The organism is Streptomyces sp. NPDC054047 (genome assembly GCF_055585065.1).
The window spans coordinates 389276-446024 of record NZ_JBVJKV010000007.1; the positions used below are offsets into that span (position 1 = coordinate 389276).

The 56749-nt window shown below is 71.6% G+C and carries 49 protein-coding genes and 1 pseudogene (2 of these 50 cut by a window edge); 14 read left to right on the forward strand and 36 right to left on the reverse strand.

Translation table 11 applies throughout. From position 1 onward, the window contains the following. Positions 1 to 1155, reverse strand: partial view of a phosphatase PAP2 family protein gene (locus tag ACZ6ZP_RS26335; protein ID WP_383822165.1) — the 5' portion only. Its footprint begins 174 nt before the window's first position; the window shows 1155 of its 1329 coding nt (coding positions 1–1155); the start codon lies at positions 1153 to 1155; its stop codon lies beyond the left edge, outside the window. 423 nt (positions 1156 to 1578) lie between these two features. On the opposite strand from ACZ6ZP_RS26335, the pseudogene ACZ6ZP_RS26340 reads away from it, so the two are divergent. Beyond that, positions 1579 to 1967, forward strand: a pseudogene (locus tag ACZ6ZP_RS26340) (FAD-dependent oxidoreductase); the annotation flags it as partial. Positions 1968 to 2180: 213 nt separating this feature from the next. On the opposite strand, the gene ACZ6ZP_RS26345 reads toward ACZ6ZP_RS26340, so the two are convergent. From ACZ6ZP_RS26345 to ACZ6ZP_RS26370, 6 genes are all read right to left on the reverse strand, one after another. Continuing rightward, positions 2181 to 3395 (reverse strand): cation:proton antiporter, encoded by a 1215-nt coding sequence (locus tag ACZ6ZP_RS26345; protein WP_366461744.1) that lies wholly within the window; start codon positions 3393 to 3395, stop codon positions 2181 to 2183. A gap of 53 nt (positions 3396 to 3448) precedes the next feature. Beyond that, positions 3449 to 4399: a S8 family peptidase gene (locus tag ACZ6ZP_RS26350; protein WP_469408618.1), complete on the reverse strand. Its 951-nt coding sequence runs from the start codon at positions 4397 to 4399 to the stop codon at positions 3449 to 3451. Between the two features lie 176 nt (positions 4400 to 4575). Further along, complete coding sequence (locus ACZ6ZP_RS26355; RefSeq protein WP_351166138.1) at positions 4576 to 5799, reverse strand: glycosyltransferase family 2 protein; 1224 nt, start codon at positions 5797 to 5799, stop codon at positions 4576 to 4578. Continuing rightward, on the reverse strand, positions 5786 to 6043 hold the full coding sequence (locus ACZ6ZP_RS26360) for a hypothetical protein (protein WP_351166140.1): 258 nt from the start codon (positions 6041 to 6043) through the stop codon (positions 5786 to 5788). Before ACZ6ZP_RS26360 ends, ACZ6ZP_RS26355 begins: the two co-directional genes overlap by 14 nt. A gap of 43 nt (positions 6044 to 6086) precedes the next feature. After that, positions 6087 to 7442, reverse strand: a complete 1356-nt coding sequence (locus tag ACZ6ZP_RS26365; protein ID WP_469408620.1) for a hypothetical protein — start codon at positions 7440 to 7442, stop codon at positions 6087 to 6089. 149 nt (positions 7443 to 7591) lie between these two features. Further along, positions 7592 to 8671, reverse strand: a complete 1080-nt coding sequence (locus ACZ6ZP_RS26370; RefSeq protein WP_361465737.1) for a polyprenyl synthetase family protein — start codon at positions 8669 to 8671, stop codon at positions 7592 to 7594. Between the two features lie 207 nt (positions 8672 to 8878). Between ACZ6ZP_RS26370 and ACZ6ZP_RS26375 the strand changes: the two genes are divergently transcribed. Then, the gene (locus ACZ6ZP_RS26375; protein ID WP_383821975.1) at positions 8879 to 9424 is read left to right on the forward strand and encodes an SMI1/KNR4 family protein; all 546 of its coding nucleotides are present in this window, start codon (positions 8879 to 8881) and stop codon (positions 9422 to 9424) included. Positions 9425 to 9471: 47 nt separating this feature from the next. On the opposite strand, the gene ACZ6ZP_RS26380 is transcribed toward ACZ6ZP_RS26375, so the two are convergent. Then, a complete protein-coding gene (locus ACZ6ZP_RS26380; protein WP_351166148.1) occupies positions 9472 to 9960 on the reverse strand; it encodes a flavin reductase family protein in 489 nt (162 codons plus the stop codon). 267 nt (positions 9961 to 10227) lie between these two features. On the opposite strand from ACZ6ZP_RS26380, the gene ACZ6ZP_RS26385 reads away from it, so the two are divergent. Continuing rightward, complete coding sequence (locus tag ACZ6ZP_RS26385) at positions 10228 to 10737, forward strand: hypothetical protein (RefSeq protein WP_361465732.1); 510 nt, start codon at positions 10228 to 10230, stop codon at positions 10735 to 10737. Between the two features lie 132 nt (positions 10738 to 10869). On the opposite strand, the gene ACZ6ZP_RS26390 is transcribed toward ACZ6ZP_RS26385, so the two are convergent. Beyond that, the gene (locus tag ACZ6ZP_RS26390) at positions 10870 to 11739 is read right to left on the reverse strand and encodes a UbiA family prenyltransferase (RefSeq protein WP_469408623.1); all 870 of its coding nucleotides are present in this window, start codon (positions 11737 to 11739) and stop codon (positions 10870 to 10872) included. A gap of 148 nt (positions 11740 to 11887) precedes the next feature. Here ACZ6ZP_RS26390 and ACZ6ZP_RS26395 point away from each other — a divergent pair, with 148 nt between their 5' ends. From ACZ6ZP_RS26395 to ACZ6ZP_RS26405, 3 genes are all read left to right on the forward strand, one after another. Continuing rightward, the gene (locus tag ACZ6ZP_RS26395) at positions 11888 to 12946 is read left to right on the forward strand and encodes a type III polyketide synthase (protein ID WP_469408624.1); all 1059 of its coding nucleotides are present in this window, start codon (positions 11888 to 11890) and stop codon (positions 12944 to 12946) included. Positions 12947 to 13039: 93 nt separating this feature from the next. After that, positions 13040 to 13606, forward strand: a complete 567-nt coding sequence (locus ACZ6ZP_RS26400; protein ID WP_469408626.1) for an isoprenylcysteine carboxyl methyltransferase family protein — start codon at positions 13040 to 13042, stop codon at positions 13604 to 13606. Next, positions 13603 to 14622 (forward strand): NAD(P)/FAD-dependent oxidoreductase, encoded by a 1020-nt coding sequence (locus ACZ6ZP_RS26405; protein WP_469408627.1) that lies wholly within the window; start codon positions 13603 to 13605, stop codon positions 14620 to 14622. The genes ACZ6ZP_RS26400 and ACZ6ZP_RS26405 overlap by 4 nt, the downstream gene beginning before the upstream one ends. A gap of 109 nt (positions 14623 to 14731) precedes the next feature. On the opposite strand, the gene ACZ6ZP_RS26410 is transcribed toward ACZ6ZP_RS26405, so the two are convergent. From ACZ6ZP_RS26410 to ACZ6ZP_RS26460, 11 genes are all read right to left on the reverse strand, one after another. After that, complete coding sequence (locus tag ACZ6ZP_RS26410; protein WP_351166160.1) at positions 14732 to 14977, reverse strand: hypothetical protein; 246 nt, start codon at positions 14975 to 14977, stop codon at positions 14732 to 14734. 21 nt (positions 14978 to 14998) lie between these two features. Continuing rightward, positions 14999 to 15988, reverse strand: coding sequence for an acyl-CoA desaturase (locus ACZ6ZP_RS26415; protein WP_468615565.1), 990 nt, complete (start codon positions 15986 to 15988; stop codon positions 14999 to 15001). Positions 15989 to 16254: 266 nt separating this feature from the next. After that, positions 16255 to 17469, reverse strand: coding sequence for a cytochrome P450 (locus ACZ6ZP_RS26420; protein WP_469408630.1), 1215 nt, complete (start codon positions 17467 to 17469; stop codon positions 16255 to 16257). A gap of 51 nt (positions 17470 to 17520) precedes the next feature. Continuing rightward, on the reverse strand, positions 17521 to 18402 hold the full coding sequence (locus ACZ6ZP_RS26425) for a carboxymuconolactone decarboxylase family protein (protein ID WP_469408632.1): 882 nt from the start codon (positions 18400 to 18402) through the stop codon (positions 17521 to 17523). A gap of 62 nt (positions 18403 to 18464) precedes the next feature. Beyond that, on the reverse strand, positions 18465 to 19460 hold the full coding sequence (locus tag ACZ6ZP_RS26430) for a 3-oxoacyl-ACP synthase III family protein (RefSeq protein ID WP_366461732.1): 996 nt from the start codon (positions 19458 to 19460) through the stop codon (positions 18465 to 18467). Between the two features lie 64 nt (positions 19461 to 19524). Beyond that, positions 19525 to 20754 carry a beta-ketoacyl-[acyl-carrier-protein] synthase family protein gene (locus tag ACZ6ZP_RS26435; protein WP_351166168.1) on the reverse strand — a complete coding sequence of 410 codons (1230 nt, stop codon included), beginning with the start codon at positions 20752 to 20754 and terminating at the stop codon, positions 19525 to 19527. After that, complete coding sequence (locus tag ACZ6ZP_RS26440; RefSeq protein ID WP_351166170.1) at positions 20751 to 20999, reverse strand: phosphopantetheine-binding protein; 249 nt, start codon at positions 20997 to 20999, stop codon at positions 20751 to 20753. The genes ACZ6ZP_RS26435 and ACZ6ZP_RS26440 overlap by 4 nt, the downstream gene beginning before the upstream one ends. Positions 21000 to 21102: 103 nt before the next feature. Further along, positions 21103 to 22203 (reverse strand): beta-ketoacyl-ACP synthase 3, encoded by a 1101-nt coding sequence (locus ACZ6ZP_RS26445; protein ID WP_366461731.1) that lies wholly within the window; start codon positions 22201 to 22203, stop codon positions 21103 to 21105. A gap of 386 nt (positions 22204 to 22589) precedes the next feature. Next, positions 22590 to 22796: a hypothetical protein gene (locus ACZ6ZP_RS26450; RefSeq protein ID WP_351166174.1), complete on the reverse strand. Its 207-nt coding sequence runs from the start codon at positions 22794 to 22796 to the stop codon at positions 22590 to 22592. Positions 22797 to 22855: 59 nt separating this feature from the next. After that, on the reverse strand, positions 22856 to 24082 hold the full coding sequence (locus tag ACZ6ZP_RS26455; protein WP_469408634.1) for a tetratricopeptide repeat protein: 1227 nt from the start codon (positions 24080 to 24082) through the stop codon (positions 22856 to 22858). A gap of 206 nt (positions 24083 to 24288) precedes the next feature. Then, a complete protein-coding gene (locus ACZ6ZP_RS26460; protein WP_351166178.1) occupies positions 24289 to 25485 on the reverse strand; it encodes a S1 family peptidase in 1197 nt (398 codons plus the stop codon). A gap of 427 nt (positions 25486 to 25912) precedes the next feature. Between ACZ6ZP_RS26460 and ACZ6ZP_RS26465 the strand changes: the two genes are divergently transcribed. After that, on the forward strand, positions 25913 to 26884 hold the full coding sequence (locus ACZ6ZP_RS26465) for an XRE family transcriptional regulator (RefSeq protein ID WP_351166180.1): 972 nt from the start codon (positions 25913 to 25915) through the stop codon (positions 26882 to 26884). A 22-nt stretch (positions 26885 to 26906) separates the two neighbouring features. Here the strand turns inward: ACZ6ZP_RS26465 and ACZ6ZP_RS26470 are convergent, their stop codons facing one another. After that, positions 26907 to 27656: a hypothetical protein gene (locus ACZ6ZP_RS26470; protein ID WP_351166182.1), complete on the reverse strand. Its 750-nt coding sequence runs from the start codon at positions 27654 to 27656 to the stop codon at positions 26907 to 26909. Positions 27657 to 27768: 112 nt separating this feature from the next. Further along, a complete protein-coding gene (locus ACZ6ZP_RS26475) occupies positions 27769 to 28191 on the reverse strand; it encodes a MarR family winged helix-turn-helix transcriptional regulator (RefSeq protein WP_351166184.1) in 423 nt (140 codons plus the stop codon). Between the two features lie 170 nt (positions 28192 to 28361). Here ACZ6ZP_RS26475 and eno point away from each other — a divergent pair, with 170 nt between their 5' ends. The 3 genes from eno (at position 28362) to ACZ6ZP_RS26490 (ending at position 34738) form a co-directional block, all read left to right on the forward strand. After that, positions 28362 to 29672, forward strand: a complete 1311-nt coding sequence (gene eno / locus ACZ6ZP_RS26480; protein ID WP_469408637.1) for a phosphopyruvate hydratase — start codon at positions 28362 to 28364, stop codon at positions 29670 to 29672. 143 nt (positions 29673 to 29815) lie between these two features. Beyond that, positions 29816 to 30265 (forward strand): hypothetical protein, encoded by a 450-nt coding sequence (locus ACZ6ZP_RS26485; protein ID WP_351166188.1) that lies wholly within the window; start codon positions 29816 to 29818, stop codon positions 30263 to 30265. A gap of 30 nt (positions 30266 to 30295) precedes the next feature. Next, positions 30296 to 34738, forward strand: coding sequence for a hypothetical protein (locus tag ACZ6ZP_RS26490; RefSeq protein ID WP_469408639.1), 4443 nt, complete (start codon positions 30296 to 30298; stop codon positions 34736 to 34738). Positions 34739 to 34844: 106 nt separating this feature from the next. Here ACZ6ZP_RS26490 and ACZ6ZP_RS26495 read toward each other — a convergent pair whose 3' ends face one another. Continuing rightward, positions 34845 to 37568 carry a tetratricopeptide repeat protein gene (locus tag ACZ6ZP_RS26495; RefSeq protein ID WP_469408641.1) on the reverse strand — a complete coding sequence of 908 codons (2724 nt, stop codon included), beginning with the start codon at positions 37566 to 37568 and terminating at the stop codon, positions 34845 to 34847. Beyond that, the gene (locus ACZ6ZP_RS26500) at positions 37565 to 38524 is read right to left on the reverse strand and encodes an esterase/lipase family protein (protein WP_351166194.1); all 960 of its coding nucleotides are present in this window, start codon (positions 38522 to 38524) and stop codon (positions 37565 to 37567) included. Before ACZ6ZP_RS26500 ends, ACZ6ZP_RS26495 begins: the two co-directional genes overlap by 4 nt. 225 nt (positions 38525 to 38749) lie before the next feature. Between ACZ6ZP_RS26500 and ACZ6ZP_RS26505 the strand changes: the two genes are divergently transcribed. Next, positions 38750 to 40099 (forward strand): MFS transporter, encoded by a 1350-nt coding sequence (locus ACZ6ZP_RS26505; protein ID WP_361465680.1) that lies wholly within the window; start codon positions 38750 to 38752, stop codon positions 40097 to 40099. A 25-nt stretch (positions 40100 to 40124) separates the two neighbouring features. Here ACZ6ZP_RS26505 and ACZ6ZP_RS26510 read toward each other — a convergent pair whose 3' ends face one another. Together ACZ6ZP_RS26510 and ACZ6ZP_RS26515 are read right to left on the reverse strand one after the other, a co-directional pair. Further along, positions 40125 to 40523 carry a VOC family protein gene (locus ACZ6ZP_RS26510; protein WP_469408643.1) on the reverse strand — a complete coding sequence of 133 codons (399 nt, stop codon included), beginning with the start codon at positions 40521 to 40523 and terminating at the stop codon, positions 40125 to 40127. A gap of 109 nt (positions 40524 to 40632) precedes the next feature. Continuing rightward, on the reverse strand, positions 40633 to 42468 hold the full coding sequence (locus tag ACZ6ZP_RS26515; protein ID WP_469408645.1) for a helix-turn-helix domain-containing protein: 1836 nt from the start codon (positions 42466 to 42468) through the stop codon (positions 40633 to 40635). Positions 42469 to 42688: 220 nt separating this feature from the next. Between ACZ6ZP_RS26515 and ACZ6ZP_RS26520 the strand changes: the two genes are divergently transcribed. Beyond that, a complete protein-coding gene (locus ACZ6ZP_RS26520; protein ID WP_469408647.1) occupies positions 42689 to 44065 on the forward strand; it encodes an FAD-binding oxidoreductase in 1377 nt (458 codons plus the stop codon). A 33-nt stretch (positions 44066 to 44098) separates the two neighbouring features. On the opposite strand, the gene ACZ6ZP_RS26525 is transcribed toward ACZ6ZP_RS26520, so the two are convergent. The 7 genes from ACZ6ZP_RS26525 to ACZ6ZP_RS26555 form a co-directional block, all read right to left on the reverse strand. Further along, positions 44099 to 44263, reverse strand: a complete 165-nt coding sequence (locus ACZ6ZP_RS26525; RefSeq protein ID WP_469408649.1) for a hypothetical protein — start codon at positions 44261 to 44263, stop codon at positions 44099 to 44101. A gap of 413 nt (positions 44264 to 44676) precedes the next feature. Beyond that, positions 44677 to 45531, reverse strand: a complete 855-nt coding sequence (locus ACZ6ZP_RS26530) for an alpha/beta fold hydrolase (RefSeq protein WP_469408650.1) — start codon at positions 45529 to 45531, stop codon at positions 44677 to 44679. Between the two features lie 178 nt (positions 45532 to 45709). Further along, on the reverse strand, positions 45710 to 46111 hold the full coding sequence (locus ACZ6ZP_RS26535) for a nitroreductase family deazaflavin-dependent oxidoreductase (RefSeq protein ID WP_351166208.1): 402 nt from the start codon (positions 46109 to 46111) through the stop codon (positions 45710 to 45712). Positions 46112 to 46350: 239 nt separating this feature from the next. Beyond that, positions 46351 to 47154: a hypothetical protein gene (locus ACZ6ZP_RS26540; RefSeq protein ID WP_469408652.1), complete on the reverse strand. Its 804-nt coding sequence runs from the start codon at positions 47152 to 47154 to the stop codon at positions 46351 to 46353. An 83-nt stretch (positions 47155 to 47237) separates the two neighbouring features. Next, entirely contained in the window at positions 47238 to 47711 is a 474-nt protein-coding gene (locus tag ACZ6ZP_RS26545; RefSeq protein WP_383822008.1) for a hypothetical protein, read from the reverse strand. 21 nt (positions 47712 to 47732) lie between these two features. Further along, the gene (locus ACZ6ZP_RS26550; RefSeq protein ID WP_469408654.1) at positions 47733 to 48431 is read right to left on the reverse strand and encodes a response regulator; all 699 of its coding nucleotides are present in this window, start codon (positions 48429 to 48431) and stop codon (positions 47733 to 47735) included. Next, the gene (locus ACZ6ZP_RS26555) at positions 48428 to 49738 is read right to left on the reverse strand and encodes a sensor histidine kinase (RefSeq protein ID WP_469408655.1); all 1311 of its coding nucleotides are present in this window, start codon (positions 49736 to 49738) and stop codon (positions 48428 to 48430) included. The genes ACZ6ZP_RS26550 and ACZ6ZP_RS26555 overlap by 4 nt, the downstream gene beginning before the upstream one ends. Positions 49739 to 49965: 227 nt before the next feature. On the opposite strand from ACZ6ZP_RS26555, the gene ACZ6ZP_RS26560 reads away from it, so the two are divergent. Both ACZ6ZP_RS26560 and ACZ6ZP_RS26565 read left to right on the forward strand, forming a co-directional pair. Continuing rightward, on the forward strand, positions 49966 to 50673 hold the full coding sequence (locus tag ACZ6ZP_RS26560) for an ABC transporter ATP-binding protein (RefSeq protein ID WP_366461718.1): 708 nt from the start codon (positions 49966 to 49968) through the stop codon (positions 50671 to 50673). Further along, the gene (locus ACZ6ZP_RS26565) at positions 50670 to 53021 is read left to right on the forward strand and encodes an ABC transporter permease (protein WP_469408657.1); all 2352 of its coding nucleotides are present in this window, start codon (positions 50670 to 50672) and stop codon (positions 53019 to 53021) included. Before ACZ6ZP_RS26560 ends, ACZ6ZP_RS26565 begins: the two co-directional genes overlap by 4 nt. A gap of 96 nt (positions 53022 to 53117) precedes the next feature. Here ACZ6ZP_RS26565 and ACZ6ZP_RS26570 read toward each other — a convergent pair whose 3' ends face one another. The 3 genes from ACZ6ZP_RS26570 to ACZ6ZP_RS26580 form a co-directional block, all read right to left on the reverse strand. Continuing rightward, the gene (locus tag ACZ6ZP_RS26570; protein ID WP_469408658.1) at positions 53118 to 54458 is read right to left on the reverse strand and encodes a vWA domain-containing protein; all 1341 of its coding nucleotides are present in this window, start codon (positions 54456 to 54458) and stop codon (positions 53118 to 53120) included. Beyond that, positions 54455 to 55747: an AAA family ATPase gene (locus ACZ6ZP_RS26575; protein WP_469408659.1), complete on the reverse strand. Its 1293-nt coding sequence runs from the start codon at positions 55745 to 55747 to the stop codon at positions 54455 to 54457. Before ACZ6ZP_RS26575 ends, ACZ6ZP_RS26570 begins: the two co-directional genes overlap by 4 nt. 157 nt (positions 55748 to 55904) lie before the next feature. Then, on the reverse strand, positions 55905 to 56749 hold the 3' portion of the coding sequence (locus ACZ6ZP_RS26580; protein WP_469408660.1) for a hypothetical protein. It continues 679 nt past the right edge of the window; only the last 845 of its 1524 coding nucleotides appear in the window; the start codon falls outside the window, past its right edge; the stop codon is at positions 55905 to 55907.

The window sequence follows — 56749 nt, forward strand, 5'->3', positions numbered from 1 at the left end:
GAGCGCGGCGAAGACCGCGGTGCCGTAGGCGACCAGCTGGACGCCTTGCCGGTCCCAGCCGCGGTCGAAGGAGCGCAGGGCGGCCTCGACCGTGAGCGCGAACACCACACCGGCGATGAGGTCCACGCCGTAGTGGTAGCCGAAGCCCAGTGTCGCGCCGAGCGTGGCGATCATCCAGAACGCCCCTGCGAAACGCAGAAGGAGTGGGCCCTTGCGGGAGTGGATGAAGATCGCGACGGCCCACGCGGTGTGCAGGCTGGGCACGCAGTTGCGCGGGGTGATGCCGTCGTAGGGCACCGGGTGCGGAAGGGTGAGCGGGGGCGGTGTGTGCGGCCACAGGTTGGCCACCGCCCACTGCACGCCGCCGGTGCCGGAGGTGCCGGGACCGTAGGCGAAGATCGGCCCGACCACCGGGAAGATCATGTAGACGGCCGGTCCGAGCAGACCGATCACCAGGAAGGTGCGCACCAGGTGGTGGCGCGGAAAGCGCTGCTCGGCTGCCACGTTGCGCAGCTGGTACAGGGCGACGGCGACCGCGGCCACCGCGAGCTGGGCGTAGACCAGGTCGAGGACATGGGCGCCCGGGCCGATGGCGTCGAGCATCCGGCCCGCCAGCCATGACGGGTTGCCCAGCGCGTGATCGGCGGTCGCCACATACGGGTCGAGAACGGTCGGGCGGGTCTTCGCCGTGATGAGCAGCCAGGTGTCACCGGTCTTGCGGCCGGCCACCAGGAGCAGGCCCAGGCCGACGCCCTTCAGGAGCAGGACACGTTCCTGGCCGGTGCGGCGCGTGATCGCGAAGACCGCACAGCCCAGCATCGCCCACAACGCGCCGTTGCCGAAGAACTGGCCCTCGGGCACGTGGACGTCGAGAGCCCACCGCACCAGCACGAAGACGATGTCGATGCCGATCGCGGCACCGGCCGCGATGAACCGTTGCCGCCAGGTGAGCACCACCATCATCAGCGCCAGGCCGCCGTACAGCGGGCCGGGCTTGGGCGGGAACAGCACCTCGCGCGCCTGGTTGGTGATCGGCCCCGGAACGCCGCCGTAGTGACGCGCGGCGATCTCCAGTGCGATCAGGAATCCGAGGGCGACCACACACGCCGTGGCCCACAGGATCGTCCGTGGTCGGCGCCACGCGGTGGACCTGATCGTGCGGCCTGTTCGTGAAAGGGCCCGCGGAGCCGTAGGTATCAATTGTCTGACCGATTTACTAGGAGATGTTTGTTCAGATGCCCCTTCGTGCCGTACGGCGTGGTTCCCCGGTGAAGGAAGGGTGATGGGGCCCTGGTTGCGAGGCTGATCATGCCATCGGGGCTGAGGACCCCACTGCCCCGGCACCCCTCCCGTCTCCTCGCAGGCCTGACCAGCCGTCGTGACGACAGGCAAGACGTGGTGAGAGGCGGGTGAGGTTCCCCGGAGACGGTGGAGATGGCGGAGACGGCGGAGACGGTGTCGGCCGTCTGTCGGAGGGCTGTAGAGCCGTCGTCGGTGGCCTGTCGGCGGGTCCTGGCACCTTGCCGTCAACGACCCCCGCAGATCACCAGGCGGTCCCGACCCCCGAGGAGCTCTCCCATGGACACCCCCGTCACGATCATCGGCGCCGGGCTCGGCGGCCTCACGCTGGCCCGCGTCCTGCATGTCCACGGCATACCGGCGACGGTGTACGAGGCCGAGACCTCCCCGGCGGCGCGTTCGCAGGGCGGGATGCTCGACATCCACGACTACAACGGCCAACTCGCCCTCGAAGCGGCCGACGTGATGGACGCATTCCGTGGCCTCGTCCTGGAGGGCCGCCAGGCCATGCGGGTCCTGACCCGGACGCCACCGTCCTGCACGAGATCGCCGACGACGGCACGGGCGGCCGCCCCGAGGTACTGCGCGGCGAACTGCGCCGGATGCTGCTCGACTCACTTCCGGCCGGCACCGTCCGGTGGCGCCACAAGGCCAGCGGCGTCCGCGCCCGGCCGATAGCGCCGGCCCTGCTGCCAGAGCGGCTCCCAGTATGACGCGGTGGTGCCTGCTGACACGGTGATCCCTTCGGGAGGGGGTTCACGGACGGTCGGGTACGGAAGCCTCGTCGCGAAGGTGCACCAGTCCGCAGAGCTCCTGACGCTTCAGGAGTGCATGGACACCAGTTTCGGGTGTGAGTCGTCCCCAAGACCTGGCGATGCGTGTCACCACGCCTCCGATTCCGGAGCGGTTCTGTCGGAGATCGTGGTCTCGCCCGCCTTGGCCCGTACCCGCAGGGCCAGGAGCGGGAAGACGAGGACGGAGACCATGGCGGCGCCCACCAGAGCGGCGGCCTCGCCCTTCTGCAGGACCCCCTCGTCCAGGCCGATCGTGGTGATGGCGACGACGAGCGGCAGGCAGGTCGAGGAGTACAGGGTCAGGGCCCTGCGGTCGGAGGGGTTCAGGTCGCGTGGTGCCAGTGCGTAGGCAGGGAGCCCTCGTACGACCAGGAACAGGAGCAGGAAGACCGGGAGCAGCAGGAGGGCCCGGCCGCCGTCGAGGAGTGAGGCGAGGTCGAAGTTGATGCCGGTGACGATGAAGAACAGCGGGACGAGGAACCCGAAGCCCATGGCCTCCACCTTGCCCAGGACCTGCTCGGCGCTGTCGGGGGCCGCCCCCTGGAACACGAGCCGGGTCAGCAGCCCTGCCGCGAAGGCGCCGAGGAGAACGTCGAGGCCGAATACGTGCGACAGGGCGAGCATCGCGACGAGGAGCAGCATCACGAAGCGGACGGCGAACTGACCGCTGGTGTGCAGGGTCGTACGGATGATCTGGGCGAACCAGGGTGGGTGGGGGCGCAGCGCCCAGTAGATCGCCGCCGCCGTGATGAGCGCGAAGGCGGCCAGCACCACGGTGGACACCCCCGGATCGCGGCCGCTGAGCAGTACCGCCATGGCGATGATGGGCCCGAACTCGCCGACCGCGCCGAAGGCCATCATCACGGTGCCGAAGCGGCCGCGCAGATCGCCGCTGTCGCGCAGGATCGGCAGGACCGTGCCGAGGGCGGTGCTGGTGAGTGCGGTGCCGATGACCACGCTCTTGGCGAGGTCCATGCCGGTCAGGGCCAGGGCGACGGTCAGTCCCAGGGCGAGGGAGACCAGCCAGGCCCAGACGGAGCGGCGCAGGGTGTCGCCGCGGATGGCCGCGAACTCGATCTCGTACCCGGCGAGAAAGATGAGCATGGACAGGCCCAGCTCCGAGAGCGTGTCGATGACCTCGTCGTGCTGTGCCCAGCCCAGCACGTCGGGGCCGATGAGGATCCCGAGCACGATCTCGAAGATGACCAGGGGGATGCGGGCCCAGCGGCGGGCTCCGTGCGCCAGCAGGGGCGCGAGCACGGCGACGGCCATGATCAGGATGAGCGTTCCCGGATGTGTCATGCCGCCCCCCGCTTCCGCGTGCGGTTCCGCGATGTCCCTTCACGCATGGCCGGTCAGTCCTTGGCGGCCGCGGCCTTGGCGTCGACGATGCCCAGGCCCAGTTTGGCGAGGCCGTCCGGGTTCTTCGCCGTGCCGCGGATGGCCGCCATGATCTGGTCCGGGGTGCGGTCCTGCTGGTGCAGGAGGGCCGCGACGGCGGAGACGTAGGGGGCGGCCATGGAGGTGCCGTCGAGCTCGCCGTAGCCGCTGTCGTCCTTCAGGGTCTCCTTCGTCCTGTACGTCGGGAGGGTGGAGAGGATGCCGACGCCGGGCGCCGAAACTGCCTGCTGCGCACCGAAGTTGGAGAAGTCGGCGGGCTTGCCGTCCTGGTCGCTCGCGCCGACGACCAGGACGGGTGTGTCGACCTTGTAGGGCTGGAGCGCTGTGCCCTCGTTGCCCGCAGCGGCTACCACGACCGCGCCCTTGTCGTGGGCGTGCGTAATGGCCTGGTTGAGGACGCCGCCCTTGAGGAGGCGTGCCATCAGGCCGCTTTCCCCCAGGGAGAGGTTGATGACGTCGGCGCCGTGGTCGGCGGCCCAGACGATGCCCTTGGTGATGTCCGCGTTGTCGCCGGTACCGCCCGCTCCGAGCACCCGCACCGGCATGATCTTGGCGCCGGGGGCGCCGCCCGCGATGCCGACTCCGTTGTCGGTGTGGGCGGCCGCGATACCCGAGACGTGTGTGCCGTGGCCGTTCATGTCCTTGGGCTCGTCGTCGCCGTCCACGAAGTCGTGGCCGTCGACCAGGCGGCCCTTGAGGTCGGGGTGGTCGAGGTCGGCGCCGGTGTCGACGACGGCGATGACCGTGTCGTCCCCCTTGGTCTCGCCCCACGCGTCGGGCAGCTTCAGCGCGTCGAGTGCCCACTGCTGATCCCGCATCGGATCGGGCTCGCTGTCCTCGCCGCACGCGGTGGCGAGAAGCAAGGTGGCGGAAAGGGCGGCGAGGAGTCGTGTACGGGTGCGCATGGTCCGAGCGTCGGGGTGGCGGGGACGTACCGCATGTGGGGGCGGACCGTGCGGGCGATCCGTGGCGGCGGAGCGCCGTGTGGCTGGCCGCGCCAGGGGTGTTGTGCTACCCGTGCTGACCGGCGCAGGGCCAGGTCGGACTGCGCGCAGTGGCCAGGTCGGACCGTCCGGATTCGTCAGGACGGACTGCGGGGCAGATCCCAGACGACTCGTTTCTCGCGGGGGCCGCGTACGAGCCCCTTGGTCTGGGCGAAGATCGCGGCGAGGGCGTTGATGGTCCAGTAGGCCAGGGGATAGAGCGGCAGCAGCAGGCACGCGTACGGGAGTTTCGGGTCGAGGCGGAGTTCGACCGCTGTGGCGACGGCGATCTGGAGCATGGCGATGACCGCGATGCCCACGCCCCACGCCAGCATCCACTGGAACTTGGTGTCCTCGGGGAAGCGGATCCAGTGGACGACGCCGTACACGGTGGCGACCAGCATGGTGAGCACCCAGACGTAGGACAGCAGGGCTTCCAGGGCGATCGGCCACAGGGCCATGTGCCGCGGGTGGCAGATCCGGCGGCCGTGGGTGCGCAGGACCTCGCCCTGACCGCGGGCCCAGCGGGTGCGCTGCGCCCAGATGCCGCGCACGGTCTGTGGGACCTCCATCCCGACGAGCGCGTTGGGCTCGAAGCCGGTGAGATGCCCGGCCTCCAGGAGCCGCCAGGTGAGTTCGATGTCCTCGGTGGCCATCTGCGCGTCGTAGCCGCCGACGGCCAGGACGGCGTCCCGGCGGAAGAGGCCGAGGACCCCTGCCACGGTGCCCACCCGGCCGGCCAGGGCGTGGGTGCGCCGCATCAGCCCGATCAGCGATGCCGTCTCCAGCATCTGCATGGCGGTGATCACGCCGCCCCGGTTGGTCACGCGCGGGCTGCCGGCGATGGCCGCGTAGCGCGGGGAGCGCATCATCCGGGCAGCGAGGTGGCGCACGGCCTCGGGATGCAGATGGGTGTCCGCGTCGGTGACCAGGACCAGGTCGTGGCGGGCGCGGCGCATGCCCTCGTTGAGCCGGTCCGCCTTGCCCAGGTTGACGCCGTCGTCGAGGACGGTGATGCGGGCGTCGTCACCCGCGGCTGCCCGCGCGGCGGCGACGGTCGCGTCCTTGGAGCCGTCGTTGAGGATCAGCACCTGAAGTTCGGGGTAGTCCACCCGGCGCAGTGCCTCGACGCATCGGGCGATCACCTGCTCCTCGTTGTAGGCCGGGACGAGGACGGTCACCCCCGGCCAGCCGTCGGGCGGGCGGACCGGACCCCGTCCCTCTTCCAGGATCCGGAAGAGGACTCCGCCCACCATCCAGGCGGCGCCGGTCACCACGGGATAGAACGCGAGGAAGACGAGGAGCAGGTCAATGAGGTGCACGTCGCTCCTTCCGGTGCCTCAAGGCGATGCCTCCGGCCAGGGCGATCCCGAAGACGACCCAGGAGATCGCGGTGACGAGCAGAAGACGGCGCAGGATGTAGGTGTGGCCGAGGAGCGCGACCGCGATCGCCCCCGCGACGATCCAGACGAGGGCTCCGAGGAGGAAGGCGACCACCTTCTTCGCCGGAGAGGCGGGGCGGGTGGGTTCGAAACTGACGCTGGGGCGTTCCCTCCGCGCATCCATGGGTGCACCTCCGGATCAAACCTTATGCTCACATTTGTCTCGTTTACCCCTTGGAGGGATGGGCCCCAGCCCCAGCCCCAGCCCCAGCACCAGTGCCCGGGCCCTCGTCCCCTGACCCGGCCGCGGACGCGCCGCCCAGGAACTCCACGACCGCCAGCAGGAGCAGCAGGCACAGGGCGATCCCGACGACGACCCAGCCCGTCGGGTAGGACCACAGCAGGTAGACCAGGAGCGCGGCGGCCACCAGCACCCAGGTGATCCAGGTGCGGTAGCGGCGGACGAAAGGACCGACGGGCCCAAGGCGCATCCCGGCGTGGTCCGCGGTGGCCCGCACGGCTCCGATGCCGGAGGTCCACAGGCCGCGCACCAGCCCGGCGCGGCGGCCGCGTCCGGTGAGCCAGGCCGCCAGGGCGATCACGACGCCGAGCGCCACGACCATGCGGACCGTGGTGAACAGGAAGTGGGTCATGGTGTCGTACACCGCCCTGGCCGCGTCCGGCGAGACGTTCGCGGGCAGCCGGTCGAGGTAGAGCACCCGAAAGACGCGCAGCCCGATCCCCAGCAGCCCGGTGGCCACGGCCACGGTCAGCGCCGCGGTGACCAGGGTTCGTCTCTTGCGTACGGAGAGCAGCACGCCGACGGCGACGAGGACCAGGGCGATGACGGGGAGCCAGTTGCCGGCCAGTTGCAGCAGCCGCACATACGTCTTGGCCTTGCCGATGTCGTCCGACCTGACCAGGGTGAAGTCGGTGTGCACCTCGGGGATCTTGCCCGCGACGGTCATCCCCTCGTCGACGAGGCGCTCCTTGACGCGGTCGACGAGCGGCGCCAGATCGAGGGTGACCGTGTCGTCCTCCAGCTTCACCGCGCCGCCGCCGCTTCCGGTCAGCGCCTTGTCGAGCGAGCTGTGGGCCTGCCGGTTGACCTGCTTCCAGATGGTCTCGAACGCCTCCGACCCGGCCACGGCACGTGCCTTGTCGTGCACGAAGCTGCGGACGGCGCTCTCCAGGGAGTCGCCGAGCTTCCCCAGGGCCTTCTCCAGGCGCGGCCGGTCGGCGGCGGGGGCGTCGGACAGCAGGGTGGCCAGGTCGATACGGGTCATCAGCGCGTCCGTGGCCCGGTCGGCGACGGCGTCCTGGACAGCGGGGTCGGAGGCGAGCGGGCCGACCGTGTCGACATAGCGGTCCGTATCGCCGACTGTGTCGGCCGCCCAGGAGGCGACGACGGCCAGCGGTGCGAGCACACATCCGAGCACGATGAGCACGGCGGCCAGGAAGGACCGGCCGCGGTGCCGGCGGACGCCCTGGACCCGCTCGGACTCCAGAGCCGCCACCCGGTTGCGCAGCGCCTTCAGCTCGGCCCGTTCGTCCGGACCGGTGGGCTCCTCGGCGTCCGCCACGGCTGGCCTCCTCGTCGGTGTCACTGCCCTGACTGCAAGGGGACCTGCCGTGACGCCGTTCGGCGCGACGGGTTGCGCCGGACGGGTACGGCTACAGGCCGGTCAGAGCAGTCCCGGGTGCGTGAGGAGTGACGATTCGCCCGGGTCGGTCAGCGGGTTCGGCGGGTGTTCCAGAGGGGGAGTTGCTCGAAGAGGGTGACGGCGTCCTCGTTCCAGTGCCGGTGCCAGGACGTGGCTTCGGCTGCTGCGGCGTGGGCGTAGCGGTCGATGGTCGTCTGCAGGCGGGTGTGGACGTCGCGGCGGTGGGCGATGTCGCGGATGCGGTCGAGGGTCTCCGGCGTGCAGTGCGGATCGCCGAGAGCGGCCTTGACGGTGTCGTGCTCGTCGCCGCTGGTGGCCGCAAGGAGGTCTCGGGTCAGGTAGGTGTGGCGGCCGGCCCGCAGGTCGGCGCCCTCGGGCTTGCCGGTGATGGCGGGGTCGCCGAAGAGGTCGAGGTAGTCGTCGCGTATCTGGCCGCTGAGACCCGCCAGTCGGGCATAGCGGCGCAGGCTCTCCTCGTGCTCCGCCAGGTCCTGCCCCGCGGCCAGCAGACCGAGGCGCAAGGGGGCCAGGATGGTGTAGCGCGAGGTCTTGTACTCGCACACCGTCTCCAGCAGCTCGTCATCGCCTGAGGGGTGCACGTCGCGTTCGAGGTCGAGGACCTGGCCGATGACGGTGTCCGTCGTCACCCCGAGCTGAACGTCGAGCATGGCCTGCTTGCGGTCGGCGGGCAGGTCGGCCTGGAACAGCACCCGCAGGGCGAGGAACCCGGCGAGATCACCCGCCATCATGGCCATCCCCAGCGCGGCCTGCGGATGGTGCGGGAGATCCTCACGGCATGCGTAGTACGTCGAAGGGCCCCCGCGGCGCATCGGCGAGTCGTCCATGATGTCGTCGAGGATGAGCGCGTGGCTGTGGAGCAGCTCAAGGCTCAGCGCGGCTTCCGCCAGCCCCGGTATCTCCTCCCGGGTGACGAGCCCCGCCGCCTCGTAGAGCAGGGCGACCCGCACCCGCTTCCCGCCGCGCAGCGACAACTGCGCAAGGAGTTCAAGGCATCGCGGCGCGAAGCGGCCCAGCTGGGCACCGTTGAGGTCACCGGCGAGCTCGGCGAAGTACTTCTCGAAGGACGCGTCGAACCGCTGCTGGTGACCGGCGGCACGCTCCAGGGCGCTGCGAGCAAGGCTGTTCATGATGGTGCGGGCCGACCTTCCGTCATGGATACGGGTGGCCAGCCTGTCATTCGACGGGGAGGGCGAGAGATCGCCCCCCACCACCTACAACCCCCACCACCTACAACCCCCACCCTCAAAAACCTTCACCAGCTACGGCCTCCACCTTCCACGGCCCACGAGCGAGAGTGTTCTCCTGCTGATTCGCGCGCGATGAGGAGTGGGCACATGGCGGTTGCCGAAGCATGGGAGAAGATCGAGCGATGGATCGCCCAGCAGGCCCCGGAGGAAGACCCTCTGCCGGGGCCGTGCACCAGGCGTGACCTCGACCGGCTGTACGACCGGATCGGAGGGAGGCTCCCGAAGGACGTGGAGGAGTCGCTGTTGCGGCACGATTACGCACGCGAAGACGACCGCAATCTCCGCGCGGGGGACAAGGCCTTCCTCGTTCCCGTGACGGAGCTGAGTGTCACCAAGGGGCTTGTCGACATCAGGACGGGGCAACTCGGCTGGTGGGACATCGAGCAGGGCTACATGCCGCCCGATGGCCCTCTTGACGCCTCGCTGTCCGCCGTTCTCGAGTTCGTCGGGAACGTGCTGGCCTCCCCACCGCCTTGGATCGCGATATTGCCGGGGGACGAGGAATGGGAGGCGACAGATGTGGACCCCGACTTCCCAGGAACCCTTCAATGGACAGAGGAACTACCCGGCGGCGGCACAGTGGAGTGGGACATGGAACGGCTGAACCGCGAGTTCGGGTTCGGGAACGACTGACCAGCCGTCGATCTCCTACGACGGTCCGTCGGCCAGGTCCTCCCACCTCACCCCGGGTGGCCGGGGGTGAGGTCGGTGACATCGCTCAGCCGGAGCAGTGGGGCGTGCGGTGTCGAGTCGGCGCCTGACTCAACTGGTGTGAGATGAAAGCCCATATGGTCTCCCCAGTCGGCCTTCCGCTCGATCCTGCCCACCCACCAGGCACACGCCTCCGTGAGGATCGGCACGCCATCCTTGCTCGGCTGCCACTGGACACGGGCGAACTTGTCGACGCGGTCGCCGCACTCACCGCCGAACAGCCGCGCCAGCTGGTGTTGGTCCCGCCTGAGCAGATGCACTCCGAGGAATGAGGCGCGGTTGGCCACCTGGTACGTGTGGTTCATCTGAGACAGCCACACCACGAAGCGCGGTGGATTCAACGAACACTGCGACGCGAAACCGACCAGGCAGCCCGACGGCACACCGTCCGCTGCCGCAGTAGTCACCACGTACATCGGATAGTCCAGCCGGTCGGTGAAGCCCTCCACAGACACCACAGCGCACTCCCTCCACGCATCCGGCAGCACCCGCCCGCGGTCGGCGCGACGCTCCGTCAGCCGGCGGTCTCCGGCCAGTCCGTTCACCGTTCACCACACACTGCCAGACGGGTACGCCCGCTCAGGCTCGCCCAGGACGAGTCGCAGCCGCCCGGCAGGCCCTGCCGCCCTCTGGTTCTGACGCATGGATGCGGGCATCATCTCCTTGCTCCACCTGCACCACAGCCGTCTCATCGTCAGCACGGTCACCAGCAGGAAGGCACCCCCATGCGCATCCGCTCCGCGCTCACCGCTCTGGCGCTCACCGCAGGCGCCCTGATCGCACCCGGTTTCGGCGTCCTCACCTCGGCCACCGACGCCTTCGCCGCCACCAAGATCAGCCATGCCACCGCGACGTCGATGTTCCGTGAGGTCGGCATCACCTGGTCGTCCTCCGGTGGCTGCTCGAACCGCAACAACCCGACGTGCACCTCCTTCGAGCAGCTCAACCTCGCCAGTGCGCAAGGGGCTCAGACCCTCAAGCGCGCCAGTGGGTGCGCCCTCAACATCACGGGTGGCACGGAGACCGGCCACGCGAGCGGTACGTACTCGCACTGGAACGGATACAAGCTCGACTTCGGCAAGAACACCTGCGTCACGAGCTACGTCAAGAACACCTTCACCTACATCGGCGTACGCGGCGACGGCGCCCCGATGTACAAGTCCGGTTCCGGCAACATCTACGCCGACGAGGGCAATCACTGGGACGTCCTCTACTACAACTGCGGCGGCTGCTGACCTTTCCGAGCCGGACGCGCAGTCCGGCGTCGGGTGCCGCACATTTCCGGGCGATGCGTCTTGCTCCCGCCTTGTCGTGGAAGCGTGGCAGCGCGGGAGCGTGGGAGCGACGACGGCGCCGAGCAGCAGGCGTCAGGCGATCCCGCTGCCGCGCAGCAGCAGCAACGTCACGTCCACCACCGCCACCGCCACGGCCGCCGTGAACGCGGCCTTCTCCCGGCGGCGGCCCAGGACCGTCCCCGTCACCGCGATCACGCAGGCCAGCGCGAGCGCCGTCACTCCCCAGCCGCCGGGGGGACCGGCAGGCCCCAGTGCAAGGACCGCCGACGCCATCACCAGCGGAACGGGCAGCAGCAGCCGCGCGCCGTCCGGGCCCAGGCGGTGCGGCCATCCCCGTACGCCCGTCGCCAGATCGCCGCGGATGTCCGGCAGTACGTCGCCCAGGTGGGCTCCGATGCCCAGTAGCGCCCCTGCGGTGACCACCCACCAGGCCGGCCAAGGCCGTCCCGGAAGTCCCAGCGCCACGAACGCCGGGAGCGCGGCGAACCCGATCGCGTAGGGCGCCCAGGACCATGCTGTCGCCTTGAGACGCAGGTCGTACGCCCATGCCGCGGCCACTCCCGCCAGGTGAACCACCCCGGCCCACAGGCCGCAGGCGAGCGAGAGCGGCACGCACAGTGCCAGCGCGGCACACGCGGCCACCCACACCTCCCGCACGGCGACCGTGCCGTCGACGACGGGTTTGCCACGGCGGCCCGCGGCGATGTCCCGGCGCGCGTCGAACGCGTCGTTGCACCAGCCGACGGACAGCTGGCCGGTCAGCACGGCGGCGGCGATCAGAGCGCACCGCGCGGCGCCCTGGCCGGCGGTCACGGCCAGGGCGGTGATCAAAACGGTGACGGCCACGACGGGCCCGGGGTGGCACGACCCGGCCAGGCCGCCCAGCCGGCCGGCCCACCTCACGGCCATTCCGTCGGCCGTCGACTGCTCGGGGGTGCCCACCCGGCCGATCGTAGGCGGCCCGGCCCCGCCCGGCCGGAGCACGCGCCCTGGACAAGCGGCCGGACGGGCGATCCCTGGTGCGGAAGCACCGGACCGGGGAACAGCTGCAGAGCAACTCACTCCAGTCGGTACACCGGACGGGAAAGATATGACGCGGATCGCCGCCGTTCGCGGTGCGCTCGCACCGCACCGTCACACCCAGTCCGAGGTCACCGACATAGTGGCTCGCACCTGCCTGCCCGAGGGCACCGACCGTCGGGTTCTTGACCGGCTGCACCGCAGCACGAAGGTCCGCTCGCGGCACATGACGCTGCCGCTCGAACGGTATGGGGAGCTGGACGGATTCGGCGCCGCCAACGACGTCTTCATCGCCACCGCCCCCGACCTGGGCGCCAAAGCCGTTCGCGCCGCACTGCACGCGGCCGGTCTGACCGCCGCCGACGTGGATCTGCTGATCTTCACCTCCATCACCGGCATCGCGACCCCCTCGATCGACGCACGGCTGGCCGGCCGCCTGGGGCTGCGGCAGGACGTCAGAAGACTGCCCCTGTTCGGCCTGGGCTGTGCCGGCGGCGCCGCGGGACTGGCCCGCATGCACGACTACCTGCTGGGCCGGCCCGACGACGTGGCGGTCCTGGTGTCGGTCGAACTGTGCTCGCTCACCTTCCAGCGCAACGACGCCTCCATGGCCAACCTGATCGCCACCGGACTGTTCGGCGACGGCGCCGCGGCGGTCGTCGCGTGCGGCGCGGACCGCCGCGACGCGAGCGCGGGTCCGGCGATCGTGGACACCCGCAGCCGCCTGTATCCGGACACCGGGCGCGTCATGGGCTGGGACATCAAGGACTCCGGCTTCCAGGTCGTCCTCGACCCGACGGTTCCCGATGTGGTGCGCCGTCACCTCGCCGACGACGTCGAGGGGTTCCTCGCGGAGCACGGCCTGAAGCCGAAGGACGTGACCGCCTGGGTGTGCCATCCGGGTGGCCCCAAGGTCCTGCATGCCGTCACCGAGGCACTCGATCTGCCCGACGAGGCGCTCGACGTGACCTGGCGTCACCTGGCCGACGTGGGCAACCTGTCCTCCTCGTCGGTGCTCCACGTACTGCGCGACACCCTGGCCGAACGCCACCCGCCGCCCGGCACACCGGGGGTGCTCCTGGCGATGGGACCCGGCTTCGCCTGCGAACTGGTCCTGCTGCGCTGGTAGTTCAGCGGTCGTGGTCGGGTTGCGCACTCAACGGGTCCGGCAATCAGTGGGGCGAACAGTCAAAGGGCCGGACGGGCGAAGGGCAAAGGACACATGATCTGGTACGGACTGCTGGTGGCCGCCGTCGCGGCCGAGCGCGTCGCCGAACTCGGCGTAGCCCGCCGCAACGAGCGGTGGAGCGCCGCCCGCGGCGCGACCGTGGCCGGGCAGGGTCACTACCCGGCGATGGTCGCCCTCCATACCGGCCTGCTGATCGCCTGCCCGGTTGAGGTGTGGCTGGCCGACCGGCCCTTCGTGCCCGCCCTGGCCTGGCCGATGCTGGTCGTGCTCGCGGCATCCCAGGCGCTGCGGTGGTGGTGCATCCGCACCCTGGGACCCCGTTGGAACACCCGGGTGATCGTCGTCCCCGGGCTGCCCTTGGTGACGGGCGGCCCCTACCGGTGGCGGTGGCTGCGGCATCCCAACTATGTGGCCGTCGTGGCCGAGGGCGTGGCCCTGCCCCTGGTGCACACCGCGTGGGTCACCGCGGCCGTGTTCACGGTCCTCAACGCCGGCCTGCTCACCGTGCGCGTCCGCTGTGAGAACCGGGCCCTGACAGCTTCGACCACCCCGGCCACCCCGGCCACCCCGGCCACGCCGTCCACGACCCTTCCGGCGTGATCGACGTACTGGTGGCCGGCGGTGGTCCGGCCGGTCTGGCCGCCGCCATCCACGCCGCGCTGGCCGGCCTCAAGACCGTGGTCGTGGAACCCCGCACAGGGCCGGTGGACAAGGCCTGTGGCGAAGGGGTCATGCCCGGCGGCGTCGCCGCACTTGAGGCACTGGGCGTCGAGGTCACCGGCCGTGAACTGCGGGGCATCCGCTACGTGGACGGCTCCAGGGCCGCCGAGGCGTCCTTCCGCGACCGCGGCGGGCTGGGCATCCGCCGTACGACACTGCACTCCGCCCTGCACCAGCGTGCGCTGGGCCTCGGCGTGCGGATGCTTCGGGGCAAGGTCGGCGAGGTGCGCCAGAGCGCCGAGACGGTCACCGCCGCCGGGACCACGGCCCGTTGGCTGATCGCCGCCGACGGCCTGCACTCGCCGGTGCGCCGGAGCCTGGGGCTTGAACTGCCGGGCCGTGGCCGCCCGCACCGCCGCTACGGACTGCGGCGGCACTACCGCGTCGAGCCGTGGACGGACTTCGTGGAGGTCCACTGGTCCCGGCACGGCGAGGCCTATGTGACACCGGTCGGCGAGGACCTGGTGGGCGTCGCCGTCCTCAGCCGCACCCGCCGCGGGTTCGACGAGCACCTGGCGGACTTCCCGGCCCTCGCGGCAGCCCTGCGCGGCCCGGCCGCCACCGGTGTGCGCGGCGCCGGGCCGCTGCGGCAGCGCGTACGGTGCCGGGTCGCCGGCCGTGTCCTGCTCGTCGGCGATGCCGCGGGCTATCTGGATGCCGTCACCGGTGAGGGCATCGCCCTTGGTCTGGCGACGGCCGGAGCCGCCGTCCACGCCCTGGCGACGGGACGACCGGAGGAGTACGAGCGTGCCTGGACCCTGTTGACCCGTCGTCACCGGCTGCTGACCGGCGCCCTGCTGGCCGCGAGCCGCCGCCCGGGCACCGCCCGGCTCGTCGTCCCCGCGGCCTCGTGGATGCCCCCGATGTTCTCGGCCGCGGTCCGCGCCCTGCAGTAGGCGCCGGCACGGCGGCGACGCGTGAGGGCGAGGCTTCAGCTCACCGGTCAGACGGAGCAGAGCCTGGTGAGCGCTCAGAGGTACTCGGCCACGGCCGCCCGTCCCCGGATCAGAGGTAGCGCCGGCTCCACGGGCTGCGTCGCCGGTCGGATTCGTAGCGGCGCTCGAAGCGGTCGCGCAGGATCCGGCCGCGCCGGAACTCGACGTACTCGGGATCGTCCCGGGGCACCAGGCGGCTGCGCCGGTGGTAGTGGGTGATGCCGTAGAGGAGTCCGGCGGCGGCCAGCCACAGGATGGGTTCCAGGAAGCCGAAGGCGACCAGGACGACGAACAGAACGAGCAGAACGGGAATCACGGCTTTCTCCCAAGGGGGTTGTCAGTGTCGCCGGTTGTCGAGGCGCTCACGTGTGGGCCAGCGGACATCCGTTGCCCAGCCGAGGCGTTCGAAGAGGCGGATCGCTTCGGCGGTGAGGTCGATCTGGCCGCGGTCGACTCCGTGACGAGCACACGTGGGGTCGGCGTGGTGCAAGTTGTGCCAGCTCTCGCCGAAGGACAACAGCGCGAGCGGCCACAGGTTGGTCGCCCGGTCGTGGCGACGGGTGCGGAACGGGCGGTTTCCGATCATGTGGCAGAGCGAGTTGACGCTCCACGTGACGTGGTGGAGCAGAGCCACCCGGACCAGGCCGCCCCACAACAGGGCGGTCAGGGCGGCGTGCAGGGTGCCTCCGACGGCCCAGCCCGCCGCGAACGGCAGTGCCAGACTGACCAGGCACAACAGCGGGAAGGCCCGGGCCACCCGGCGCATTCCCCGGTCGGCCAGCAGATCCGGGGCGTAGCGCTCGGCCTCCGGCTCCTCACCGATGAACAGCCAGCCCACATGCGCATGGACCAGGCCCTTCAACTGCCCGGTCAGGGTGGTGCCGTAGCGGAAGGGCGAGTGGGGGTCACCGGGGCGGTCGGTGAAGGCGTGGTGGCGTCGGTGTACGGCGACCCAGTTGATCACGTCGCCCTGGAAGCTCATCGAACCGGCCACGGCCAGCGCGAGGCCCAGTCCACGGCGTGCCGTGAAGCTGCGATGGGTCAGCAGCCGGTGGAAGCCCGCGGTGACACCCAGGAGGGTCACGACGTAGAAGAACCCGGCGATCAGTACGTCGGTCAGGCCGATGACCCTGCCCCACAGCACCCAGCCCCCCAGCGCCAGAGCCACCAACGGGAAGGCGACGACCAGCGCGGTCACCGCCAGGTAGAGGCGCTCCGTAGGGGGCGGCGTTCCCGCCGCGACATCATGGAAGGGTTCTGTCCCGTTGTACGAGGGGGCCGGTCGGCCTTCGGCCGACCGTGCTGCTGTGTGCGTGCTGCTGGGCACCCGGGGCTCCTCGGGATCGTGGCGACGGGAGCGGCCGGGGTCACGGGCTCCTGTGAAAGGGCCGCCGCATGCGGTCTGAACGCACGCGCGGCGGTCACGGGGAGCGACGTGAAGAGTCGTGATCGGGTGACAGCAGCTTCAGCCGCTGGAGCGAACCCTCGGCCGGGGATGCTGCACTCTCTCCCTGTGTCCGGGTCCCCTTCGGCGGTACGCACAAACGTCCCTGGAGGGTGGGGCTTTGGGGAACGGGGCCTTGCGGCGCGGGCTCACCAGGAGACCGGCAGGGCCTTCACCCCGTACACGATGCTCTTGGTGCTGAACTCGAGCTCTTCCTCCGGCACCGCCAGGCGCAGCTGGGGCAGCCGGCGCAACAGCGTCTCCAGGATGATCTGCAACTCGGCGCGTGCCAGCGGCTGTCCGAGGCACTGATGGACCCCGAAACCGAAGGCGAGATGGCGCCGCGCGTCGCGGGTGAGGTCGAGCTGTCCGGGGTGGGGGCAGCCCTCCTGCGCGAACAGCTCCACGTCCCGGTTGGCGGTGGACAGCATGCAGATCACGCCGTCGCCGGCGGCGATGGACGTTCCCGCGACCTCCACGGGTTCCCTGGCCACGCGGGCCAGTCCCAGATGGATGATGGTCAGGTGGCGCAGCAACTCCTCGACGGCCGCGGGGATCAGCTCCGGGCGTTCGCGCAGCAGCGTGGCCTGCCGCCGGTCGCGCAGCAGCGCCAGGGTGCACAGGGCGCTCATGTTGGCCGTGCTCTCGTGGCCGGTGACCAGGAGCAGGAAGCCCAAGGACGCGGTCTCCTGCGCGGTGAGGTCCTCGCGTGCCACGAGCCGGCTGAGGATGTCGTCGCCGGGCCGGCGCCGTTTGTGGGCGGCCAGGCGGGCCAGGTACGACATGAGCTCGTGGTGGGCGTGTGCGGCCTGTTCGTGGGTGGTGTCGTTGTCGAGCAGGGTGCGGCTCAGTGACTGGAAGAGGTCGTGGTCCTCGTACGGGACGCCGAGCATCAGGCAGATGACCAGGGAGGGGACCGGAAGGGCGAAGTCGCCGACCAGGTCGGCCGGCGCGCCCTTCGCGACCATGCGGTCGACGGCGGTGTCGACGATGCGCCGGATGTCGGGTCGCAGCGCCTCGATGCGCTTCACCAGGAAGTCTTTGGTGACCATGCGCCGCAGCCGGGCGTGCTCGGGGTCGTCCATGCGGATGAAGCTCGGTTTGGCGGTGGCCAGTTCGCGCTGCCCGGGGGAGAGGAAGGGAAATCCCGGGGTGCGGGCGTCGGCGCTGAAGCGGGGGTCGGCCAGGACGGCCCGGACCTCCTGGTATCCGGTGATCAGCCAGCACGGGGAGCCGTCGGGCAGCACGGTGCGGGTCAGGGGCCCCTGGGCTGCCGCATCCAGGTAGGCGGGCGGCGGGTCGTAGGGGCACCTGCCGTACGCGGCCGGGAGCGTGAGGGCGGGTGCCGTGGAGGTGAGCGACATGGGGGAGGAGCTTTCCGATAGCGGGGAAGTGGCGGGGGAAGGGGGTGGGGGCTACGGCTGCGGGGTGACGCTGATCGCCCCGCCGGGGCAGAGCGCGGCGGCCAGGCGCACACCGGGCTGTGCCGCGGACGCCCGGTGCCCGGGACGGAGCAGGACGAGACCGTCGTCGTCGCTCTGCTCGAAGACATCGGGGGCGGTGGTGACGCACTGGCCCGAACTGCAGCACCGCTCACGGTCGATGCGTACGTCGACGGCCTGGTCCGGCGCGGCATGGGTGCCGGGCGCAGGCGGCTGCTCGGCGGCCCGCGGGCTTTCGGCGGCGGCCCCGGCACTGTCCGGGGGCGTACGAAGCGTGCGCAGCGTCATGCACATCGTGGCCGACTGGCCGGCAAGGACCAGGAGTTCGACCAGCTGATCGGAGCGCAGGCGGCGGGCCAGCGCCTGCCACAGGGCGTCCGGCACATCGGCGCGGTCGGCCAGCGCGTCGACGGCCCGCAGCAGCACCAGGTCGTCGGAGCCCCAGCCGTGTGCGTCCAGGGGCGCCGCGGTGGCGGCCGTCTCGTCGGGGCGCAGCCCGGCGGGGCGGGCCCGGGCGGCGTGGCGGTCGTGGACGAAGGCGCAGTCCAGCCGGTGGGCGGTGCGCAGGATGACCAGCTCTCGGTCGCGCGCCGAGAGGGTGCCGTCGTGGGTGAGCATCCGGGCGAGCGCCAGCCATGCCTCGGCCAGCGGCAGATGGTGGGCGAGGGTGCCGAAGAGGTTCACGCGGCCCGGCCCGTCGTTGCGGGAGGCGTCGAGGACCGCGCGCAGGGTGCTCGGCCACTGCTCCAGAGGGACGGGGGCGATGCGGGGCCGGGTGTCGAAGGGGCGATCGGGCGCCTCGGCGGCGCGGGCCCGAGCGGGGGCGGAGGACTGGACGGGGGAGGGGAGGATCATCGTGCGACTCCGTACAGAGGGCGGGGAGGCAGGGCAGCAGCGCGGTGCCAGGTCGGCGGCCGTCACCATGCGCACAGGAGCAGGCCGCTGCTGGCGCCGCTGGCGAATCCGAACAGGCCCACCAGGTCCCCGCGTCGCAGCCGGCCGGTCTTCAGGGCGGTGGTCAGCTGCAGGGGAAGGGTGTTGGTGGCGACGTTGCCGTGGGTGGGGAAGGTGGACACGATCTGCGCGGGGTCCACCCCGACCCAGTCGCAGGCGACCTTCGTGAAGGCCACCGACGGCTGGTGGATGCAGACGAGGTCCAGGTCACCGGGCTTCACCCCGAAGTCATGCAGGGCACCGCGCACCTTCTCGGGCATGCCGTCGAAGGAGGCCACCAGCTCGGCGGAGTCGATGCGCAGATGGCCCAGGGTGCGGTGCTGGGCGTAGGGGTTGGGCAGGGTCGCGGCCTGCCAGCCCCAGGAGTTGGCGAAGAAGCGGCTGCCGAGGATGCCGGGTTTCTCGGCGGCCTCGACCAGGACGGCGGAGCCCATGTCGCCGGTGCTCAGGCTGGGCAGCGCGTGCAGCACGTCGGCGGCGTCGTCCAGGGACCAGCGGCTTTCGCGGGTGCTCACCTCGGCGGTGGTGACGAGGATGCGGCGGTACTGGCCCGACCTGATGAACGCGTCCGCGACCTCCAGGGCGTTGAGCACGCCGTTGCAGGCGTTCTTCAGGTCGAAGACGGGACAGCCCAGGCCCAGTTTGGCGGCCACGACATGGGCGGTGGCCGGCTCTTCCATGTCGGCGAGGATGCCGGCGAACAGCAGCAGATCGATGTCCCCCGGTGCCGTGCCGTGTTCGTCGAACAGGTTGCGGGCGGCCTGGGCGGCGAGATCGGAGGGTTGTTCGTCGGCGGGGGCCACGGTGCGTTCGAGCAGCCCGTACATGTGCCGCAGGACACCGGGCGTCAGGGTGATGCCGGGGTTGTGGGCCCGGAAGCGGTCCTCGGCCTGGGCCACGGTCTGCCGGCCGAGGGGGACGTGGACGCTCGCGTGGGCGAGCGCGCTGTAGACGGTCACAGGGCAGGTGACTTTCTGAGGGTGATGAGGCGCAGGGGGGAGGGTACGACGGTGGCGGCGCCGGTCAGGGCGCGCGCAGGACGAGGACCACGTTGTGTCCGCCGAAGCCGAACGAATGGCTGGCCGCGGCCCGTACGGTCTGCGGCCGGGGCCGGTCCACCACGCAGTCGAGCGGGAAGCCGAGGTTGTCCGTCGTGAGGTTGGCGACGGGCGGAACGGTGGAGTGGTGGATCGTCAATGCCGTCAGGGCCGCCTCGATGGCGCCGGCCGCGCCGAGGCTGTGGCCCAGGACGCCTTTGGCGGAGGTGACGGTGGGCCCGTGGGGCAGGACCCGGGCGATCAGCTCGGCCTCGGTCCGATCGTTCAACGGGGTCGATGTGCCATGGGCGTTGACGTGGTCGATGTCCGTCGGCACGAGCCCGGCCTGACCGATCGCGTCGCGCAGCGCCACTTCGGCCACCGTGCCGCCGGGGGCGGGTGCCGTGGGGTGGTGGGCGTCCGAGCTCAGGCCGACGCCGGCGAGCTGGGCGTAGTGCCGCTTGCCGCGCGCTCGGGCGTCCTGGGTGCGTTCGAGTACGAGGATGGCCGCGCCCTCGGCGATGACGAAGCCGTCACGGTCCGCTGCGAAGGGCCTGGAGGCCTGCGCGGGAGCGTCGGTTCGGGTCGAGAGGGCGCCTATCCGCTGGAAGCCCGCGGTGACCACGGGGCTGATCGCGGCCTCGGTGCCGCCGGCCACCGCGATGTCGCAGGCGCCGGAGAGCAGCAGGTCACGGGCGACGGCCAGGGCGCTGGCCCCCGAGGCGCAGGCCGTCTCCGTCGCCAGGGAGGGGCCGCGTGCGCCCAGGTCGAGGAGGACCTCACCGGCGGCCATGTTGGAGATCAGCATCGGGATCAGGACGGGGGACACCAGGTCGGGGCCCGCCTGTAGGCGCAGGGTCTGTTCCTCCAGGTGAGCCGCGCCGGCCAGCCCCGAGCCGATGACGACGGCCACCCGGGCGCCGTCCCAGCTGGTGGGATCGAGGCCCGCGTCGGCGACGGCCTCGCGCGCCGCGAGCACGGCGAGCTGGGTGAACCGTCCCATCCGCCAGGCCTTGCCGCCTCCGATCCTGCCCTGCTCGGGCGTCATCGGCGGAACGCGGCAGGAGAAGTCGACGGGCAGTTCCTTGAGTTGGTGGTCCTGGGCCGCCGTGGACTCGCCGCGCAGGACGCCCGCCCAGGTCGCTTCGCGACCGACCCCGGCCGGGGTGATGAGCCCCAGGCCGGTGACGGCGACCGCGCGGGTGTCAGCCCTCACAGCACCCCTGCCGCGGTGCGCTTGGCGGCCAGGGCCGCCGTGAGCCCGGCGATGGTGGTGGACTTGGTCGCCTCGTGCTCCTGCACCTCGACGGCAAGCTCCTCCTGCAGTGCCAGCGCGAGTTCGGCCAAGGCGAGGGAGTCCAGGTCGAGGCTCTCCAGGGTGGCCTCGGGGCGGATGAGGTCCTGGGGAACCTCGAACTTCGCGGTCAGGACGGAGTGGACCGCGGTGTCGACTGAAGACATGGCTGTGCCCTTTCTGCTGGTGCAAATGGTGAAAGCGGTGAACATGGAGGAAGTGCAGGAAGCGGAGGAAGTGGAGGAACGGGAACCGCGGGAGAGCTGCTGCTCAGCGGGAGCGCGGCGGGCCGTCGGTGCTGTGGACGGAGGGAACCGGGGCGAGGTCGGGCCACAGCAGGGCCGCGGAGCCCCAGGTGAGCCCGGCCCCGAAGGAGGTGAGCAGGACGCGCTGCCCGGCGTGGAGCCGGCCGTGTTCGGCCGCGTCGGCCAGCGCCAGCGGGATGGAGGCGGCCCCGGTGTTGCCGACCCGGTCGATGTTGGCGACCTGCCGGTCGGAGGGTACGGGGATGCGCTCGGCCACGGCGTTCAGGATCCGCGCGTTGGCCTGGTGCGCCACGAACCGGTCGATGTCGTGCACCGACCAGCCGACGTTCTTGAGCAGCAGTTGTGCGGAGAGCGTCATATGGGTGACGGCCTCCTGGAACACGTCGCGTCCCCGCATCTTGAAGTGCAGGTCCGCCGGGGTGTAGCGATCGGGCGCGGAACGTGCCAGCGCGCCACCGCCCGGCACTTCGATCAGTTCGTGGCCGGCGCCGTCGCTGCCCAGGTCGAAGCCCAGGACGCTGCCGGGTTCGCCCTGCTCGCCCCGGCGCAGCACCACCGCGCCCGCGCCGTCCGCGAAGACGACGCCCGCGCCGCGGTCGTCCGGGGCGATCAGCGTGGAGTACACCTCGGCGGCGACGACCAGGACCCGGTTCGCGATGCCCGCCCCGATCGCTCCGGCGGCGCCGGCGAGCGCGTACACGAATCCGCTGCACGCCGCGGCGACGTCCCAGGCCGCGACCGGGCCGAGGCCGAGGCGGTGGGCGAGCTGCGGTGCCATGGCGGGCATCGGCCGGTCGGGGGTGGATGTGGCCACCACGACCGCGTCGACGGGGGCGGTGGTGGCCGCGCCGAGCGGGCGGACCGGTGCGGCGGCCGCCACGGCTAGCGCGCGCCGTGCGGCCTCCAAGGCCAGGTCGCCGGTCGACACCCCGGGCGCGACCCAGTGGCGTACGCGGATGCCGGTGCGCCGGCGCACCCATGCGTCGTCGGTGTCCCAGGCGGCCGGCAGGTCGTCGTTGCTCACCGCGCGGGGCGGCACGACGCCGGCGAGGCCTTCGAGCACGGCGGTTCGCTCCGCGGCCGTCCCGTGAGTGGGGGAGGGCATCACCAAGGAGCCCTCTCCGCGCGGCCGGTCTGACGGCGGTACGCCGCTCGCAGCCTTGGCCCTGTCATCTGACGGAGCCTCAATTCAAGTGCACGGCAAAAGAGTTCGCCCGACACCCACACCTCACCCGGGATCGCGTTCCGCTGGAAACGGCATGACCTTATGGGGGCAAAGGATCTTGGGAAGAACATGCAGTTCTTCGAACGAAAGACCTAGGGGCGCCAATCGGTGGCGATCGCGCAGCTCAAAAGGGGGCGTGCAGGAACGTTACGGCCGCTGCGCCGAACGGGAGTCACGCCAAGGGATGAAGAAATGCCGCCATTACGGTGCGGCCTGACGCGGGAGACAGGGGCCGAAGACGCCGACGCTGGCCTCGCTCCGATCAGTCAACGACCGGCCCCCTCGGCAGGGTCGGCACCACGCCCCAGGTCGTTGTTGAACGTGTTGAATCCCGCGCACGGGGCTTCGCAGTCCTTGCGCCGCAAGCCGCTGTGCGCGGTGCGGGGCCCGAGGGGGTGCAGAGCATCGGCCGTGCCCGACCGGGAGGGGCCGGGGACGGCAAGAAGCTGCGCGACAAGCCAGGGATCGTTCATGTCTCCATGCTCGGCGACCCGTTCGCGGCGCGCATGTCCGCGCGGCCACGGCGCCCCGCTCAGACCTGCTGTGCGGAGCGGATGCGTGCGATCTCCCGGGCGGCGCTGACCGACGCGATGGCGACGTTCATGCGCTCGGCGGCGTCCACGGCCACGGACAGCTCCTCACGGCGGCCCTCCACGTGGCACAGCCTGCCCTTGAGGAGCAGGCTGAACAGGACCGCGCGCGATTCCTGCGCGGGCCGCTCCTCGAGCGATGCGGTGAGCGCCTCATGGGCCTCACCCGTCTCACCGAGCCGGAGCAGCACGGCGGCCCGCTGATAGTGCAGGGACGCCGCGGAATAGACCGCGAAGGGATCCTCGCCGCCGGTGTAGTGCGGCAGTAATCGCGACGCGGTCTCCAGCCACTCCAGGGCCGCCGGGCGCTCCCGGCGCGCCGCGCACACCCGGGCCGCCTGCGCGGCGACGTACGCACGCACCGGGTTCGGCGCGTGACGGGAGACCTCCAGAGCGCGGTCGAGATACCCCGACGCGAGGGGGACCATGCCCTGCAGCAGGGCGCTCTCGCTCAACTGCCGCAAGGCGATGGCTTGGACGGGCCTGTCCTGTGCGTGATCGGCGAGCGCCTCGGCGGCGCTCAGCGCCCCCTCCGCCTCCTGGGTGCGGCAGGCGTCGGCGTAACTGCCCGCCAGGAGAACAGCGGTGCGCGCGGCATGCACCAAACCCGCCCTGGACTCCGTACCCACGACCGGGGCGCCGCCCGCGGGGCCGAAGGTGGACTGCAAGTAGGCCAGCAGCACCGGCTCGGTGTGCCTCCCGCCCAAGGCGCCCGTCTGCTGCACGAAGAACCGCTCGGCCCCGCGCCACACCTGCTCGTGCGCGGCCGGAACGGCCCGGTCCTCGCTGTCCGGATGGGCGCGCTGTTCGGGTACACGGGTGGGCGCCTCTTCGCCGTGACTGCCGCTTCGTACGCCGCTTGCTTCGAGGCCGGGGATGGCGGCGATGAGCGAGGCCGCGTCCTTGAGCCCCGCCGGCCGGCCATCGGCGAGCCCCAGCTCCGCCGGCGTGATCAGCCGCCCGAGCCGCTGCGTGAACAGCCCGCACAGCAGCTCCGGAACCGGGCGGCGAGGGCGGGAGCCGCGGATCCAGTGCGCGACCGTCGTCCGGTCGTAGGTGGTCCCCAGCTGGTGCCGACGGGCGTCGGCGTTGACGCGGCGTGCCAGGGCTTCGTACGTCCAGCCGGCCTCACGGATCAGGCTGAGCAGGGCGTCGTTGGGCGTAGCCATGGCCTCACTCCGTCGGTACGAGGGCTTGAGCCCGGGAGGACCTTCCCTGGGCTCAACAGACCCAACGGGCCCGACGGCGTACGGTTTCGGCATTCGAAAACTCCACACGACAGTTCCACATCCGTCGTGCGGCGTTCGAAGGGCCCACGTGACAGCGCCGGGGCCGCTGCCGGGGTTCCGGCAGCGGCCCCTTCGACCTCAGACCGTCAGTTCGTGTTGAGCGTCAGGCCGTAGTGCCGCAGCGTGTCGTCCAGCGGCTGGAAGTACGACGAGCCCTGGAGGTTCACCCCGCCGCACGACTGGTTCGTCGGGCCGCCCGAGGTCATGCCCTGGGCCTGGTTGCCCGCGATGTAGGCGCCGCCGCTGTCGCCGCCCTCCACGCACACCGTGGACCGGCCCAGGCCGCTGACCACGGTGTCCGGGCCGCCGTTGCGGTCGGTGTAGGTGACGGTGACGTTGTACGCGCCGACCCGGCCGCAGGTCCAGCCCGTCGTCGAGCCGGACTTGCACAGGGTCGCGCCGACCGCCGCGCGCTGGCTGCCGCGCACCGGTACCGAGGCGCCGTTGCCCCAGGTGCCGACCGCCGTGGTGATCGAGGATCCCGGCTCGATCGTCGCCAGGCCCATGTCCACGCTGTTCTGGCCGACCGCGAAGCGGGTCGTGGAGCCGGTGGCGAACTTCGAACCGTTGAAGTAGAGGCCCGGGTTGCCCGTCACGCAGTGGCCCGCGGTGACGAGATACTGCCGGCCCGCGGCGCTGCGTGCGCCGAAGCCCACCGAACACCACGAGCCGGGCTGGTTGTTGATGTTCATCCGGCTGCCCGGCGCGACGGCCGCCTTCGCCTGGAGCTCCTGCCCGCTCTTGACGATGCGGACGGCCTTCCCGTGTCTGCGGGCCTCCTTCAGGAAGGCGCGGGCCTGCGGGGTGCCGGCGTCGGCCACGGTGACCTTGACCGTGTCGGAGGCCAGGTCGGCCTCCCAGGAGGTTATGCCGCTCGGGACACGCTTGGCCGCCGCCGCGTCGAGTGCGGAGGTGATGCGTGTCAGCTCCGCCTCGCCCCGGCCGGGTATGCGGGCGGTCAGGCCGGTGGCCTTCACCCGCGCCGCCGCAGGGGCGGCGCCGACGTTCACGGTCAGCGTGCCCTTCGCGTCGAAGAACGCGCCGTCCGTGCGGACACCGTCCCGCTGGAGCCGGGCCAGCCGCCGCTGCTGGTCGGCCTGTTCGTCGAGGCGACGCACGGCGGCGGTGTCGCTCACGCCGAGGGTGTCAGCCAACGCCTCGATCATCTGCGGCTCGTAGCGCGGCGCCGGGGTTGAGTCGGCGTGTGCACCTGTGACACCGGTCGTGGCCACCAGGGCTCCCGCCGCAGCGGCAGCGAAGAGGTAATGCCGAACATGCGCCATGTGAATGCCTTCCGAGGGTAAGTGGGGGGTGGCATATAGATGTTCGGTGCACCGGGTGGGGTCGAATTGGTGCACCGAACATCCATCGGCGCGGTACGCGGGATTTCCCGGACCGTGCCGTGGGCGAAACACTCCCGCTGGTGCGGGGGGTCGCACAAGGCATGGCGAGGCACCGGCCCTTAAGGCGAAAGACGTAAACACTTAATGGGCGCCGACTCCGAATGTGCGCGCCCGATACGTGATGCGGAAGCGGCGTTACGGATATTGACGTACGCCGTCCCGGCAGGGTTTGGTAGGCGAGGCGTGCGGGCGGGAATTCCTTTGCCCGCCGTCTATGTCCGGCCATGACACGCAACGGCGTCAATCGGGCAGTTGCGCATGATCCGGGTGTGTGGCTCGTCATTTGTCATGTCGGGAGGCGAAATTCGTGACGGTCTCATCCGGACTGACGTCGGACGGCGCGGAATCCGGTACCGGAGCGGCCTTTTCGACCGATCGCCCCGCTCCGTTCGCCGTGGCTCTGCGCGAAGCGGTGCGCCGCCGCGGGCTTCCCCTGGACCGGATCTGCGAGCGGCTCACCGCCCGCGGCATCCGCCTCACGCCCGCGACCCTCAGCTACTGGCAGCGCGACCGCACCCGTCCCGAACGCTCGGACTCGCTGCGCGCGGTGGTCGAACTGGAGAGCATCCTCGCGCTGGCGCCCGGCGAGCTGTCCGGTCTGCTGCAGCCCCAACGCCCGCGCGGGCGCCGCCCGGCCGTGCGCGTCGACGAGCACGCGACCCGCCGTCTCTACGGACACGCCTCCCGGCAGGAACAGGCACTGGGCGAGGCCTTCCCCCGCTTCAACCAGGGCATCGCCATCCTCCTGACCCGCGAGGTCCTGCACCTGGACCGGCGCGGCTGCGTCAGCCGGCTGACCATCAATCACCTGGTCCGCGCCGTCGCCGACGGTCCCGACCGGCTGGTCAATCTGCACTTCCTGGACGATCCCGACGCCGGGCTGCCCGAAGCGACCGTGCACTGCGGACAGCTGGAATCGATGCGGCAGGACGCGGTATCGGGCGGGGTGATGCTCCAGATCGGCTTCGGCCGTCCGCTGTCGTTCGGCGAGACCACGACCGTCGACTACGAGATCCGCACCGTCCGGCAGGACCACCCGACGACGCTGCACGAGCGGGGGATACGAGGCAGCCAGGACGCCTATCTGCTCCAGGTGTACTTCCCCCACGACCGGCGCCCGGCGATCTGCCACTCGTTCTACCGGGAGAACGCCTCCGCCCAGCAGCGCAAGGTGCGCCCCCTGACGGTGGACTCCTCCGGCACGGCCCATTTGTACGCCGCCCAATGCCGGCAAGGCATCTACGGCATGAGCTGGCAGTGGCCGGACGAGAACTCCTAGTACGGCAGAGGGGCCTCACCGTCTAAAGGTCCGCCCAGACATGGCCATCGGAGTAGTTGGACTCGCCCCGGAAGAACCAGTCCGCCAGGTCGCCGATGCGTTCCAGGCAGTCCTCGTAGTAGGAAACGGGCGTCGGCCGCGGGAAGTCGGGGTGCGAGGTCCAGGAGGGGACGGCCGTCGCCAGTTCGTAGAACCCGTCGGCCAGCCAGCGGTTGATCTGATCGCTCGATTGGTGGGCCGCGCAGGCGATCCGCATCGCCCGCTCCAGGCGGGTGAAGGCGACCCGGTCCCACGTCAGATCGCCCCGCAGCCGGAACAGGAAGCTGCCCTCCGCCGCCGCGAACTCCTGCTCCAGAATGGCGAGGGCCTTTTCCACATGGTCGATGGGGTGCCCGATCAGCGTGGGCCACGCGGGCCGCCAGCGAGCGACGTATTCGGCGAAGCCCTCGCGCAGGAAGGCGGGATCCACCGGCTTCAGGCGGATCTGCCGACTTTCCGCGCCGGCCCACCACACCTCGAACTCGCCCACTGTTCCTTCCGCGGGCCAGCGTTCCGCGTCCAGGGGGAGAAGCAGCACGTCGACGAACCCGCCGTACCCGGAGCCCGCCTCCCCGAGGTCCACGAAGACGCCGATGGCTCCGGGTTTGGGGACGCGCACGACGGTACCGGTGAGGAGCTGCCCGAAGCGCAACTCATGCCGCAGCCGGACCCAGTCGGCGTCGATCTCCTCGTGGGCACCGTCGGCACCGCCGGGCCCGATGGCATCGCTCATGCCGCATTGTCGCACCGCGCTCCGACAGCGGGCCTGGTTCCATGCGCGGGCTGTGCGCTTCTTGCGGTCAGGGAGTCCGTCCCCGGCTCCGCCCGTGGTCCGCCGGGCACAGCTAGTGCGCCGCGACCCTTTCCACCAAACCGATTCCCCGCGCCAGCAACTCCCGCTCCTCCGCCGTCAGTTCCGCCTCGATGGCCCGCGCGAGCCAGTCCGCCCGGCGGCCTCGCTCCTCCTCCAGCAGTGCCTGCCCGGCAGGGGAGAGCTCGACCAGGCTCTTGCGGCCGTCGGTCGGATGCGCCCGGCGCGTGATCAGCTCCTGCTTCATGAGGAGCCCGACGGCTCGGGCCATGGACTGCGGGCGCACCCGCTGATCGGCCGCCAGTTCACTGGTCGTCATCGCGCCGTTGCGGTCCAGGGCGCCGAGGACGGCCACCTGACCGAGCGGCATCTGGTCCTCGAGCTTCACGCGCCGCGAGAGCTTTCCCATCGCGGTGCGCAGTTCGGCGGCGACGGCGGCGGATTCCGGAAGGGGCATACCGAATTTTAACGCAGCGTAGCTGCGCGGGCAGAACTGCACAGCGGGACTGAACAGCCAAACTACACAGCACAACTGCACAGCTCTGCTGTAGAGTTTTGCGTGTCGGGTTCAGCGCCACCGTCGCCGCAGCCGAACCCGGCACGTATGCGACAACGGGAAGGACTCCCATGACCGCCATCACCTCCGTCATCGGCCGCCGCGTCCTCGACAGCAGGGGCAACCCCACCGTCGAGGTGGACGTGGAACTGGCGGACGGATCCATCGGCCGGGCCGCGGTCCCATCCGGCGCTTCGACCGGCGCCCGCGAGGCCGTCGAACTCCGTGACGGCGACCCGGCGCGCTGGCACGGCAAGGGCGTCGACCGCGCGGTCCGCCACGTCAATACGGAACTCGCGGCCGCCGTCACCGGTCGCGAGGCCGAGGACCAGACCGGCCTCGACGCCGTGCTCGTGGCCACGGACGGCACTCCCGCCAAGTCCAGGCTCGGCGCCAACGCGATCCTCGGGGTCTCCCTGGCCACCGCCAAGGCCGCGGCCGCCGCCCATCGCCTGCCGCTCTACCGCTACCTCGGCGGCTCCGGGGCCCGGCTGCTGCCCGTACCGATGATGAACATCGTCAACGGGGGCGCGCACGCCGACAATCCGCTGGACTTCCAGGAGTTCATGATCGCCCCGATCGGCGCGGAGACCTTCGCCGAGGCCGTGCGGATGGGGTCCGAGATCTTCCACACCCTGCGCCGCGACCTCCTCGCCGCCGGGCACTCCACGGGCGTGGGTGACGAGGGCGGCTTCGCGCCCGCCCTGCGCACCGCCGAGGAGGCCCTCGACTTCGTGATGGCCGCCGTCGAACGCACGGGGTACCGGCCGGGCATCGACATCGGCCTGGTCATGGACCCGGCGTCGTCCGAGTTCTTCCGCGAAGGCGTCTACGACTACACCGGGGAAGGCGTGCGGCGCACGCCGGCCGAGAACGCCGACTACCTGGTCAAGTTGATCGACTCGTACCCCATCGTGTCGATCGAGGACCCGATGGCCGAGGATGACCTGACGGGATGGCGGGACCTGACCGCACGGGTCGGCGCGCGCTGCCAGCTCACCGGGGACGACGTGTTCTGCACGAATGAGACCATCCTGCGCGAGGGCATCGCCTCCGGCGTCGCCAACTCGGTCCTGGTGAAGGTCAACCAGATCGGCACCCTCACGGAGGCCCTGGCCACCGTCGACACCGCCCACCGGGCGGGCTACACGGTCGTCATGTCGCACCGCTCGGGCGAGACGGAGGACACGACGATCGCGGACCTGGCGGTGGCCACGGGCTGCGGCCAGATCAAGACCGGATCGCTGTCCCGCTCCGACCGCACCGCGAAGTACAACCAACTCATGCGCATCGAGGAGGAGTTGGGAGACGGTGCCCAGTACGCGGGCGCGGAGGCACTCCTGACCTCGCGGCAGCGGACGGGACTCCCGGCAGGAGCCTGATCGCCAGGGCGCTCATCGTCCAGGGGTCGCGACCGGAAGGCGGCGGACCGGGTTGACGCCCGTCCGCAACCGCCTTAATTTCCCGGAAAGCGCCCGTATGAGGGCAAGTACTCGCCTCCACTCGGACGGAAGGGGGCATCCGCATGGATCCGCTCACGCTGGCCACCGGCGCCGTCGCCCTGCTGACCCCCTTCCTGTCCAGAGCGGCGCAGGACTTCGCCGGCGCCGCGGGCCAGAGCGCGTGGCTCAAGGCGGAGGAACTCCTCTCCCGGCTGCGGGCCCGCTTCGCGGGAACCGAACACGAGGGCACGGTCGAGGAGTTCGCCGACGGCCCGCAGGCCCACACGCAGGAGATGACGGACCTCCTGGAGGCGGAGTGCGAACGCGACGCCGCCCTGCGCGAGGAGATCGAGCGCCTGCTGAACGAGGTGAAGCGAGCAGCGCCGCACATCGTGGTCGTCCAGAGGATGAAGCGGATGGAGTCACAGGTCGGCGTCCGGTCCAAGAAGATGACCAGGGGCGATGTGTCGGTGACCCAGGAGTCCGACCACGCCGTCTCGGGGGCCGCCGTGGACATCGACGAGATCGGCTAGGGCCGGTCCGGGCGGGGGCGGACCTACCCCATGCGCACGAGCGATCTCTTCTTCGACTCCGTCGTCACCTCCCATGTGGGCTCCGCGCACTTCCTGCGCCGCGACTGGCTGGCCCAGGACATCCAGCGGCAACTGGACCGCGACGACATCCGCGTGGTGCTGCTCACCGCGGCACCCGGAGCGGGCAAGAGCGCGTGCCTGGCTCAGCTCGCCCACGACCACCCGACGTGGCCGCGCTACTTCATCCGGCGTGATCAGCGCACCCCGCTGGCCGACCCGACCGCACGCGCGTTCCTGCTGCGGGTGGGCTTCCAGCTGGCCTCCGCCTGTCCAGAGCTCTTCACGACCGAGCAGGTACGCATCGAGGTGACGCAGCGGATCGGCGAACTCGCCGACGGAGGCGAGGTGGTGGGCGCAGAGGTACGACGGCTGCTCACCTCGCCCTTCCACCAGACGGTCCTGCACATCAAGCAGGACGTCGAGCGCGCCGGGGGCAAGGCCACCGGCCTGCGGATCGGCGAATGGGTCGGCGATCCGCGGCTCGTCGAAACGTCCGACCTCCAGCACATGGCGCTGTTCGACCCGGCCCGTGCGCTGCGGCGGCTGCGGCCCGGCGCCCGGCTCGTCGTCCTGGTCGACGCACTCGACGAGGCGGCGGCCGACGACGGGGAGCACAGCCTCCCGCAGTGGCTGGCGCGTCTGCCGGAGTTGCCGCCCAACCTGCGTCTGGTCGTCGCGTCACGGCCCAGCCTCGATGTGACGACTCTCTTGGAGGGGCAGGCAGGTGTGCTCGCGCACGTGGGCATAGCGGCGTACGACGACCGCGTCGCCCGGGACCTGCGCCGGTACACCCGGCAGGTGGCCGCCCGGCCGCCGGCCGCGCGGACCCTGGCCGAAGCCGGCCGCGACCCACACGACTTCGTACGGGAGGCGACCCTCAAGGCGAACGGCAACATCGGCTACCTGGACGCTCTCGCACGGGCCGTCGACGAAGCGGCCGTCTCGGCCGAGGCCGCGGCCGCCCTGGGCGACCTGCTCGCGCTGCGTGAACTGCCCCAGCACATCACCGGTCTGTACGGATTCTTCCTGCGGCAGATCCGCGCTACCGCGGGCGCACGCGACGTACGCCTCGTCGACACCCTGACGGGGCGGATCGCGATGCTCGACGCCTGGGCCGCGGTCTACCGCCCGCTCCTCGAAGTGCTCAGCATCGCGCCGGAGCCGGTCGGCCTCGATGAGCTGCGCGCCCTCGGCGGCATCGACGCCGAGCCCTCGGACGTGGCGACGGCCCTGCGACGGCTGGGTCAGTTCCTCGCGGAGGAAGAGGGCCGCCACCGCTTCTACCACGCCACCCTGGCCGAGTTCGTGACCTCGCCAGGGCTGCGCGCGCAACCGGAGCTGCATGTCGAGAGGATCAGCACTCACGCCCTGGTGGCGCGGCGTCTTCGGCACCTGTTCGCCGGCGCATGGGCCGAACCGGGCGAGCGGGTGGCGCCCTCCGTGCACCGGTACGGCCTGACCCACTGCGCACGACATCTTTACGACGGCCGCCTGCGGCACGAACTGTTCGAGCTCCTCGACGCGGGGGACTACGGAGTGGCCAAGTCGCGTGCCGACGTCACGCCATCGTCCTACCTGGCCGATCTGGCGCTCGGCATCGGCGCCGCGCGCCACGAGGTGTCGGCGGACGCGTCGGCGGCACTGCCGCGGCTGTTCCGCTACGCGTTGCTGTCCCATCTGCTGTCCGGCGCCGAGACCACCCGGGCCCCCGCCGTGCACGCCGCGTGGATGCTGCTGGACGACGGCAGACGCGTCCTCAAGCTCATCGAAACGGTCCCGGATCCGCGTCTGCGGGCGACGGTGTTGGCCGATGTCGCCATGGCCTTGCTGGGTGAGGCCGGTACGCGACCCGGCGACGACCGGATCGAGGCGGCGCTGACCGCGACCCGGGCCGCGGTCGCGGCGCTCACCGCGATCGCCGACGAGGACACGGCGCTGGGCGCGCTCGACGACCTGCTTCCGGTGTGGCGGCGGCTGTCGGAGCTGGGAGCCGAGACCGGCGAGGATCTGACGGCCCTGTGCCTGAGCCTGGCCGACGCACCCGTCCCTTCGGCGGAGCACGTGCGTGTGCCGGCCGAGGCCGCGACCCTCCTCTGGGACGTCGACCAGCAGGCCGCACGGCAGCTGCTGGGCCGGGCCGGACAGAACGCAAGCCGTGCCGCGCGCTCTGCACCCCCAGAACAACTCGACGGAATGTGGGTGTCGTTGACCCAGTCGTACGCCGCCGTGGGGCAGTCGGCCGACGCGGAGGCGACGATCCGGAACATCCAGGACCCCGCTCTCCGTACGGTGATGACGGTCCGTCTGGTGGACGCAGAACTGCGGCGCGGAGATGCCGACACGGCACGAAGCCGTCTCGACGCCGCCGAGGAATCCCTGGCCCGCGCTCCACTGGACGCCGGGACAAGCGCGTCGGCCCGCGCGGCCCTGGCCCGGGGCCTGCTGCTCGTCGGCGACACCGCCCGGGCCACGGCACTGTGCCAGGCGGCCGTTCGCGACGTGGAGGGCGAAGAATTGCCCTCCGAGACGGCCACCGGAGAACTGATCGCGCTCTTGGACCACCTCGGCGCACCGGACGAGGCCCAGCGGCTCGCAGTCCGGCTCCACGACGCGGCCGTGGACAACGAACGCGGGCTCCGCGCCAAAGGCACGTTCCCCGTCTACCCCCTGTGGGCGGCCCTGGCTCTGGCGGACGCGGACCGGCCGGAGCCGGCCCTCGCCGTGATGCGCGAGATGGCTCCTGCGCAACGGGCCGCTCCGGGCCAGGCCGTCGCCGCCGCCTTCGTGCGACAGGGCCGCGTGGAGGAGGCCTTGGCAGTCGTAGACCTGATGCGGGACGCGGAGAACGCCCCCGTCCGGGTTTCGGTCCTGCCTCCGGGGCGCCGCGCCGACGCGACCGGAAGAGCCGACGACGCCCTGTTCACCATCGTGTCCGGTCTGCTGCGCTCCGGTGCCGCGCAGAGCGCACACGAGGCGGCGCAGCGGGCCGAAGCCATCGACGCACGGTCCCGGATCACCGGAGCGCTCGCCCTGCACGAGATCGCCACGGGCCACCGTGAGGCCGCCAGAGCCCTCCTGGACGAGGACGAGCAGCACATCCGCCTGATGGGCACCGCGCCGATCCGGCACTACTTCACCGACGACGTGCTCGACCTGCTGGCCCGGCACGGGGACTGGGCCACGGCGAAGCGCACGGCTGCCGACGCGGACCGCCAGGGAGCACACGACGCCACCGACCGGCTCGTGCGCCTTCTCGTCGACGCGGGCGAGTTCACCGAGGCCTCCTCGACGATCGCCACCATCGAGGATCCCCTGACCCGGGCCGACGCCCTGGTGCACTGGGCTGCCAAGGCGGGTGGCACCGTCCCGCAAGATGCCGTACAAGCGCTGTTGGACGGTCAGAACCTCGTGCGCGGCCTTCCAGCAGCCGATCAGGGAGGTGTCCTCTACCGCGCGGGCACCGCTTTGGCGGACCTCGGTGAGCTCCCGGCAGCGCGAGCGGCGCTGCGCGCAGCGGTGACGGCATGGTGGGAAGCCCCCGCGACCGGCATCGTGCCCTCCCTGGGCAGCCGACTGGCAGGAGCGTTGGCACGCGTGGGCCTCCTGGCCGAGGCCGACGCGCTCGCCGACCGGTTCCCCGACGCCTGGCTGCGCGTGGACCGAGCGCGCGCCTGGATCGACATCGCCAGGGCGCTGGAGGACCGGGGGCATCGGGCGGAGGCGCTGGAGCGGCTCGGCCGGGCCGTCCACGCCGTCCGTCCGGGCGAGTTCACCGAGTCCTGGGACTACCCGGACCGGCTCAAGACGCTCGGCACGGCGGCGGGTCTGCAGAGCGCACTGGGAGCGCAGCCAACGCCCCCGCCCGACGGCGACCTGCCGGCCCACTACCGCGAGCGATGGCGCGCGGGAAACGCCACGGCACTCGCCCAAGCAGGACATCCGGCGGCGGCCCTCGCCCTGTACGGGAGGAGCGAGCGGCCCGACGACGATGTGCTCATGGCCATCGCTGCGGCCTGCACGGCACAGGGACGGTACGCGGACGCCCAAGCGCAGGTGGAACGGATCGTGCGCGAGACCGATCGGCTGCTGGCACTCGCCGCGCTGGCCACGGCGATCGGCACGGGCGCCCAAGCGCGCGACGCGGCGACCCGGGCGGCGGCGCTGTTCGGCGAGGTGCGGGAGAGCCCGCGGACCACCAGGTACTGCGCTCGGGCCGTCGGAGAAGCACTGACGTCCTGCGGGGCCCGTGACGCACTGCGGGAGTTGACTGTCCGGCAATGGTGCGGCGCGGTCGACGCCCTCCGGCTGGCGATCCTGCTCCCGCTGGCCGCACCGCTCCTGTCGGCCGCTGCCGCCCGGGAGGTGGCGACGTCGGTCGCCTGGCTGGAGGACTTCTTGTCCCGCACGGGTTGACGGACGGAGGGCTCACTCCAGAGAGCCTGAGGAATCGAGGTGCTGCTGCTCGGCCGTCCTGGGCGGCTACGGCCTGTGCATCTTCTGGGGTGCGTCAGCTCGGCCCTCAGCCTTGGGCCCCAGCCGTGTCGTCCGGGCTGCCGACGGCGTCCGTCACCAGAGCGAGGGTGGACTCCACGGAGCGCAACGCGGACGCGAAGGCGGCGGGCATCCGCGCGTGCCAGCGGGTGAAGATCTCCACAGCTCGGCGAGCGGCCTCCAGCGCGGACGGCAGGTCGTGGCGGCACTCGGCCCTGATCTCGGCGAAGGTGTCGAGCGACTTGGCCAGATCGATCTCGTATGCCTGTGGGTGGGCCGCAGCGAACCGCTCCCGTATGGCGAGGGATTCCGCGGAGGTCTCCAGTGCCGCGACACGCTCGCCCTGAAGGTGCAGGGTGATCGCGTAGTTGTTCAACGACTGGGCCAGCAACGGGGAGAACACGGCGTCGTTCGTGACGGAGAGACGGCGGCGGATCAGTACGGACTCCTGGGCGGCGTCCAGGCCTTCGGCGCTGCGTCCCAGGGCCCACAGCACCGCGGAGAGATTGCACAGGGCTTGGGACAGCAGGGCGTCCCATCGGTCGGGGTTGGCCTTTCCCAGTCGACGGGCGCGCTCAATGGCTTCGCGAAGCGCGTCGAGCGACTCCTCGTGGCGGCCCTGGCCTTGCAGCATGTACCCCACATTGCTGAGGCCGCTGGCCAACTGAGGCTCGTAGAGCTGAGGTTGGGCGGCGGCATGGGGCCGCAGAAGTTCGATGGACTCCAGGGTCACCTCGACCGCCCGGGTGCTGCCGACCGCACTCAACCGTGCGCCCAGCAGACCGAGCATCTCCGCCATCGGGCCTTCCGAGGACAGCCCCAGTTCACGAAGGCGGGCGACGCCTTCCTCCGCGGCCGTCACCGCTTGCCGGACCTGGCCGGACTCCGCGAGCCACATGGCAAGGCCACCGTAGGCGGCGGCCAGGAACGCCTTGTCCGCGGGCGACAACGCGCCGGATTCCCTGCCCAGAAGTCCGATTGACTCCTGGGCCGCCTCCACCGCCTCGTCACGGCGCCCGCACTCGGCCAGGCACCGCCCCAGGGCCGTCAGTGACCGGGCGAGCTCACGGTTGAGGGAGGGCTCGCGCTGGGCGACCGTGCGGCGCAGCGCCACTGCCGCTTCCGTCTCGCGCAGCGCTTCTTCGCGACGGCCCGCGTTGGTGAGACGCTCGGCGAGATACTGGTGCAGTCGACCGCGCGTCCGGTCATCGGTGTCCGTGGCGAGTTCATGCTCCGTCAGGCGCTTCACCAGCACCGCGATTCCAGTGTCCAGGTCGACATTCAGCTGGTGCGGCAGCAGGTCGTTCACGGCCTGGAGGACATCGAGGTCGGTGTCCTGGAGTTCCGCGAGTCCCGCCAGGGCGGCACCGCCGGCCGCCAATGCCAGGCCGGGGTCACGAGCCAGCAGCGGAAAGAGGGTGGTGCGGCCCATGTGGGGCCAGCGGCGCGCTGTGTCGATGAGCGTGGCCACGGCCGGCCGGGCATAGCCGGGTACACCCTTGGGGGCGTGCAGCAGCCGGGCCGCGGCGCCGTCTGCCCAGCTGTCCGGAACGTAGGCCGGGTGCGAGTGCCCAGGAGTCGTCAAGGCCAGGAAGTCCTCGCCGAGCCGGTCCGGTCGCAAGGGGTGCAGCCACGTCTGGTCCACCTGGCCCGCTGGCACCGGATAGCAGGCGGCGTGATCGTCGAGAGCCGCGTCGGCCTGTCCATCGGGTAGGGCGCCGCTCTGCTCCAGCGCGGCGACCGCTTCGGCTCGGCCCAGCCCCTGGGTGAGCGTCGCCGTGTAGACGATGCGCCCCATCACGGCAGGGGAGACGCGCACTCCGCCGTGATCGTGGGCGTTCTGCCAGAAGTCGTGCTCGCGATCCAGGAGATAGGAGGAGAGTCCGGCCGGGTCGAGAGGCGGCTCCTCCCCGCGTGCCCGGGCCTCCACGGCCACCAGGGCCGCCATGTGCAGGGTGAGCACGGTCTCGTACCCAGGCCCTGTCAATTCGGGAGGCGTGGCCGTGTCCGGCTGCGGCAGCGCGAGGGATGCCGAGAACGCCGCGCCCGCCTCGTCGAAGACCCGCTGCCGCTCGGGGAGGGTCGGCGCCAGGGAGGAGAGGGGCACCGTGCGTGCGTCGAGGTAACCCGCTTTGGTGAGCCGGTGCCGAAGGGCAGGCCACCAGGACTGAGCGGCGCGAGCCAGCAGCAGCACCCGCGTCCGCCGCCCGGGGACGCGCAGCAGGGGGTTGAGGAGCAGGAGCAGGAGATCGTCCAGCGGCCAGCGGTCGGCGTAGTCCACGACCAGCAGCAGCGCATCACCCAACTCGCCGGGCTGCACCACTTGGTAGGCCGTCGGGTCGCTCAGGTGATGCGCCTCGCACACCCGCCACCCCTCGCCCGATGAGCCTTGGGTGAAGTGCGCGGCCAGCCGCGTCTTGCCCTGTCCGCCAGGGCCATGGACAAGGAGTGCGGTGACTCCCGCTTCTGGTGCGTCCCGCCAGGACCGGAGCAGCGCCGTTTCATCCTCGCGTCCACGGAAGCCGACGACCGCGTTCTCCGCGGCCAGCAGCACACTGGGGCGCATGGCAGCCTGTGGGCCGCTGACGCCGGGATGTTCGGAGGGTACGGGCACGATCTGGTACACCGGGTACCCGTTGCGGATGTGCAGGTCTCCCTGTAGGACGGCGTAAACGCTCGCGCCCGCCTCGGCGTTGATGATCTGCCGGGCCGCGCCGCCGGAGGGCCGGTCGCCCGCGGAGGGATCACTCACCGGAATCGCCCACTTTCCCCGCCGTCTTCCGCTGCCCCCGGGCTGGGCGCCGGATGGATGTGCATGGCACCGTCCTGCACCGTGTAGAGCAGTCCGCCACCCGTCACCGTGTTGTGCTGGATCCTTGCCTGACGTTCTTGCCCCGGGTCGTCGCCCCGACCGTTCTCATGGGCCGGTGATCCTCTGCGTGTCGCGTCGTGCCGTGCGTCCAGTAAGTCGCGCCTCAGCGTGCTGAACGACCGATGGGCCGTGGAATCCGGCCGCACGATCGTGAAGTGGTCCCCGGGCAACACATCCGCCTGCGGGAACACGCTCCGCGCCGAGACCGACGTCACCACCCCGTCTTCCTCCCCCGCGTAGACCCGCACCGGGATCGGACAGGTGTCGGCGGCGACCTGCTGGGCGTGCACCACGCGATTGAGTACGGTTCGCTGCGCCTCGGCGACGGCCATGTTGAGCGGGCGCAGCTCGCGCTCCTGTGGATGCCTGCGCAGCAGGCCGCGCCGCAGAGTCAGCAGCAGCTCGGACCCCGAGTTGGGACAGGCGAAGAGAACGGCCAACCGGACCCGGCGCAGCTCCCGCCCTCGCCCCTCGTTGAGCATCCGGGCGAGGTAACGCTGTACGACGAGACCGCCTTGGCTGTGCGACACCAGGACGAGAGCGTCGTAGTCGCCTGCCTCCACTTCAAGGAAGACCTTGAGGCTTCCGGCGATGTCGTCGAAGGACGGGATGCGGCGCAGGGGGTTGAACCACAGGCGCGGGGACGCGTACCGGAACGGCAGTGGCGCGACGAACCCCAGCTCCGGGTCCCCGGCGATGAGCCGCTCGAAGGGCCTCCACACCTCAGGAGACGACGCAAGCCCGTGGACGAACACCACTGCGACCAGCCGACCGTCCGACGACATGTCCCACCCCCGTCGCACCATCAACTCCCCACGCAGGGCGGGGTGTTGCATACCACTTAGGGTACGCCGGTTGCACATGCCGTGAGGGTCAAGGACGGGTTCGGTCGTGTGTGCGGCGGCAGCGGATGTGCGTGCCCAGGATGGACGGTTTCTCCATCGATGCCGTACGAGGCAGGAGAACTTCTCCCTGTCCCTGCGGTGGCGGCCTGCCTACGGTGAGCGGGCTCACCTGGCAGAACGGTCGTTCAACCAGCACAGGGACATGAGGAGTCGTCGATGACGGAAGCCGAGACGCTGCGCCGCAGCGCACTGCGCAAGATCGCTCGCAGGCTCATCCCCTTCCTGGGCCTCGTGTACTTCGTCAACTATCTGGACCGCACGAACATCGGCTTCGCCAAGCTGACGATGAGCGCGGATCTCGGTCTGACCGAGACCATGTTCGGGCTCGCTTCGGGGCTGTTCTTCATCGGCTACCTGCTGTTCGAGGTGCCGAGCAACCTCGCCCTGCACCGCTTCGGCGCGCGGCGCTGGATCGCCCGCATCATGGTGACCTGGGGCCTGTGCGCGATGCTGCTGGCCTTCGTGCAGTCGGCCGGGCAGCTGTACGCGGTGCGTGTGCTGCTCGGCATCGCGGAAGCGGGCTTCTTCCCGGGGATCATGCTGTATCTGACGTGGTGGCTGCCGAAGGCCGAACGAGTGCGGCTGATCGGCGCGTTCCTGGTCGCCATCCCGCTGTCCAGCGCCCTGGGAGCCCCGCTGTCCACAGCGATCATCACGTATCTCGACGGGTTCCTCGGACTCGAGGGCTGGCGGGTGATGTTCCTGCTGGAGGGCGTGCCGGCCGTGCTGCTCGGCGTGGTCTGCTGGTTCTACCTCACCGACCGGCCCGCGGACGCCGCCTGGCTCACCCCCGGCGAGCGCCGGGCCCTGGCCTCCGAGCTGGAGGCCGAGCGCGCCGAGCTCGCGCCCGCCGCGGAGGGCTCCGCCTGGCGTGCCCTGCTCAGCGGCAAGGTGCTCGCCCTGGGCGGCATCTACTTCGGGATCGTGTACGGCCTGTACGCGCTGTCGTTCTTCGGTCCTTCGATGGTCGCCGGCTTCTCCGAGCGGTTCGACACCGAGTTCAGCCTCGTGCAGACCGGTGCCATCGTGGCCGTGCCCTTCGTGGCCGGAGCGATCGCGATGATCCTGTGGAGCCGCCACTCCGACCGCACCGGGGAACGGCGCTGGCACCTGGCGGCACCGGCCGTCGTGGGGGGCCTGACGATCCCTGTCGCCCTCTACCTGGACTCTCCGTACGCGGTCATGCTGATGGTCACCATCACGGCCGTCGGCATCTTCTGCGCGCTGCCGGTCTTCTGGCACTTCCCGCCCACGGTCCTGACGAGCGCGGGAGCGGCGGCGGGCATCGCGCTGATCAACACCCTGGGCAACGCCTCGGGCTTCCTCGCGCCGTACGTGACGGGGTGGGCCCGCGACGCGACCGGGGACATCGACACCGGGCTGTGGATCGTCGGCATCGTGATGGTCGCCGCCGGGGTGGGAGCGGCCGTACTGCGCGAGGGGCCGCGGGCCAAGGGCGGTGAGACGGCGCCCCTTGCGGGGTCGACCACCCGGACGCCTGCATGACCTGCACGACAGGAGCGGGCGGCGGTCAGGTCGGCGGCCGATTGCTGCCGCTGGGCGCACGGCTCAGGTCGACCACGCAGAAGAGGTTGCCGTCCGGGTCGGCGAGCACGACGAAGTCCGGGTCGGGCGGATACAGGTCCCACTCGACGGTTTGCGCACCGAGTGAGACCAGCCGTCGTACCTCTGCCTGTTGCTCTCTTGTGGTGTCGGTGAACAGGTCCAGGTGGAGACGCGGGCGGGGCTCTGCCGGCGAGGCGCTGTGGAGCAGGCCCAGCGCCCGGCCCGAGCCGTCGGCGTGGTCGAGCGTCCGCCATGTCTCGCTCTTCCACTCCTCGGTGGCGACCAGCTCCAGCGCCTGCGTCCAGAAGGCCACGGCGCGGGGAATGTCGGTCACACCGATGACGGGAACTCCGAGCTTCAGCATGCGAAGAAGCCTAGGTGCTCTCGCCTAGGTGCTCTCGTTCTCGTCTAGGTGCTCTGCGAGGCGGCTCCCTGCTGCAGGGGGAGTCCGCGGGGAAGGCTCTGCGGCCCTCTCAGGCCAGCCGACTCGCCAACTCATGCAGCCTCAGGGCGAGTTGGATGTCCAGGGCCCGGTCCGCGCCGCGCCAGCCCGCGCCGAGCAGCTCGTCGGCGCGGTTGAGGCGCTGGTAGAGCGTGTTGGCGTGGATGTGCAGGTCCGAGCAGGTGCGGGCGTGGTGCTGCGCGTTGGCCAGATAGGCCGAGACCGTGGCCGCCAGGTCGCCGCCCCGTCCCCTGGCCCGGTCGTGGTCGAGCAGCGGGCCGACGGTCGTGCGGACGAACACCTGGGCCTCGTCGGTGCCGGCCTGGGTGAACAGGGAACGATAGGCGCCCAGTTCGGCGGGCTCGGCCACCACGCCGGGCCGGCCAAGGGCCCGCAGCATCGTCGCCGTCTGCCGCGCCTCCCCGTGCGCCCGGCGGATCTCCGCGACGCCGCGCCCGCACGCGGCCAGCCCCACCGGACCGGCAAGACCGCGCGCTTCCACCAGCGCTCGGAGTTCGGCCAGGCCGATGCCGGGCATCAGGAACGTGATCTGGTCGCCGAGCTGGGCGCTCCAGCCGGAGGTCTCCTGGGCAAGGCGGGCGATCTGGTCGGCCGTGTGGTCGGTGTCGCGGGCGTCCACCACGGCCAGGGCCGCGACGGAGTCGACGTCCATGCCCGCGCCCAGCGCACGGCGTCGCACCCCCGCCTCGTCGGCCTCGGCGGAGAGCAGCGAGGTCAGCACCTCGCCGCGGGTGCGCAACTGCGTCTCCAGGACCGAGCGTTCGAGAGCGGCCACCAGCGCCACGGTGACCGCGCCGATCGACAGCAGCCGTACGTGCTCGTCGTGGAAGGCGTGCTCTCCGGTGGCGACCAGCGAACCGGTGTGACCTCCGCGCACCACCACGGGCAGCGCCACACCGTGGCGATCGTCGTGACGGAACCGGCGCGGGGCCTGCGGCTCCCCACTCGTCTCACTGGTCCAGGGCAGCGGATGCACACACTCCGGTCCGGCGACCAGATCGCCGTGCGCGTCGAGGACCGACACCGTAAGGCCCGTCGCTCCGGTGATGGCCCGCGCGACCTCGCGATAGCCGCCCCCGCCGACCACCACGTCCGTGAGCCGGTCGCGCAGTTGCGCCTCTGCCCGCGCCAGGGAATCGCCGCGCCGCAGCGTCAGATTGGCCTCGCGCAGATCCGCGATGAGCGCGGCGTTGCGCAGGGCCACCGCCGCGTGGGCCGCCAGGGCGGCGAGCAGCTCCACCTCGCGGTCGGTGAACCGGCGCGGGCTGCGGTCGGCGGCGAGCAGGACCCCGACCGGCTCGTCGTCGACGATCATCGGCACGCCCAGGATTCCGCCGAGCTGCTCGGCCGCCGCGGCACTGTCGACGGCGGGGGTGCGGGCGATGGCCGGGTCCTCGCGGTAGCGGACGGTGGACTGCGGCGCACCGCTGCGCAGGACCAGTCCGCCCAGGCCCGCGCCCGATTCGAGTTCGATGCCGCGCAGTGTCGAGCCCATCGAGCCGTCGACGGTCTCGATCCGCAGCCGCTGGTCGTCGTGGAGCACCATGATGTAGGCGAGATCGACGGAGAGCAGCCGCCGCGCGTGCGCCGCCACTTCCCGCAGCACCCCGCTGGACGCGGTCAACGCCCCCAGACGCCGGGCCAGGTCGTTGAGCGCCGAGAGTTCGGCCGACTCCCGCTGCTGGCGCGTCATGCGGCGCAGGATCTCGCGGGCGTGCGCGGCGCAGTCCTCGACCTCCTCGACGGCTCGGCCCTCGCCCAGGAGCGCGAGGCGCAGCGCGTCGATCTCGTCGGGTGACGGGGCCTCGGACAGCAGCCGCAGCCAGCGGTTCTCGGTCGTGTGCACCCTCACATGATGCAGTGGCCCGCAAGAGCCCACGGTGGAGGGTCTCTCCGTGGCAGGGGCCCGAGCGTGGAGATTGTCTCCGTACGGATCACCACGCACCCGTGTTTCGATCGACACAGCAGCACCGCGCCCACCTGGGGTGCTGCGCCGAGGGGACGGATACAGGTATGCACGCCACCGGAAGGCCCGCCTCGGGGCGAACCCACCGAGAGGACACACGATGAGCGCCACGGTTGTTCGAGCGATCCTCGAGCACATCCCAGCCGACCGGGTGCTCACCGATCCGGACAGCGTCGAGGCCTTCCGCCGTGACCAAGCGGCATGGGCGCCCAGCGGTCGCCCCGCGGCCGTCGTCCGCGCGAGGTCCACCCAAGACGTCGCCGACACGGTCCGCGCCTGTATCCGTCACCGCACCCCTGTCGTCGCCCGCGGAGCGGGCACCGGACTGTCGGGGGGAGCCAACTCGGGCGACGGGCACGTGGTCGTGGCGCTCGATGCCATGGACCGGATCGTCGAGGTGAGCCCCCTGGAGCGGCTCGCGGTCGTCCAACCCGGCGTGGTCAACGACCACTTGCGCGCCGCGGTGGCCGAGCACGGGCTCTGGTATCCGCCCGACCCCGCAAGCTCCCCGTGGTCGACCATCGGCGGCAACGTGGCCACCAACGCCGGCGGGGTCTGCTGCGTCAAGTACGGCGTCACCGGTGACTACGTCCTGGCTCTGGAGATGGTCAACGGGCTCGGCGAGATCGTGCGGCTGGGACGGCGCACCGCCAAGGGCGTCGCCGGTTACGACCTGACGGGCCTTGTCGTCGGCTCGGAGGGAACGCTGGGCATCGTCACGGAGGTGACCGTGCGCCTGCGGCCCCTGCCGCCGGCCGCGATCACGGTCGCCGGGCACTTCGGCTCCGTGGTCGACGCCGGCGATGCCGTACGCGCCGTCGCCGCGGCGGGCCTGACCCCCTCGGCCCTCGAACTGATCGACCGGCACTGCCTGCGTGCCGTCGACGCGTGGAAGAACATGGGCCTGTCGCTCGACGCCGACGCGGTGCTCCTGGGCCGGATCGACGAGCCGGGCGAGACGGGTGCCGCCCAGGCCGAGCGCATGGTCGACTGCTTCCGCGCGGCAGGCGCCTCCTGGGCGGATCGGTCCACCGACGAGTTGGAGGCCGACGCCCTGTTCGCCGCCCGCCGCCTCGCCTATCCCGCGCTGGAGCGCCTGGGCCCGGTCCTGACCGAGGACGTCTGCGTACCCAAGGAGCGCATCGCGGAGATGCTCGGCCGCATCGAGAAGACCGCCGCCCGGCACGACATCCTCATCGCCAACATCGCACACGCCGGCGACGGCAACCTGCACCCGCTGCTGATCACCGAGCCCGGCGACGCCGCCGCACGCACCCGCGCCCAGGCGGCCTTCGCCGAGATCATCGCCGACGCGATCGCACTGGGCGGCACGGTCACCGGCGAGCACGGAGTGGGCCTGCTCAAACGCCCGGGCCTCGCCGCGGAGATCACGCCGGAGGTCATGGCCATGCAGCGCGCGGTGAAGCAGGCCCTTGACCCGTACGGGGTGCTGAATCCCGGGAAGGTCCTTTCTTGACCCCTGCCGCCCGGCCGGGGCCCTGGCCCTGGCTCAGCCGTCGGGCGGCGGAGGATGGTCCGTGGCCAGCCGCGTCGCGACGGCGGTGAGTCGCTCGGCGAGCGCGCCGGGGCCGGATCTGGTCATGGCGGTGAGTTCGATGGTCGCCGTCGCGTGGCGGAGCGGTCGGAACCGGACGGCGGGGTGTGACGCGGACACGGCGGCGGGCACCACGGTAACGCCGAGCCCGCACTCGACCATGGCGATCTGCGAGGCCACCGACCGTGCGCGGTGGGCCGGGACGGGCTGAAGCCGGCGGCTCTGCAACCCTTTCGCTGAAGCGGGCGGAAGCCGCCCGGTCTGGGGCCCCGCGGCCATCGTGGGAATACCGTCACGGTGGGTCTCGCACCGCGCACCCCCGGACCCGCCGGAGCCCACATCACCACCCGCCGTACGCCACTGCGGTGGGAGCAATGTGGGCCCGCATCACCGTCTTCGTCACCTGCGCCGACGCAGGCTCATGACGGCCCGGCGTGGGCCCCGACGGCTCCGGAAGGGCATCCGGCGGCGTACACGGACGGGTTGCTCGGGGGGCGGCGTGAACCTGGGCAGGCCCGGCGCCCCGTCATGGATCAGTCCGGCAGTCCCCGCGCGAACGCGCCGATCAGTGTCGCCACCGCGTCCGGCGTCTCCATGTGCATGATGTGGGTGGCGTCGATCCGGTGGACGCCGACCGTCGGCCGCGTGCGCGCGAGTGCGGTCAGCTCGTCGGAGACGCCTTGTGCGAACCGGGCGCTGAACTCGCCGAACCACTCCAGCCCCGGCGGCGGCGAAGGCCGTCGGCCTGCCTGGACCACCAGCAGCGGGCGGTCGACACGGTCGAGCCATGCGGTGACGCCGAGCGCGCCGAGCTTGTGGAGTTCGTCGACGATCCCCATCGCCTGCGCCCAGTCCGGCAGCGTCTGCCACGTGCCGTCGGGCAGCGGGCGTGCGGCCGCGCGGGCAGCGGTCTCCGCACGGTCGGCGGGAATCCCCAGCCGGGCGGCATTGGTGACCTGTTGCTCGATGTACTCGGGTGGGGCGATGGCACCGGCCGAGGCCAGCAGCCACTCACTGACCCGTTCAGCACCGGGGTATTCGGGTCCCCACCAGAAGCCGTCGAGATTCACCTCCCCGCGGGTGCGTTCCGGGTTGGCCCGGGCGTACTCGACCGCGATCAGTCCGCCGAGGGAATGGCCCACCATCACGGCCTCCGGCACGCCGTGCGCGTCGAGCGTGTCCGTGATCTGCCGCAGCACGGTGGGGAGGGTCCAGGGGGAGATGCTGGGGGAGTGGCCGTGTCCGGGAAGGTCCACGGCGAGGACGCGGTGTCCGGAGGTGAGCTGGGCGGCGGCGGTGTCCCAGTCGCTGAGCGACCGTGAGAAACCGTGCAGGAGAACCAGTTGAGGGCCTTCGCCCCCGTAGTCATGAACATGTAGGAGTGTCATCGGGCGTCACTGTAGGGCGCACCCAGCCACGCGACCAACGGATTAAAGATCGCCGTCGAACGCCACATGCGGACGCCTGCCTGAGCCTGATCCCGCGCGCCCGCGCCCGGACACGACACCCTCAACTCGGATGGACGGACGCGGGCACGGGCACGGGGGTGCGCCGGTGGCCTGAGCCTCAGACGCGTTCGAGGACCACGACCGGGATCTCCCGGTCGGTCTTGCGCTGGTAGTCGTCGTAGGCGGGCCAGGTGGCGGCCATGGTCCGCCACATGTCCGGCTTCTCGTCCGGTCCTGCGGTCCGCGCGCGGGCGGTGTAGCGGTCGCCCTTCACCTGCACCTGGACCTCGGGGTTCGCCTCGATGTTGCGGTACCACAGGGGCGGCTGGTCGGCTCCGCCGTTGGAAGCCACCACCAGCACCGCGTCACCGTAGGGCTGGTAGATCAGCGGAGTGCTGCGCTGCTCGCCGCTCTTGCGTCCGATGGTGGTGAGGATCAGCACCGTGGTGTTCTGCCAGTCGTGGCCTTCTGCGCCATCGGTCGCTACGTAACGCTCGACGTGCTCTTTGCCGAACAGCATCTGCCGTCTCCTTTGTTTCCTCTTTGTGTCCTCGCGCGATCGCACGAGCTCTCCGTGTACTGACCAACTCTTCATGGTCACTCTGCGGCTTCCCACCAGCGTGACGCCGAACCGGCGCGCGCCCGGGCTAACGACACGGCGAACCGTGCCCTACGCCGACTCCCCGCCCACCGGTGCGGAGAGGCGCCGCGGTGCCGCCGACAGCGGCAGGACATCCGCGCGGGGCATGAGCAGGGGCATCAAAAGGCCCCGATCGACCAGAACACGCCCACCTCGTCGTCGGCCACCGCGATCAGGCCCAGGTCATCGAACAGATCGAGGCCCTTGATGTACTCGGAAGTGAGGAAGCCGTGGGAGCCGGTGTCCTGAAGACCCGGTGTGATGAAGTCCGGGGCCGGGTCGCCGGCGGCTGCCGTCGCGTTCGTCCAATAGCGTGCGGTGGGGCCGTACCGCTGGAGCAGGGTTCGGGCATCTGCCAGTACGGCGTCCCGGTCCGGGCGGTGACGGACGGGTGCGAACTCCCCCTGCCACTCCTCGGTCATGATGGCTAGCGCATCGGCTGCCGCATCCGCCTCCAGAGGGTGGAGGCGGTCGGGGAACTGCCCGGCGTCCGGCGGGTCGAAGGGGTAGGCGGGCACGGTGTGGCGGGCGTCGTTGTCCCGGTCCCAGTCCAGCCGGATCCAGCCCCGGGGGTCGCGGACCTTCCGGTGCAGCACGGCGAGGACATCGTGCGCCCAGTCCTGGTGTCGGCGAGGACCGGTGGCGATGAAGGTGTAGACGTCGTCGAACAGCCGCAGTGCCGCCGCGTTCCAGGGACATTGACGACTGCGGAACTCCGTGATCAGGCTGCCGACCTGGCGCCGGAAGACGTCCTTCGGCTCATGCGGGATGGCTTGCAGCCGGTCGAGCGCCCAGAGGACGAGCTCGTCCGCTCCGTCGGGGGCAGGAAGAAGACGCGGAAGCGGGAGGTCCGCCCCACCCCCGAGAGCCTCCAGGTGGGCATCGAGCAGGTCCAGGGCGGATCGATCGGCAGGCGGGTGCATTCGCGCCACCCTAAGCCGCTGCTGCGGGGCCACTGGCCCGGGGCGCTCGGCGGGCGTCCGCCTGGCCGTTTGCGGTCCGGTGGTCAGCCGAAGACGAGCCCGACGTCCTTGTTCGAGCAGATCTTGAGGACGGTGACCAGCTGGCAGGTGTCATCGATGCGCCGTCGGAGAACGAGGTCGCTGTCATCGTGTTGCCGCTGACCGATGATTGCTTCGAGCCGGGGCAGCATGGCGGCGCATTGAGCGGGCGTGAGGTCCGGACCATCGTCATCTGCATGGTTGAGCAGGGGTGCCAGAGTGGTCGAGACGCTGCTCCACGGGCGGTCTCCGCCGAAGCCGCACATCTCAGAGAGGCCGAACCCCTCGGTCCGGGCCAGCCACGTCCTGAACATGCTGAAGCCGGTGTAGGACCAGGAGACGTCCGGGCCGGTCACGTCGTCGTCTCCGGGGAAGAGCACGAGCCCCATCCTGTCCTCCTCGCTCGACCAGTGCCCAGGATCGGTCGTGGGGAGCGTGTCGGCAACTGAAATGATCTGCCGCATGGTTGGGGTGACCACGGCGTCGCATCCCGTTTCGGGTCACGCGTGCTCGGTGGGCTGTTCAGCCGCCTCGCGGGCGCCCGCGCTGACCAGTCCCGTCTCGTAGGCGACGATGACCGCCTGTACCCGGTCGCGGAGTCGGAGCTTGGCGAGGATGCGGGCGACGTGTGTCTTGACGGTCGCCTCCGCCAGGTGGAGGCGGGTGGCGAGCTCGGCATTGCTCAGCCCTTGGGCCAGCAGTCCGAGGACCTCCAGCTCGCGCGGGGTCAGCGCGGCGAGGTCGCGGTGGAGGGCTGCGGCGCCGCTGCCCTGCCGGGTGAATCGCCGCACCAGGCGCCGGGTGATGGCGGGCGCCAGGAGGGCGTCGCCGGTGCGCACCGTGCGGACGGCCGCGGTCAGTTGCTCGGGAGTGACGTCCTTGAGGAGGAAGCCGCTGGCTCCGGCGGACAGCGCCGCGTAGACGTAGCGGTCGAGGTCGAAGGTGGTCAGGATGATGACGCGAGGGGCGTCGTGGGCGCCGGTGAGGATGCGGCGGGTGGCCTCCAGACCGTCCATCTCCGGCATCCGGACGTCCATCAGGACCACGTCGGGACGGGTGCGCCGCACCGCTTCGACGGCTTCGGCTCCGTCGGACGCCTCGGCGACGACGTCGATGCCGTCGGCCCCGAGGATCAGCCGGAAGCCGGTGCGGACCAGTGTCTGGTCGTCGACCAGGAGCACGCGCAGTGGTTCGGTCACGGTGTCTCCAAGGGGATCAGGGCCTCCACACGGTAGCCGCCGGTCAGGCTCCGGCCGGTGTCCAGGGTTCCGTCGTAGACGGCGAGACGCTCGCGCAGGCCGATCAGGCCCCGACCGTTGCCGGTGGGCGCGCCCGCGCCCGGGTGCCCGCCGGTGTCGGTGACTTTCACCCGCAGCCGGTCCTGGCCGTACTCGACGATCACGGCGGCGGTGGCGCCCGACGCGTGCTTCACGGTGTTGGTCAAGCCTTCCTGGACCACGCGGTACGCGGCCAGTTCGAGGCCGGGCGGGAGCGGACGGGGCGGGCCGGTCACGGTCAGGGCGACGGGCAGTCCGGTCTCCCGCACCCGTCCGACGAGACTTTCCAACTGGTCCAGGCCGGGCTGCGGGGCCAGCGCCGCCGCCGTATCGGCCAGGTCCCCGTCTCCGTCCGGTCCCTCGCTCTCGTCGGACATGGTGAGCAGTCCCATCACGTGGCGCAGCTCGGTCATGGCAGCCCGCCCGCCGGCCTCGACGGCGAGCAGCGCCTGGCCGGCCTCCTCGGGGGCGGTCTTCATGATCTTGCGGGCGGCGCCCGCCTGGATGATCATCACGCTGACGTTGTGGGTGACGACGTCGTGCAGTTCGCGGGCGATCCTGGCCCGCTCGTGCTCGACGGCCCGGCGCAGCGCCTGGGCCTGTTCGCGTTCCAGGGCCGAGAGTCGGGTGCGGCCCTCGTCGGTGCGGAGTTTCCAGGTCCGCAGGCCGACGGCGGCCACGGCCATCGGGACCAGGATCAGCAGGGCGATGTATTCGTTGGGGACGATCGGCGTCACCGAATTGCCCGAGGTGCCGACCAGGACGACCGACACCGGCAGCGCCGCCAGCGTCGCCAACCGGTTCGGGCTGTAGACGGCGGCGCTGTAGACGGCGATGACGAACGCGTAGAAGGTCAGGCGCATGACGCTGTGCGGTGTCGCCAGCGTCGCGGCCGTCACGACGCACAGCACGGCCAGCGGGTAGCGGCGGCGCAGCGCCAGGGCGCCCGAGGCGACGGCCGCGAGGGTCACCATCAGGGCCAGGCCGCCGGGGCCGGACGGGCGCGGGACGGCGCGCTCCACGCCGGGTGCGATCTCCCGCAGGACGACGTTGCCGGCGTTGTCGATGCCGTAGTAGACGGTGACGATTCCGAGGACCAGGGCCACCAGTACGTCGAACTGCCAGGCGCGCCGCGTGGGCCGCAGCGGCGCACCGCTCGCAAGCCGGGCGTCGCGGACGGTCCGGCCGGCGGCTTCCCGCAGCCGATCCAGCGTCGTACGTACGTTCATCACCGGCTCATTGTCGTCGCCGCGCAGGGCCCGGCGAGTCCGTCCCGGTGGCCATTCCCGGCCCTGCGGATACATCGGTCGCCTACATCGCAGGGATGACCTTTGCGGGGCTCATCCCAGCGCGGTACCGCAATGGGCTCGGGCGGGCGACGCGCTCGGCAGGGGCCCGCTCCTAGCGTTCGTGCAGCCATTCGTCCAGCCAACTGCCCGTACCCAAGGAGCCTTCCATGACCCTGCCGGTGATCGAACTGAGTGGAGTGGGCCGCCGATACGACGACGGCCCGCCCGCCCTGCACGAGGCATCGCTGACCGTGCGGCGCGGCGAGGCCGTCGCGATCCTTGGCCCGTCCGGCAGCGGCAAGTCCACGCTGCTCAATCTGATCGCGGGCCTGGACCGGCCCGACACGGGGACGGTCACCGTGGACGGGGTACGGGTGGACCGGCTGGGCGAGGCCGCGTCGGCGCGCTATCGGCGGTCGAAGATCGGCATGGTCTTCCAGTTCTTCAACCTGCTCGACGACCTGACCGTCACCGACAATGTCGTCCTGCCCGCGCGCCTCACGGGGACGGCACGTGGCGAGGCGGACCGCCGGGCGGCGGAACTCCTGCAACTGCTGGGCATGGAACGGCACGCCCGCGCCTACCCGGGACGCCTCTCCGGCGGCGAGCGGCAACGCGTCGCGGTGGCACGGGCGTTGATGAACCGGCCGGCGCTGCTGCTGGCCGACGAGCCGACCGGGGCGCTGGACACGGCCGCGGGCCAGGACGTCAGCCGGCTGCTCACCGACCTCAATGCCGAGGGGCAGACCCTCGTCGTGGTCACCCACGACCTGGCTCTGGCCCACTCGTGCACGAACCGTACGGTCCACATCACCGACGGCCGCATCACCCAGGACGTCCGGTCGCCGGCTGTCGCCCCGGGGGCTGTTCGATGAGCGCGCTCGGCAAGGTGGTGCGCTCGGGGGTGGGACGACGCCGGGTACAGACGCTGGTGATCGGGCTCGCCACGATGATGGCGGTGGCCGCCTCCGTCCTGGGCGGCTCCCTGCTCGTGGCGTCCGGCGCGCCCTTCGACGACGCCTTCGCCCGGCAGCACGGAGCGCATCTGTCCGTGCAGTTCGACGCGGGCAAGGTGCAGGCCGGACAGCTGTCGAGGTCCAAGGAAACCGAGGGCGTGAGCGCCGTGGCCGGGCCGTTCCGTACGGCGACGGTCACCCCGCGGTCGGACGGGGCGAGCCCCGGGTGGCCGATGACCGTGGTCGGCCGGGGCGATCCCGGCCGGGACGTGGACGAGGTGGCCCTGCTCGACGGACGGTGGCCCACGCGGTCCGGCGAGATCGTGCTGTCCGCCGACTCCTCGCTCATCCCGACCATGGGGATGAAGGTCGTCTACCCCGAGCTGCCGGGGGATCCGACGCTGACGGTGGTCGGGGTGGCCCGCTCGGTCACGCGGACCGCTGACGCCTGGGTGGTGCCGTCCCAGATGCCGGCGCTCACCGCGCGCGGCAGCGGCGGCTACGAGATGCTCTACCGCTTCACCGACGCGAGCACCGCCGCGCGGATCAGCACGGGTGGCAAGGCCGTGACGCAGTCCCTGCCGCCTGGAGCGGCGGTGGGCCAACAGTCCTGGCTGACGGTCAAGAAGACCGCCGAACAGGACACCGCCCTCTACGTCCCGTTCCTCATCGCGTTCGGCGCCCTGGGCCTGGTCATGTCGGTGCTCATCGTCGGCAACGTCGTCGCGTCGGCCGTCGGTACGGCAACGCGCCGCATCGGCATCCTCAAGGCCGTCGGCTTCACCCCGGCCCAGGTGGTGCGGGCCTACGTCGGCCAGGCGCTGATCCCGGCCGCCGCCGGCACGGTCCTCGGTGTCTTCGCCGGCCACCTGCTGGCCGTTCCGGTGCTGGCCGAGGCCGAGCAGGCCTACGGCACCTCGTCGTTGACCATCGCCCCCTGGGTCGACCTGGCGGTGGTCGCCGGCGTGCTCGGCCTGGTGGCAGTGACCGCGTGGGCCGGCGCCTGGCGGGCAGGGCGGCTGCGTACGGCCGACGCGCTCGCCGTCGGGCGCACCGCTTCGGCGGGCCGCGGCCGGTGGGCGGCCCGCCTGGCCGGCCGGCTGCCGTTGCCGCAGTCGCTCGCGCTGGGTCTGGCCCGCCCCTTCGCCCGTCCTGCCCGCGCGCTGGCGATGGGCACAGCGGTCCTGTTCGGGGCCGTCGCCGTCACCTTCACCGTGGGGATGAGCGCCTCGCTCGGCCAGGTGATGAAGGCCAAGGCGCACGACGTCGCCGATGTCGTCGTGCCCGCGCCCCTGCCGGACTTCGGCCCCCCAGGCACCGGTCCCGAGAAGCGGCGGCCGTCACCCGATCCCGCCGCGGTCACCGCGGCCGTCAAGGGCAGCTCGGGCACCGGGAAGTACTACAGCGCCGCGACGGTACGCACGACCGTCTCCGGCCTGACCGGCACCGTCGACGTGATCGCCTTCACCGGCGACGCCTCCTGGGGCGGATACACCATGGTCTCGGGGCGCTGGATCGACAAGCCCGGCGAAGCCGTGGTCCCGACCCCCTTCCTGGCCGCCACCGGCACCCGTGTCGGCGACACCGTCACCGTGAACGGCCTGGCCGAGCCGGTCACGGTCCGGATCGTCGGCGAGGTGCTCGACCCCCGCAACGACGGCATGCAGGTCTTCACCGACGCCTCTACGCTCACGGCCGCCCACCCCGATCTGACGGAGGCGAGCCATCACATCGCGGTCACGTCCGGTACCGACGTGCCCGGCTACGTCGAAGCGCTGAACCAGGACTTGGCGCCGCTGGGGGCCACAGCTCGGGCCGGCGGGCTCGACGCCGGTGGCGACATGGTCGTCACGCTCAACGCGCTGGCCGGAATCCTCACGCTGATGCTCGTCTCCGTCGCCGCGCTGGGCGTACTCAACGGCGTACTGCTCGACACCCGCGAGCGCGTCCGGGAGATCGGTGTCCACAAGGCGCTCGGCATGACCCCCCGGCAGACCATCGCGATGGTCATCACTTCGGTCGTCGTGACCGGACTGGCGGCGGGTGCCCTGGGCGTGCCGCTCGGAGTCGCCCTGCACGGCTGGGTTCTGCCCGCGATGGGCGACAGCGTGGGACTGCGCTTGCCCGATTCCGTCATCGCCGTCTACCACGGGGCCCAACTGCTCCCGCTCGCCCTCGGTGGCCTGCTCATCGCCACCCTGGGCGCGTTCCTGCCCGCCGGTTGGGCCGCCAGAACCCGAACGGCCACGGCGCTGCGCACCGAATAGCGGGCCGGGATCGGAACGACCCTCGTACCGGGTCGGCAAGAGAGCCGGGCCGTGGTCATGTAATGGCTCAATTCGTGAACATGAACATGCGATGGCTCAGTTGATGGTCACGACCCGCGCCCAGGGCGGCGGGGTGTCCGGGACGTAGTGGGGGTTCTCCTCGTCCTTGGCGCGGGCGGGGCGGGGGAAGAGGCCGACGACGGTGCGGCAGGGCGGATGCGCGGAGGGCCACGGTGTCTGACCGTCCGTCAGGGCCACGATCACGTCAGGGCGGGGCCGGGAGCGCAGAGCCCGGGCGAAGCCCGAGCGCAGATCCGTGCCACCGCCGCCGATCAGCTCGATGTTCTCGGCGCGGCAGATCGGTACGGCGACTCCGGCCGCCGCGTCGCAGGAGATCACCGAGACCAGGTCGCGCCGCCCGCCCACCGCCCGCGAGATCGCCGCCACCTCGAGCAGCGCGCCTCCCAGCTCGGCGTCGCTCACCGAACCGGAGGTGTCGATCACGACGCAGACCCGGGGCGGTGTCCGGCGCAGGCTCGGCAGCACCACCCCGGGGACAGCGGCCGAACGCCGGGACGGGCGCCGGTAGCTGTGGTCCTCGCCCGCCCCCGGCGCACCCGCCGCCGACCGGACCGCCGCCCCCAGCAACTGCCGCCACGGCTGCGGTGGATGGAACGCCTCCTCCGCCCACCGCCGCCACCCCTCCGGAGCCTGGCCCGGTCGCCCCTTGATGCCCTCGGCGACCCGGAAGCGGACCGCGTCCCGCTGCTGCCTGCTCAGCCCGTGCGCCCCCTCGGGGCCCAGCTCCCAGGGCCGGGTGTGCCCGTCGGCCCCGCTGCCGCAGTCGAGCCAGGCCAGATCGGCGGTGAGCCCGGACATCGAGGCCGTCCGCAGGTACTCCTCCATCAGCAGGCCGTCGGGCAGCCGCAGCAGCGAGGGCAGCACCGCCCCTGCGGGGCGGGGAAGGCAGTCGTCGTAGATGTCGTCGTTGATCTCGAAGTCGGCGGCGATGTTGCGCCGCAGCCGTTCACCGGGGCCGTGCTCCTCGTGCTCGCGCGCGTACCGCTCGCCGCGCCCGTGGTGGTCGCGCAGCAGATGGGAGACCTCGTGCACCCAGACCCCCGCGAGCTCTTCCACGGGGATGCGCGCCACGAAGGCCGGTGAGACGTAGCAGCGCCAGTGCGCGTCCACCGCCATCGTGGGCACCGTCCGGTCCTCCACCACGTGCAGGGCGAACAGCGCGGCGGCCAGATAGGGGCGCACCCGCACCGCGTGCAGCCGCGCGGTGAGCAACTTCTCCCAATCCAGCGGAAGTACGGGCCCACCGACCGCTTCGCCCGCACCGGCCGTCGGCTTGGGGAGGGCGGCCCGCACCGGGCGCGGCGGCGCGGGCCGGGGCATCGGGCGCGGCAACGGCCGCTGCGTGGGCCGCGTCATCGGCGCGCCGCCCGCGTACGCCCGCCCACGGTCCGCGCCACCGAGCGCTCCGCCCGCTGGGCGATGCCGATGACCCCCGTCAGCCGCTCCACCGTCCGCGGTATCTCCCAGTCGTCGCGGCGCAGCCCGGCCAGTGCGGTCGCCGGGGCGACCAGCAGGTCCGGGGTGCCGGTCTCCAGGGCCCGGGCCAGCACCGCCCAGCCAGCCTCCCAGCGTTCCCGTCGCGGCCGCGCCCCGACGGCGGCCACCACCGCCTCCAGTACGGCCTGCCGCAGATCGCCGCGTTCCGGCAGTTCGGCGGAGGCCGGATCGGCGAGCAGGGTCTCGGGGTCCGGCAGGTCCATCCGGTCGAGATGGGCGAGGAGTTCGAGCCCGGGACCGTCCCCCACCGCGCCCCGCACCACCAGCGCGAGCACCTCCCGGGAGACGCCGGCCGCCGTACCGAAGGCCAGCAGGGTCAGCGCGGCCTCCCAGCTGCGCGGCGAGGGCCAGGCGCCGCCGCGCCGCGTCTCGGTGCTCGGCAGCCGGTGGATCAGCGTAGGCCGCGCCTCGAGGAAGCCGCAGATCGCGCGCCGCGCGTAAGCCACGGCCTCCGGCAGCCGTTCGGGCAGCAGTTGGGGCAGCTGTGCCCGGGGCCAGACGCCGCCGAGGCCGCGCACCACCACCTCCCGCTCGTGCACCCAGTGCAGATGTACGAACCGGTTGGCCAGCGGCGGGCTCAGCTCCCACCCGTCGGCCGCGGACGCGCGCGGGTTGGCGGCGGCCACGATCCTTACTCCTGGCGGCAGTTGCAGCGCACCGACCCTCCGCTCCAGGACGACCCGGAGCAGTGCGGCCTGCACGGCCGGGGTGGCGGTGGACAGTTCGTCCAGGAAGAGCAGCCCCCGCCCGGCCCGCACGAGTTCCACGGCCCACTGCGGTGGTGCCATGGGCACCCCCTGCACCTGAGGGTCGTCGCCCACGATGGGCAGCCCGGAGAAGTCGGACGGCTCGTGGACGCTGGCGATCACGGTCGTCAGCGGCAGGTCGAGGGAGGCGGCTAGCTGGGTCAGGGCCGCGGTCTTGCCGATGCCCGGCTCGCCCCAGAGCAGGACGGGCAGGTCGGCCGCGACGGCCAGGGTGAGCGCTTCGAGCTGTTCGTCGGGGCGGGGCTCAGTGGTGGTCGTGCGGAGGAGGGCCAGGAGGTCGTCGGAGAGGGCGAGTTGGGTGCCGGTTGCGGTTGCGGTTGCGATTGCGTCGGCGGGGGAGGGGGCGGGCGCGGGCAGGGGCAGGAGGGTGCTGGAGGTCATGGGCATCACCTGGGGGTGGGAAGGGAACGGGAGGGCCCGTTTCGGATCGCTTGGGATGGGCGGTCGGCGCCGAGTGCGCCAAGTGAGACGTGTGAGCAAGGGACGTGGGCGGCGGGGCAAGCCGGTCGGGCGGTCGCCCGGTCAGACGTACGCCCGGTCAGCGGTGCAGGCCGGTGCGCGGCCGGGCCCGGCTGCTGAGCTTTTGACGCGTCGGCAGAGGTGTGTGGCGGTTGAGCCGTGGACGGTGACCGGCATCCGTGCGCCCGCCCCCGGAGGCGTACGCGCCTCCTGTCGCACCGGCATCGGGATGCACGGCGACCAGCCCCGAGCGGAAGAGGCCGTGCTCGACGCGGCGGGCAGCGGCCGCCCGCAGCTCTTCCCTGAGCGGCCCGTCGCGCAGGACCGCACCGGGGCCGAGCAGCCCTTCGACCACGGCGAGCGCTCCGGCGACATCGCCGTGGCGCAGCCGCTCGCGGACCGCGGGCAGTGCCTCCGGGCTGCGGTGCACCGCGTCGATCGCGCGCAGGCAGGGCAGCGCGGGACCGCCGAGCGCCACCAGCAGCTCTTCGCGGTGCAGTTGGGCAGGGTCGTGATCGATCGCCTTCAGCACACCGTCCCGCAATGCGATGCGGTGCACCTCGCCCCGGCACTCCACCCGGTGCGGATCGCCGGGATCGGGGGCGCGTCCGGCTGCCGGTGCCGAGTCGTACGCCCCCCATGCCGAGCCGTACGCCGTAAACGCCGCGGCGACCAGCGGGTGCAGCCGATCAGCCGGGATCAGCCCGGCCCGCAGGAGCTCCAGGTCCGGCAGGACCCGTACGGCCGCCTCGGGCAGCACCGGAAGCGCCGCGACCTCCTGGGGCGGCAGCGCCTCCCGCAGGGGCCGGAACGTGGGGGCATGGCTGTCGTCGGGAGCGAGGAGTTCGAGCACGGCACGGGTACGCGCGCCGAGCCGCACGGTGAAGGCCCCGCGAGGACGCCCTTCGGCCCGCAGCAACAGGT

What these genes read in the sequence shown, in the direction of transcription:
- ACZ6ZP_RS26345 (WP_366461744.1), bottom strand. Translation starts at nt 3,395, where the DNA reads ATGACACATCCGGGAACGCTCATCCTGATCATGGCCGTCGCCGTGCTC.
- ACZ6ZP_RS26350 (WP_469408618.1), bottom strand. Translation starts at nt 4,399, where the DNA reads ATGCGCACCCGTACACGACTCCTCGCCGCCCTTTCCGCCACCTTGCTT.
- ACZ6ZP_RS26360 (WP_351166140.1), bottom strand. Translation starts at nt 6,043, where the DNA reads ATGGATGCGCGGAGGGAACGCCCCAGCGTCAGTTTCGAACCCACCCGC.
- ACZ6ZP_RS26370 (WP_361465737.1), bottom strand. Translation starts at nt 8,671, where the DNA reads ATGAACAGCCTTGCTCGCAGCGCCCTGGAGCGTGCCGCCGGTCACCAG.
- ACZ6ZP_RS26375 (WP_383821975.1), top strand. Translation starts at nt 8,879, where the DNA reads ATGGCGGTTGCCGAAGCATGGGAGAAGATCGAGCGATGGATCGCCCAG.
- ACZ6ZP_RS26385 (WP_361465732.1), top strand. Translation starts at nt 10,228, where the DNA reads ATGCGCATCCGCTCCGCGCTCACCGCTCTGGCGCTCACCGCAGGCGCC.
- ACZ6ZP_RS26395 (WP_469408624.1), top strand. Translation starts at nt 11,888, where the DNA reads ATGACGCGGATCGCCGCCGTTCGCGGTGCGCTCGCACCGCACCGTCAC.
- ACZ6ZP_RS26400 (WP_469408626.1), top strand. Translation starts at nt 13,040, where the DNA reads ATGATCTGGTACGGACTGCTGGTGGCCGCCGTCGCGGCCGAGCGCGTC.
- ACZ6ZP_RS26420 (WP_469408630.1), bottom strand. Translation starts at nt 17,469, where the DNA reads ATGTCGCTCACCTCCACGGCACCCGCCCTCACGCTCCCGGCCGCGTAC.
- ACZ6ZP_RS26425 (WP_469408632.1), bottom strand. Translation starts at nt 18,402, where the DNA reads ATGATCCTCCCCTCCCCCGTCCAGTCCTCCGCCCCCGCTCGGGCCCGC.
- ACZ6ZP_RS26440 (WP_351166170.1), bottom strand. Translation starts at nt 20,999, where the DNA reads ATGTCTTCAGTCGACACCGCGGTCCACTCCGTCCTGACCGCGAAGTTC.
- ACZ6ZP_RS26445 (WP_366461731.1), bottom strand. Translation starts at nt 22,203, where the DNA reads ATGCCCTCCCCCACTCACGGGACGGCCGCGGAGCGAACCGCCGTGCTC.
- ACZ6ZP_RS26450 (WP_351166174.1), bottom strand. Translation starts at nt 22,796, where the DNA reads ATGAACGATCCCTGGCTTGTCGCGCAGCTTCTTGCCGTCCCCGGCCCC.
- ACZ6ZP_RS26455 (WP_469408634.1), bottom strand. Translation starts at nt 24,082, where the DNA reads ATGGCTACGCCCAACGACGCCCTGCTCAGCCTGATCCGTGAGGCCGGC.
- ACZ6ZP_RS26460 (WP_351166178.1), bottom strand. Translation starts at nt 25,485, where the DNA reads ATGGCGCATGTTCGGCATTACCTCTTCGCTGCCGCTGCGGCGGGAGCC.
- ACZ6ZP_RS26470 (WP_351166182.1), bottom strand. Translation starts at nt 27,656, where the DNA reads ATGAGCGATGCCATCGGGCCCGGCGGTGCCGACGGTGCCCACGAGGAG.
- ACZ6ZP_RS26475 (WP_351166184.1), bottom strand. Translation starts at nt 28,191, where the DNA reads ATGCCCCTTCCGGAATCCGCCGCCGTCGCCGCCGAACTGCGCACCGCG.
- eno (WP_469408637.1), top strand. Translation starts at nt 28,362, where the DNA reads ATGACCGCCATCACCTCCGTCATCGGCCGCCGCGTCCTCGACAGCAGG.
- ACZ6ZP_RS26485 (WP_351166188.1), top strand. Translation starts at nt 29,816, where the DNA reads ATGGATCCGCTCACGCTGGCCACCGGCGCCGTCGCCCTGCTGACCCCC.
- ACZ6ZP_RS26490 (WP_469408639.1), top strand. Translation starts at nt 30,296, where the DNA reads ATGCGCACGAGCGATCTCTTCTTCGACTCCGTCGTCACCTCCCATGTG.
- ACZ6ZP_RS26500 (WP_351166194.1), bottom strand. Translation starts at nt 38,524, where the DNA reads ATGCAACACCCCGCCCTGCGTGGGGAGTTGATGGTGCGACGGGGGTGG.
- ACZ6ZP_RS26505 (WP_361465680.1), top strand. Translation starts at nt 38,750, where the DNA reads ATGACGGAAGCCGAGACGCTGCGCCGCAGCGCACTGCGCAAGATCGCT.
- ACZ6ZP_RS26510 (WP_469408643.1), bottom strand. Translation starts at nt 40,523, where the DNA reads ATGCTGAAGCTCGGAGTTCCCGTCATCGGTGTGACCGACATTCCCCGC.
- ACZ6ZP_RS26520 (WP_469408647.1), top strand. Translation starts at nt 42,689, where the DNA reads ATGAGCGCCACGGTTGTTCGAGCGATCCTCGAGCACATCCCAGCCGAC.
- ACZ6ZP_RS26530 (WP_469408650.1), bottom strand. Translation starts at nt 45,531, where the DNA reads ATGACACTCCTACATGTTCATGACTACGGGGGCGAAGGCCCTCAACTG.
- ACZ6ZP_RS26535 (WP_351166208.1), bottom strand. Translation starts at nt 46,111, where the DNA reads ATGCTGTTCGGCAAAGAGCACGTCGAGCGTTACGTAGCGACCGATGGC.
- ACZ6ZP_RS26540 (WP_469408652.1), bottom strand. Translation starts at nt 47,154, where the DNA reads ATGCACCCGCCTGCCGATCGATCCGCCCTGGACCTGCTCGATGCCCAC.
- ACZ6ZP_RS26555 (WP_469408655.1), bottom strand. Translation starts at nt 49,738, where the DNA reads ATGAACGTACGTACGACGCTGGATCGGCTGCGGGAAGCCGCCGGCCGG.
- ACZ6ZP_RS26560 (WP_366461718.1), top strand. Translation starts at nt 49,966, where the DNA reads ATGACCCTGCCGGTGATCGAACTGAGTGGAGTGGGCCGCCGATACGAC.
- ACZ6ZP_RS26565 (WP_469408657.1), top strand. Translation starts at nt 50,670, where the DNA reads ATGAGCGCGCTCGGCAAGGTGGTGCGCTCGGGGGTGGGACGACGCCGG.
- ACZ6ZP_RS26570 (WP_469408658.1), bottom strand. Translation starts at nt 54,458, where the DNA reads ATGACGCGGCCCACGCAGCGGCCGTTGCCGCGCCCGATGCCCCGGCCC.
- ACZ6ZP_RS26575 (WP_469408659.1), bottom strand. Translation starts at nt 55,747, where the DNA reads ATGACCTCCAGCACCCTCCTGCCCCTGCCCGCGCCCGCCCCCTCCCCC.